52 protein-coding genes, 1 tRNA gene and 1 pseudogene (1 of these 54 running past the window's edge) are annotated in these 56,342 nt (G+C 70.0%); 23 read left to right on the plus strand and 31 right to left on the minus strand.

The window, feature by feature from the left end:
- Positions 1-173: 173 nt before the first annotated feature.
- The 3 genes from AQI95_RS34130 to AQI95_RS34140 form a co-directional block, all read right to left on the minus strand.
- Positions 174-980, minus strand: a complete 807-nt coding sequence (locus tag AQI95_RS34130; protein ID WP_067133119.1) for a GNAT family N-acetyltransferase — start codon at positions 978-980, stop codon at positions 174-176.
- Between the two features lie 68 nt (positions 981-1,048).
- Positions 1,049-3,058, minus strand: a complete 2,010-nt coding sequence (locus AQI95_RS34135) for an IucA/IucC family protein (protein WP_067133122.1) — start codon at positions 3,056-3,058, stop codon at positions 1,049-1,051.
- Positions 3,059-3,338: 280 nt separating this feature from the next.
- On the minus strand, positions 3,339-4,775 hold the full coding sequence (locus tag AQI95_RS34140) for a diaminobutyrate--2-oxoglutarate transaminase family protein (protein WP_079071685.1): 1,437 nt from the start codon (positions 4,773-4,775) through the stop codon (positions 3,339-3,341).
- A 462-nt stretch (positions 4,776-5,237) separates the two neighbouring features.
- On the opposite strand from AQI95_RS34140, the gene AQI95_RS34145 reads away from it, so the two are divergent.
- On the plus strand, positions 5,238-6,455 hold the full coding sequence (locus tag AQI95_RS34145; protein ID WP_208614331.1) for a trypsin-like serine peptidase: 1,218 nt from the start codon (positions 5,238-5,240) through the stop codon (positions 6,453-6,455).
- Between the two features lie 74 nt (positions 6,456-6,529).
- On the opposite strand, the gene hflX is transcribed toward AQI95_RS34145, so the two are convergent.
- The 6 genes from hflX to miaA form a co-directional block, all read right to left on the minus strand.
- Positions 6,530-8,023, minus strand: coding sequence for a GTPase HflX (hflX, locus tag AQI95_RS34150; RefSeq protein ID WP_067133125.1), 1,494 nt, complete (start codon positions 8,021-8,023; stop codon positions 6,530-6,532).
- A 136-nt stretch (positions 8,024-8,159) separates the two neighbouring features.
- Positions 8,160-9,698: a M1 family metallopeptidase gene (locus tag AQI95_RS34155; protein ID WP_067133128.1), complete on the minus strand. Its 1,539-nt coding sequence runs from the start codon at positions 9,696-9,698 to the stop codon at positions 8,160-8,162.
- Between the two features lie 262 nt (positions 9,699-9,960).
- Positions 9,961-12,213, minus strand: a complete 2,253-nt coding sequence (locus tag AQI95_RS34160) for a RelA/SpoT family protein (protein WP_079071689.1) — start codon at positions 12,211-12,213, stop codon at positions 9,961-9,963.
- Between the two features lie 283 nt (positions 12,214-12,496).
- Positions 12,497-13,366: a diaminopimelate epimerase gene (dapF, locus tag AQI95_RS34165; RefSeq protein WP_067133131.1), complete on the minus strand. Its 870-nt coding sequence runs from the start codon at positions 13,364-13,366 to the stop codon at positions 12,497-12,499.
- Between the two features lie 130 nt (positions 13,367-13,496).
- On the minus strand, positions 13,497-14,033 hold the full coding sequence (locus tag AQI95_RS34170) for a hypothetical protein (protein WP_425264939.1): 537 nt from the start codon (positions 14,031-14,033) through the stop codon (positions 13,497-13,499).
- 239 nt (positions 14,034-14,272) lie between these two features.
- The gene (miaA, locus tag AQI95_RS34175) at positions 14,273-15,211 is read right to left on the minus strand and encodes a tRNA (adenosine(37)-N6)-dimethylallyltransferase MiaA (protein ID WP_067133134.1); all 939 of its coding nucleotides are present in this window, start codon (positions 15,209-15,211) and stop codon (positions 14,273-14,275) included.
- 183 nt (positions 15,212-15,394) lie between these two features.
- On the opposite strand from miaA, the gene AQI95_RS34180 reads away from it, so the two are divergent.
- Together AQI95_RS34180 and AQI95_RS34185 are read left to right on the plus strand one after the other, a co-directional pair.
- On the plus strand, positions 15,395-15,700 hold the full coding sequence (locus AQI95_RS34180; protein WP_067133137.1) for a hypothetical protein: 306 nt from the start codon (positions 15,395-15,397) through the stop codon (positions 15,698-15,700).
- A gap of 24 nt (positions 15,701-15,724) precedes the next feature.
- Positions 15,725-16,009 (plus strand): antitoxin, encoded by a 285-nt coding sequence (locus tag AQI95_RS34185; RefSeq protein WP_067133140.1) that lies wholly within the window; start codon positions 15,725-15,727, stop codon positions 16,007-16,009.
- Positions 16,010-16,208: 199 nt separating this feature from the next.
- Here the strand turns inward: AQI95_RS34185 and AQI95_RS34190 are convergent, their stop codons facing one another.
- The 3 genes from AQI95_RS34190 to AQI95_RS34200 form a co-directional block, all read right to left on the minus strand.
- A complete protein-coding gene (locus tag AQI95_RS34190) occupies positions 16,209-16,922 on the minus strand; it encodes a class III extradiol dioxygenase subunit B-like domain-containing protein (protein WP_079071692.1) in 714 nt (237 codons plus the stop codon).
- Between the two features lie 163 nt (positions 16,923-17,085).
- On the minus strand, positions 17,086-18,612 hold the full coding sequence (miaB, locus tag AQI95_RS34195) for a tRNA (N6-isopentenyl adenosine(37)-C2)-methylthiotransferase MiaB (RefSeq protein WP_079071696.1): 1,527 nt from the start codon (positions 18,610-18,612) through the stop codon (positions 17,086-17,088).
- A 119-nt stretch (positions 18,613-18,731) separates the two neighbouring features.
- On the minus strand, positions 18,732-19,139 hold the full coding sequence (locus tag AQI95_RS34200) for a winged helix-turn-helix transcriptional regulator (protein ID WP_067133149.1): 408 nt from the start codon (positions 19,137-19,139) through the stop codon (positions 18,732-18,734).
- Between the two features lie 147 nt (positions 19,140-19,286).
- Between AQI95_RS34200 and AQI95_RS34205 the strand changes: the two genes are divergently transcribed.
- The 4 genes from AQI95_RS34205 to AQI95_RS34220 all read left to right on the plus strand — a co-directional run bounded on the left by AQI95_RS34205 (position 19,287) and on the right by AQI95_RS34220 (position 22,685).
- Positions 19,287-19,694 carry a RidA family protein gene (locus AQI95_RS34205; RefSeq protein WP_067133354.1) on the plus strand — a complete coding sequence of 136 codons (408 nt, stop codon included), beginning with the start codon at positions 19,287-19,289 and terminating at the stop codon, positions 19,692-19,694.
- A gap of 262 nt (positions 19,695-19,956) precedes the next feature.
- Positions 19,957-20,316, plus strand: a complete 360-nt coding sequence (locus tag AQI95_RS34210) for a DUF6204 family protein (RefSeq protein WP_067133152.1) — start codon at positions 19,957-19,959, stop codon at positions 20,314-20,316.
- A gap of 101 nt (positions 20,317-20,417) precedes the next feature.
- Positions 20,418-20,861: a MarR family winged helix-turn-helix transcriptional regulator gene (locus AQI95_RS34215; protein WP_067133155.1), complete on the plus strand. Its 444-nt coding sequence runs from the start codon at positions 20,418-20,420 to the stop codon at positions 20,859-20,861.
- A 369-nt stretch (positions 20,862-21,230) separates the two neighbouring features.
- Positions 21,231-22,685, plus strand: coding sequence for a hypothetical protein (locus AQI95_RS34220; RefSeq protein WP_067133158.1), 1,455 nt, complete (start codon positions 21,231-21,233; stop codon positions 22,683-22,685).
- On the opposite strand, the gene AQI95_RS34225 is transcribed toward AQI95_RS34220, so the two are convergent.
- A complete protein-coding gene (locus tag AQI95_RS34225) occupies positions 22,682-23,110 on the minus strand; it encodes a pyrophosphohydrolase domain-containing protein (RefSeq protein ID WP_067133161.1) in 429 nt (142 codons plus the stop codon). The two genes, AQI95_RS34220 and AQI95_RS34225, sit on opposite strands and share 4 nt — an antisense overlap.
- A 106-nt stretch (positions 23,111-23,216) precedes the next feature.
- Here AQI95_RS34225 and AQI95_RS34230 point away from each other — a divergent pair, with 106 nt between their 5' ends.
- The gene (locus AQI95_RS34230) at positions 23,217-24,215 is read left to right on the plus strand and encodes a TAXI family TRAP transporter solute-binding subunit (RefSeq protein WP_067133164.1); all 999 of its coding nucleotides are present in this window, start codon (positions 23,217-23,219) and stop codon (positions 24,213-24,215) included.
- A gap of 56 nt (positions 24,216-24,271) precedes the next feature.
- On the opposite strand, the gene AQI95_RS34235 is transcribed toward AQI95_RS34230, so the two are convergent.
- Together AQI95_RS34235 and AQI95_RS34240 are read right to left on the minus strand one after the other, a co-directional pair.
- Positions 24,272-25,675, minus strand: coding sequence for a sensor histidine kinase (locus tag AQI95_RS34235; RefSeq protein ID WP_067133167.1), 1,404 nt, complete (start codon positions 25,673-25,675; stop codon positions 24,272-24,274).
- A 9-nt stretch (positions 25,676-25,684) separates the two neighbouring features.
- A complete protein-coding gene (locus AQI95_RS34240) occupies positions 25,685-26,371 on the minus strand; it encodes a response regulator transcription factor (RefSeq protein ID WP_067133170.1) in 687 nt (228 codons plus the stop codon).
- A gap of 291 nt (positions 26,372-26,662) precedes the next feature.
- Between AQI95_RS34240 and AQI95_RS34245 the strand changes: the two genes are divergently transcribed.
- The 8 genes from AQI95_RS34245 (at position 26,663) to AQI95_RS34275 (ending at position 33,133) form a co-directional block, all read left to right on the plus strand.
- A complete protein-coding gene (locus tag AQI95_RS34245) occupies positions 26,663-27,439 on the plus strand; it encodes an amino acid ABC transporter ATP-binding protein (protein ID WP_067133173.1) in 777 nt (258 codons plus the stop codon).
- Positions 27,440-27,540: 101 nt separating this feature from the next.
- Entirely contained in the window at positions 27,541-28,377 is an 837-nt protein-coding gene (locus AQI95_RS34250; protein ID WP_067133176.1) for a glutamate ABC transporter substrate-binding protein, read from the plus strand.
- A gap of 124 nt (positions 28,378-28,501) precedes the next feature.
- Positions 28,502-29,167 carry an amino acid ABC transporter permease gene (locus AQI95_RS34255; RefSeq protein WP_067133357.1) on the plus strand — a complete coding sequence of 222 codons (666 nt, stop codon included), beginning with the start codon at positions 28,502-28,504 and terminating at the stop codon, positions 29,165-29,167.
- Entirely contained in the window at positions 29,164-30,066 is a 903-nt protein-coding gene (locus tag AQI95_RS34260; RefSeq protein WP_067133178.1) for an amino acid ABC transporter permease, read from the plus strand. The genes AQI95_RS34255 and AQI95_RS34260 overlap by 4 nt, the downstream gene beginning before the upstream one ends.
- Before the next feature lie 177 nt (positions 30,067-30,243).
- Positions 30,244-31,848 (plus strand): FAD-dependent monooxygenase, encoded by a 1,605-nt coding sequence (locus AQI95_RS34265; RefSeq protein WP_067133181.1) that lies wholly within the window; start codon positions 30,244-30,246, stop codon positions 31,846-31,848.
- A gap of 77 nt (positions 31,849-31,925) precedes the next feature.
- Positions 31,926-32,012 carry a putative leader peptide gene (locus AQI95_RS50215; protein ID WP_313960178.1) on the plus strand — a complete coding sequence of 29 codons (87 nt, stop codon included), beginning with the start codon at positions 31,926-31,928 and terminating at the stop codon, positions 32,010-32,012.
- A 69-nt stretch (positions 32,013-32,081) separates the two neighbouring features.
- The gene (locus AQI95_RS34270; RefSeq protein WP_067133360.1) at positions 32,082-32,615 is read left to right on the plus strand and encodes a cupin domain-containing protein; all 534 of its coding nucleotides are present in this window, start codon (positions 32,082-32,084) and stop codon (positions 32,613-32,615) included.
- Positions 32,616-32,695: 80 nt separating this feature from the next.
- Complete coding sequence (locus tag AQI95_RS34275; RefSeq protein ID WP_067133363.1) at positions 32,696-33,133, plus strand: rhodanese-like domain-containing protein; 438 nt, start codon at positions 32,696-32,698, stop codon at positions 33,131-33,133.
- An 80-nt stretch (positions 33,134-33,213) separates the two neighbouring features.
- Here AQI95_RS34275 and AQI95_RS34280 read toward each other — a convergent pair whose 3' ends face one another.
- The 4 genes from AQI95_RS34280 to AQI95_RS34295 form a co-directional block, all read right to left on the minus strand.
- Positions 33,214-35,742: an ABC transporter permease gene (locus AQI95_RS34280; RefSeq protein WP_067133184.1), complete on the minus strand. Its 2,529-nt coding sequence runs from the start codon at positions 35,740-35,742 to the stop codon at positions 33,214-33,216.
- 224 nt (positions 35,743-35,966) lie between these two features.
- Positions 35,967-36,872, minus strand: a complete 906-nt coding sequence (recX, locus tag AQI95_RS34285; RefSeq protein ID WP_067133187.1) for a recombination regulator RecX — start codon at positions 36,870-36,872, stop codon at positions 35,967-35,969.
- A gap of 2 nt (positions 36,873-36,874) precedes the next feature.
- On the minus strand, positions 36,875-38,002 hold the full coding sequence (gene recA / locus AQI95_RS34290; protein ID WP_067133190.1) for a recombinase RecA: 1,128 nt from the start codon (positions 38,000-38,002) through the stop codon (positions 36,875-36,877).
- Between the two features lie 433 nt (positions 38,003-38,435).
- The gene (locus tag AQI95_RS34295) at positions 38,436-39,005 is read right to left on the minus strand and encodes a DUF4232 domain-containing protein (protein ID WP_067133191.1); all 570 of its coding nucleotides are present in this window, start codon (positions 39,003-39,005) and stop codon (positions 38,436-38,438) included.
- Between the two features lie 552 nt (positions 39,006-39,557).
- Here AQI95_RS34295 and AQI95_RS34300 point away from each other — a divergent pair.
- The 4 genes from AQI95_RS34300 (at position 39,558) to AQI95_RS34315 (ending at position 43,030) form a co-directional block, all read left to right on the plus strand.
- A complete protein-coding gene (locus AQI95_RS34300) occupies positions 39,558-39,836 on the plus strand; it encodes a polyprenyl synthetase (protein WP_067133369.1) in 279 nt (92 codons plus the stop codon).
- Entirely contained in the window at positions 39,826-40,881 is a 1,056-nt protein-coding gene (locus AQI95_RS34305; RefSeq protein ID WP_067133366.1) for a polyprenyl synthetase family protein, read from the plus strand. The genes AQI95_RS34300 and AQI95_RS34305 overlap by 11 nt, the downstream gene beginning before the upstream one ends.
- 147 nt (positions 40,882-41,028) lie before the next feature.
- On the plus strand, positions 41,029-42,192 hold the full coding sequence (locus AQI95_RS34310; protein ID WP_067133194.1) for an oxygenase MpaB family protein: 1,164 nt from the start codon (positions 41,029-41,031) through the stop codon (positions 42,190-42,192).
- A gap of 94 nt (positions 42,193-42,286) precedes the next feature.
- A complete protein-coding gene (locus AQI95_RS34315; protein WP_067133197.1) occupies positions 42,287-43,030 on the plus strand; it encodes a hypothetical protein in 744 nt (247 codons plus the stop codon).
- Positions 43,031-43,187: 157 nt separating this feature from the next.
- On the opposite strand, the pseudogene AQI95_RS34320 reads toward AQI95_RS34315, so the two are convergent.
- A pseudogene (locus AQI95_RS34320) lies at positions 43,188-43,496 on the minus strand (AI-2E family transporter); the annotation flags it as partial.
- Between the two features lie 24 nt (positions 43,497-43,520).
- On the opposite strand from AQI95_RS34320, the gene AQI95_RS34325 reads away from it, so the two are divergent.
- The gene (locus AQI95_RS34325; RefSeq protein WP_067133203.1) at positions 43,521-45,152 is read left to right on the plus strand and encodes a recombinase family protein; all 1,632 of its coding nucleotides are present in this window, start codon (positions 43,521-43,523) and stop codon (positions 45,150-45,152) included.
- 204 nt (positions 45,153-45,356) lie between these two features.
- Here AQI95_RS34325 and AQI95_RS34330 read toward each other — a convergent pair whose 3' ends face one another.
- From AQI95_RS34330 to AQI95_RS34350, 5 genes are all read right to left on the minus strand, one after another.
- Positions 45,357-46,796: a replication initiator gene (locus AQI95_RS34330; protein ID WP_244188931.1), complete on the minus strand. Its 1,440-nt coding sequence runs from the start codon at positions 46,794-46,796 to the stop codon at positions 45,357-45,359.
- A 69-nt stretch (positions 46,797-46,865) separates the two neighbouring features.
- Positions 46,866-47,057, minus strand: coding sequence for a hypothetical protein (locus tag AQI95_RS34335; protein WP_067133210.1), 192 nt, complete (start codon positions 47,055-47,057; stop codon positions 46,866-46,868).
- Positions 47,054-48,391, minus strand: a complete 1,338-nt coding sequence (locus tag AQI95_RS34340; RefSeq protein WP_067133213.1) for an FtsK/SpoIIIE domain-containing protein — start codon at positions 48,389-48,391, stop codon at positions 47,054-47,056. The genes AQI95_RS34335 and AQI95_RS34340 overlap by 4 nt, the downstream gene beginning before the upstream one ends.
- Positions 48,391-48,846, minus strand: a complete 456-nt coding sequence (locus AQI95_RS34345; protein WP_067133216.1) for a hypothetical protein — start codon at positions 48,844-48,846, stop codon at positions 48,391-48,393. The genes AQI95_RS34340 and AQI95_RS34345 overlap by 1 nt, the downstream gene beginning before the upstream one ends.
- Positions 48,846-49,235, minus strand: a complete 390-nt coding sequence (locus AQI95_RS34350) for a hypothetical protein (RefSeq protein WP_079071700.1) — start codon at positions 49,233-49,235, stop codon at positions 48,846-48,848. Before AQI95_RS34350 ends, AQI95_RS34345 begins: the two co-directional genes overlap by 1 nt.
- A 251-nt stretch (positions 49,236-49,486) precedes the next feature.
- Here AQI95_RS34350 and AQI95_RS34355 point away from each other — a divergent pair, with 251 nt between their 5' ends.
- Positions 49,487-50,290, plus strand: coding sequence for a GntR family transcriptional regulator (locus AQI95_RS34355; RefSeq protein ID WP_067133221.1), 804 nt, complete (start codon positions 49,487-49,489; stop codon positions 50,288-50,290).
- 1,240 nt (positions 50,291-51,530) lie between these two features.
- Here the strand turns inward: AQI95_RS34355 and AQI95_RS34360 are convergent.
- The 6 genes from AQI95_RS34360 to AQI95_RS34385 form a co-directional block, all read right to left on the minus strand.
- The gene (locus AQI95_RS34360) at positions 51,531-51,911 is read right to left on the minus strand and encodes an SH3 domain-containing protein (RefSeq protein ID WP_067133224.1); all 381 of its coding nucleotides are present in this window, start codon (positions 51,909-51,911) and stop codon (positions 51,531-51,533) included.
- A gap of 221 nt (positions 51,912-52,132) precedes the next feature.
- Positions 52,133-53,263 carry a methyltransferase domain-containing protein gene (locus AQI95_RS34365; protein WP_067133227.1) on the minus strand — a complete coding sequence of 377 codons (1,131 nt, stop codon included), beginning with the start codon at positions 53,261-53,263 and terminating at the stop codon, positions 52,133-52,135.
- A 12-nt stretch (positions 53,264-53,275) separates the two neighbouring features.
- A complete protein-coding gene (locus tag AQI95_RS34370) occupies positions 53,276-54,220 on the minus strand; it encodes a radical SAM protein (protein WP_067133230.1) in 945 nt (314 codons plus the stop codon).
- An 84-nt stretch (positions 54,221-54,304) separates the two neighbouring features.
- Positions 54,305-54,395, minus strand: a tRNA-OTHER gene (locus tag AQI95_RS47535).
- A gap of 437 nt (positions 54,396-54,832) precedes the next feature.
- Positions 54,833-55,117 (minus strand): hypothetical protein, encoded by a 285-nt coding sequence (locus AQI95_RS34380; protein WP_067133236.1) that lies wholly within the window; start codon positions 55,115-55,117, stop codon positions 54,833-54,835.
- Complete coding sequence (locus AQI95_RS34385) at positions 55,114-55,443, minus strand: hypothetical protein (protein ID WP_067133239.1); 330 nt, start codon at positions 55,441-55,443, stop codon at positions 55,114-55,116. The genes AQI95_RS34380 and AQI95_RS34385 overlap by 4 nt, the downstream gene beginning before the upstream one ends.
- An 820-nt stretch (positions 55,444-56,263) precedes the next feature.
- Between AQI95_RS34385 and AQI95_RS34395 the strand changes: the two genes are divergently transcribed.
- Positions 56,264-56,342 carry the 5' end (the start) of a helix-turn-helix domain-containing protein gene (locus AQI95_RS34395; protein ID WP_067133245.1) on the plus strand. 758 nt of this gene lie beyond the right edge of the window, so 79 of the gene's 837 nt are visible here — the first part of the coding sequence; the start codon lies at positions 56,264-56,266; its stop codon lies beyond the right edge, outside the window.

Here is a 56,342-nt window from a genome sequence, read left to right on the forward strand (position 1 = left end):
GGGGGGGGGGGGGGGGGGCGGGGGGCCGACGTGAGGAGAGAGGGTGCGGGGGCACCCGTATTTCCCGGGCACCCGTATTTCCCGGATCGAATGGGATCCCGAGTTCTCGGATCGAGTGGGAACTCGACCGGCCCGATTCGAGTTACCACTTGTGACGGCGTCATCACGTGACGCTACAGAACATCGCGCAGGACCCGGTCCCGGATCATGAGGGCGGCTCGCTTGCCGGGCAGGTCGACCTCGTCGGCGAACCGGAATCCGGCGCTGAGGAACGCCGCGACGGAGGGGGTGTTGCGAAGATCGGGTTCCGCTACGACCCGTGCGCATGTCGGGCGCCGGTCGAGGATCAGGTCGGCCACGGCTCGGATCAGGGCGGATCCCAGTCCCCGCCCTCGATCCGAGGCCCCACCGACGAGGAGGTGGATCCCGGTGTCGTGGGGGCGGGCCGGATAGTGGCGGGCCAGCGGATCGAGGTCCGCCCGGTAGATCTCCCAGTAGCTCATCGGTGTGCCGTCCAGTACGCCGAGACACGGCACGCTGCGTCCGTCGCCTTCGAGTTGGGCGCGTAGATGGTCCTCCGTCTGCTTCTGGGGCCCGGACAGCTCCCAGAAGGGGGCGACGGCGGGGTCGTTCATCCACCGATGGATGAGCGGGAGGTCTTGATCGATGCGCACGGGGTGGAGCCGGAAGGAGCCGACAGGGGTGACCACCGTGCCCCACGTGGGGAGTTGGTCGAGGAGGTGGGCCGTTCCTCCGGCGAAGAGGGCGAGGAACTCTGCGGGCAGCTGCAGATCCAGCGTGTCCTCGCAGTCCGCGTCGTCGTCCTCGATGGCGAACCCGGCGAAGGGGACGGCCCGCATGCTGCCCGCGCCGTCCGCTCGGGGCGCGGCGCCCCGAGGCACAGGGGCACTCGGGGGGACAGGGGCGCCGGAATGGGCGGGGCGCGCGCCGAGGCCGGCGTTCGAGTCGGTGGGAGGCAAGGTGCGCTCCTCTCAGGAGACGAGGTGGGGCATGTTCCTCGCGAGCGCGGGGAGACGAGTCGGTTCGCTCAGGAATGAAGGGGGTTGGCGATGGTGACGTAGACGGACTGGGTGTCGACCGGGCCGACGAGTTCGTCCAGGCCGTGCAGCCGGGTCAGCAGGTTGGCCTTGCAGCGCAGTACGGGGGAGTCGAGCAGGCGGTGCGGCAGAGGGGTGCGCGGTGCGTCGGGCCCTGTGGCGACGCCGGTGAGGAAGCGGCGGAAGGCGGCGAGGAGAAGTCTTTCGTCGGCAAGGCGCTGGGAGCCGAAGGCGCCGATCAGGCCCAGCACATTGTTGATGGCGAGGTAGTAGGCGAAGCGTTCGTCGGTGACCTCGTCGGAGACGAAGGTGTCGCCGCGCTCTCCGACACCGGGCAGCCGGGCATCCAGTTCGTCGCGCCGGGACTCACGGAAGTAGTAGCCCTGGTTGTCGCGGTAGCGGCCACCGGCGGGCCAGCCGTCGCGGTCGAGCAGGAGCAGGGTGTTCTGCTGGTGGGCTTCGAGGGCGATGCCGGCCTCGCCGTCCAGCCAGAGCACGGGACGGACGACCTGTTCCAGGTACCGCAGAAACCACTCCGTGGCGACGGCGGCGAGAGGTCGGCCGGTGTGTGCGGCGAGCCGTGCGACGAGCCCGGCCAGCCGGGAGCGCATGGGCCAGGCGCTCTGCCGGGGCGGGGAGTCGCTGCCGGAGGCGGAAGCGGGTCGGGGCGCGGCAAGCGCGGCGACACAGCCGACGTCGTCGGTCGGCGCGAACGGGTTGTGCCTGATCAGCACGTCGAGTCCGGGGACGGGCCGACCGTCGGGGTCGTCGACGGCGAGCCAGGCCGGGTCGCGGACGATGTCGAAGGAGGGATGTGCGGCCTGCCATTGCTTGGACAGGCCGGTGCGCAGCAGCCGGTGCACCTCGACGCCCCGATGGAGTTCCTTGCGGAGGTTCTCCCGGCGGGAGTTGGTGATGCGCAGGCCGAGCGAGAGTTTGAGCATCGCGGGGGCACCGGACCGGTGGACCGTGCGCACGGAGGAGGTGGGATGCCAGCGGGGCCCGAGGGGGCCGAGGTCGCGGAGGAGGCCGGAGTCGAGCAGGGCGGCGACGGGTGCGCGGTGGCGCAGTTCGCGGGCCTGCCACGGGTGCAGCGGGAGGGCGGCGCAACCGTCGCGCAGCGGGAGACCGGTATCGGCGAGGCGCAGGGTGAGGTGGTCGGCGGGGACGGGTCGGCCGCGCTCGGTCCAGGCCGAGTCGGTGGCGAGGAGGGAGGGGGCGACAGCGATCCAGTGAAGGGGGAAGGAGCCGCGCAACTCCGGCGAGTACACGGGGATTTCGGCCTCGGTCAGGCCTTCCCGGCTCTTGGGGGTCGGGTGCAGGGGGTGTCCGAGGAGAAGGGCCTGCTCGGCGGAGAGGAAGAGATCGGGGCCGTCGGTGGGGTGCTCGCGCCGGTCGCGGATGAAGGTCGCCGTGCGGCGGACGGAGTCGGCCACCCTGGCCACCAGGCCGCCATCGGCGCCGCCGTCGCCGTGGCCCTGGCTCTGGCCCTGGCCCTGGCCCTGGCCCTGGCCGTGAACGTTGCCGGCGGTGGGGTCCTGGGGGCGGGGGCTGTTGCCGGTGGCTCCGGCCGTCTCTCGGGTGAGCAGCGCTGCCAGGGTGACGGCGTCGACGGCAGGGGCGGCGTCGGGGACGCCGGCCAGGCGCGGCGGGCCGAAGCGGTGCCAGCCGGTCGGCGACCAGTAGCGGACCGGCACGAGCAGGGAGGTGCCGCTGGCCGGGAGCGGGAGGTGGAGGGTGCCGTTGGTGGGGGCGGCGAGGTCGGTCTCGCGCACCCAGCACCGCAACAGGTTCTCCACAGCGGCGGCCTGGGCGGCGGTGCGCGGGTCGGGATGTTCCAGCAGCTCGGAGCCGGGCTCGGTCACTCGGGTGAGGTCCGCGGTGCGCCTCTTCTGCTGGGGCACCGACTCGGCGAGCGGCACGGGAGAGGCCGGAGCCCCGGCGTCTCCCTGTTCGTCGGGAGCACCGGAGCTGCCGTCGGGTGTCGGGGTGTCGTTCATGACGGCTCCTCGTAGCTGGCTGGGAGGTGCGGGGTGCTGCTTTCGCTCGGTCCCGGTTCCCGCGTCGCCTGCGGTTGTCTCGGTGGGGTGGGGTCGGGGCGCCCCTACTGCTGCGGTGGACCGGGTCGGCGGAGAGAGCGGGAGCGAGAGAGCTGTGGGTGTGTCGAGGGAGGCCGGTTCGGCCGGAGTGTCCTTGGAAGTGGGGGCAGTCGGGATGCGGAAGCGAGTGGTTCCGAGGACCGTTGGCGGCCGCGAGGGCGGGGCGGTGAGGGTGCGACTCTCAACCCGCGCGCTGGGCGGGGCCGTGGTGTGGGCTGTCGTGCGGGCCGTGTTCCTCATGTGTGCGGGCCACCGCCGCCACCGCGTCCGCCAGTCGGTCCAGAACGGCCGCCGCCTGCTCGTCGCTGATCGTGAGCGGGGGGAGCAGCCTGACCACGGCCGCGTGACGGCCGCCGAGTTCGACGATCAGTCCGCGCTGGAGGCACTCCCGCTGGACGGCGGCGGCGAGTTCGGGCGCGGCCGGACGTGGCGTGCAGCGGGGCTCCTGGCCGGGAGGTGTGGGGTGGCGGTCGGCGGGTTCGGCTCCGGCGCCGTCCGGGTCCACCAGCTCGACCCCCATCATCAGTCCACGCCCCCGGACCTCCCCGACGCACGCGAACCTGTCGGCCAACTCCCCGAGTTGACCCAGCATGCGGGAACCGAGGTCGGCGGCGCGCTCGGCGAGGCCGTTCTCGCGCACATGGGCGAGGGTCGCGGTGCCCGCGGCCATGGCGAGCTGGTTGCCTCGGAAGGTTCCGGCGTGGGCGCCCGGTTGCCAGACGTCGAGATCGTCGCGGTAGACGATGACGGCCAGCGGGAGGCTGCCGCCGATGGCCTTGGACAGAACCATGACGTCGGGGGTGACCCCGCTGTGGTCGACGGCCCAGAAGGCGCCCGTTCGGCCGACCCCGGTCTGGACCTCGTCGGCGATCAGCGGGATCGACCGGGCGGTGGTGAGCTGCCGCATACGGCGCAGCCAGGCGTCCGGTGCGGGGATCACCCCGCCCTCGCCCTGGACAGGTTCGAGGATCATCCCGGCCGGCAGGGGCACGCCCGACTTGGGATCGTCGAGGAGGGACTCGGTCCAGCGGGCGGCGAGTTCGGCGCCGCGCGACCCGCCGACGCCGAAGGGGCAGCGGTAGTCCTGCGGATAGGGCAGGCGGGCGACCTGGACGTCCCGGGCGCCACCGGAGGCGGCCAGGGCTCCGGCGGTCATGCCGTGGTAGGCGCCGGTGAAGGCGAGGATGCCGGTGCGGCCCGTCGCGGCCCGGACCAGTTTGAGGGCGGCCTCGACGGCGTCCGTCCCGGCCGGCCCGCAGAACTGGACACGCGCGCGGCCGGCGAGGCCGGGCGGAAGAGTGCGGAACAGCTCGGTGATGAAGGCGTCCTTGACGGGGGTCGCCAGGTCGAGGACGGAGAGGGGAGCGCCGGAGTCGAGGACCCTGCGGATGGCTTCCAGCACGACTGGATGGTTGTGGCCGAGGGCGAGTGTGCCCGCGCCGGAGAGGCAGTCGAGATAGCGACGGCCGTCGGCGCCCTCGATGGTGAGCCCACGTGCCCGGACCGGGACGATGGGCAGGGCTCGGGCATAGGTGCGCGCGGAGGATTCACGCGCCGACTGGCGTCTGAGGATCCCCTCGTGCACAGCGGGCGCTCCCCCGGTCGTACCTCCAGCCATCGACTCCGTAACGGCCACCGGTCGCTGTCCTCCCCGCTGTTCAGAGGCGAGTTGATCCGTGGGGACCGAGTGCAGGCAGCTGGCCCCCCACAGCTACAACCGCGGACCGTTCGACGGGTTACGGGTATCCGCAAGATCATTGCCGGGGCCGGAGGACGGCGCTCTTCGCGCGGGGCCGCAGGCAGGCGGCCGGGCGGTCGGCCGGAACACCGGGGAACGCCCATTGAATCAAGGACAGGAGTGGTGAATGGACGTCAAACCGGTAGATCCGTGGATGATTGGCCAGGTCAGACGGCTTGTAGCCGAACCGTTGCCGTTCCGCCGGAAGTCCCCCACAGCGAGCGCATAGTCTGGGACGCCGTTTCCCGAACGGTCGTGAGACCGGCGCGAACTTCCCATGAGTTCACGGCCGGTGCCACACCCGAAGCGCCGAGTACCTTCACAGCAGGGGGAGTCAAGAGCATGCGATCCATTCGACCGTCGTTCACTGATCGGCGAGGGAGGGGCACCCGCCGCACCTCCACCTCGCTCGCGGCGGTCACCCTCGCCTCGGCGCTGGCGCTGACCGCCACCGCCTGCAACGGCGACGACACCGCCGACGGCAAGCCGACCGCCTCCGCGGCCGCGGCCGGCGACGGAAAGATCAAGATCCCGGACGACCTCAAGCAGAAGCTCAAGGACCACGGGATCGACGTCGACAAGTGGAAGAACGGCGCCTGGAAGAACTGGAACAAGCAGGACTGGCTGCGCGAGGCCAACGACTTCATCAACCCGATCATCAAGGGCCTGTGGGACCCGGACCGGATGCGCCACGCCAACGACCCGAACAAGGGTGTCAACGACAACGACATCTCGGGTGACCAGGGCGTCACGGACCCGACCCCGCAGCCGGTGAAGGCGCAGTCGGTGGCGACGCCGTACCACGTCAACGCGGCCGCCTCGGGCAAGGTGTTCTTCGACTCCCCCGAGGGCCACATGGTGTGCTCGGGCACGGTCGTGGAGGACCCCGCGCATCCGGGCAAATCCAACCTGGTCTGGACGGCGGGTCACTGTGTGCACGCCGGCAAGAGCGGCGGCTGGTACCGGAACATGGCCTTCGTGCCGTCGTACAACAACTCCGGCAAGCCCGCCGCCCAGCTGCAGAACGCCAGCAGGTCCGAGATCGCCCCCTACGGCGTCTGGTGGGCCGATGCGGCGCAGACCTCGCAGCAGTGGATCGACCAGGGCGGTGAGACCGGCGGCAACGGCGCGCCGTACGACTTCGCGGTGATCCATGTGACGCCGGAGCAGGGCAACGGCGGCAAGTCGCTGGAGGAGACGGTCGGCGGGGCGCTGCCGGTGAACTTCGACGCCCCGGCGGTGCCGAAGGTGAACGGCATCACCGCGTCCGGCTACCCGGAGGCGGCTCCGTTCGACGGTCAGCTGCTCTACCAGTGCAAGGACAAGCCGGGTCGGCTGTCCATCAACCAGTCGGCGCCGACCATGTACCGGATCGGCTGCACGATGACCGCGGGTTCCTCCGGCGGCGGCTGGGTGGAGACGGGCGCGGACGGCAAGCCGGCGCTCGTTTCCAACACCTCGATCGGCCCGGTGACTTCGGGGTGGCTGGCCGGTCCTCGGCTGGGTGACGTGGCCAAGGGTGTGTACCAGTCCGTCAGCAAGAAGTTCGCCGGGCAGTAAGGGGGCACGTCGCCCTCCCGGGACGCTCGAAGGCCCGCCTCCTGGACAGGGGGCGGGCCTTCCGCGCGGCAGGGTCAGACGGCCGGCACCGGTGTGTACGGTGCCAGGTCGACCGCCAGTTCCTCGTGCACCCGGACCTTGAGCAGGGTGCCCTCCGCGGTGTGCTCCTCGGAGATCACCTCGCCCTCGGTGTGGGCGCGGGCGACGAGCCTGCCGTGCGTGTACGGGACGAGCGCCTCGATCTCGACCGAGGGGCGGGGCAGCTCGTTGTCGATCAGCGCGAGCAGTTCGTCGATGCCCTGGCCGGTGCGGGCGGAGACCACGATGGAGCGCTTCTCGACCCGCAGCAGCCGCTGGAGGACCAGCGGGTCGGCCGCGTCCGCCTTGTTGATCACGACGATCTCGGGCACGTCGGTGGCGCCGACGTCCCTGATCACCTCGCGCACGGCGGCCAGCTGCTCCTCCGGTACCGGATGCGAGCCGTCCACCACGTGCACGATCAGGTCGGCGTCACCGACCTCCTCCATCGTGGAGCGGAACGCCTCGACCAGGTGGTGCGGCAGGTGTCGGACGAAGCCGACCGTGTCGGCCAGGGTGTACAGGCGGCCGCTCGGGGTCTCCGCGCGGCGGACGGTCGGGTCCAGGGTCGCGAACAGGGCGTTCTCGACCAGGACGCCCGCGCCCGTCAGACGGTTGAGCAGGGAGGACTTGCCGGCGTTGGTGTAGCCCGCGATGGCGACGGACGGCACCTTGTTGCGCCGGCGCTCCTGGCGCTTGATCTCGCGGCCGGTCTTCATCTCCGCGATCTCCCGGCGCATCTTCGCCATCTTCTCGCGGATCCGGCGCCGGTCCGTCTCGATCTTGGTCTCACCGGGACCACGGGTGGCGAGGCCGCCGCCCTTGCCGCCGCCCATCTGACGGGACAGCGACTGACCCCAGCCTCGCAGCCGCGGCAGCATGTACTGCATCTGCGCGAGCGCGACCTGCGCCTTGCCCTCTCGGGACTTGGCGTGCTGGGCGAAGATGTCCAGGATCAGGGCCGTACGGTCGATGACCTTGACCTTGACGACGTCCTCCAGCTGGATCAGCTGGCCGGGGCTCAGCTCACCGTCGCAGATGACGGTGTCCGCGCCCGACTCGACGACGATGTCGCGCAGCTCCAAGGCCTTGCCGGAGCCGATATAGGTGGCCGCGTCGGGCTTGTCGCGGCGCTGGACGACGCCGTCGAGCACCAGCGCGCCTGCGGTCTCCGCGAGGGCGGCCAGCTCCGCGAGGGAGTTGTCGGCGTCCTGTGCCGTGCCGGTGGTCCACACCCCGACGAGCACGACCCGCTCCAGGCGGAGCTGTCGGTACTCGACCTCGGTGACGTCCTCCAGCTCGGTGGACAGCCCCACCACGCGGCGCAGGGCCGCGCGCTCGGAGCGGTCGAACTGGTCGCCGTCCCGATCGCCGTCGATCTCGTAGCTCCAGGCGACGTCCTCTTCCATCAGGGCATCGGCCCGAAGACCTTCGGGGTAGGCGTGCGCGAGGCGCTGGGTGTCCTGGGAAGGGGAGGAAGAGGAGGTCATTGGATCCTTACGTCGATGGGGGTGCCCGAGGAGCACGGTCTTAGGTTAGAACGCGCGAGCGCCCCGGGAGATTCCCGCGGGCCGTGCCGCGCCGACCCGACGATGGTCGCACGGCGCGGCACGGCGCGTCACCGCCTTATTTCCGGGTCCGGCCCTTGGCGGCCTTGGGCGATGCCGCGGCCTTCCAGTCCGGGTGGCCGGGCATCGGCGGAGTCTTCTCGCCGTAGAGCCAGCCCTTGAAGAAGCCCGTCAGATCGCGGCCGGCGACGGTCGAGGCGAGGCGGACGAAGTCGGCGGTGCCGGCGGTGGAGTCCCGGTGCTCCTGGACCCACATCCGCTCCAGGCGTTCGAAGGCCGGCTTGCCGATCTCCTGGCGCAGGGCGTACAGCGCCAGGGCCGCGCCGTCGTAGACGTTGGGGCGGAAGATGCTGATCTTCTGGCCGGGCGCGGGCCCCTTGGGCAGGGCGGGCGGTCCGCCGGCCTCACGCCACCGGTCGGAGTTGGCGTAGGCGGCCTTCATCCGGTCCTCCATCGGCTTGTGCGCCGTCTCCTCGGCGTAGAGGGCCTCGTACCAGGTGGCGTGCCCCTCGTTCAGCCAGACGTCGGACCAGGTGCGGGGGCTGACGCTGTCACCGAACCACTGGTGCGACAGCTCGTGCACCATGATCGACTCGACGTACCACTTGGGGTAGGCGGGCTGCGTGAACAGGTCCTTCTCGAAGAGCGAGAGGGTCTGTGTCTCCAGTTCGAACCCGGTGTCGGCCTGCGCCATGAGCACGCCGTACGTCTCGAACGGGTACGGTCCGACCTTGCTCTCCAGCCAGGCGATCTGCTCGGGCGTCTTGTCGAGCCACGGCTGCAGGGCCTTGGCGTCGGCGCTGGGCACGACGTCGCGGACCTGCAGTCCGCGCGGGCCGTCGCGGTGCAGCACGGTGGAGCGGCCGATGGAGATCTGGGCGAGTTCGGTGGCCATGGGGTGCCGGGTGCGGTAGGTCCAGGTGGTGGAGGAGCCGACCTGGTCCGCTCCGACGGGCATACCGTTGGCCACGACGGTGTAGCCGTTCGGGGCGGTGACGTGGAAGGTGAACAGCGCCTTGTCGGACGGGTGGTCGTTGCACGGGAAGACCAGGTGCGCCGCGTCGGCCTGATTGGCCATGGCGAGGCCGTCGCTGGTGCGCACCCAGCCGCCGTCCTGGTCCTTGCCGGCGACGGGATCGCTGGTGTGCTTGACCGTGATCCGGGTCCAGCTGCCCTCGGTGAGGAGGTGGTCCGGGGTGACGACCAGGTCCTCGCCGGCGCTGGTGAACTCCGCGGGACGCCCGTCGACCTCGACGGACGTGACGGTGCCGCGCGCGAAGTCGAGGTTGATCCGGTCCAGGTCCGCGGTGGTCCAGGCGTCGATGGTGGTGACGGCCTGCAGCGGCTTGTCGTTGGCGCCGGGGTAGGTGAAGGACAGGTCGTACGACGCCACGTCGTAGCCCGGGTTGCCCAGGTACGGGAAGAGCCGGTCACCGACGCCGAGGGGCTCGGCCGGGGCCGCGGCGGCGAGCAGACAGACGGCGACGGCGGAGGCGAGGAGGGCCCCCGCCCGGTGCCGGGAGATCCGGGGCCGGGGCCGGGACCGGGTCCCGGGCTGTGAGGGGATACGGCGGGGGACGCGGGGGGTGAGCAGCATGGACCACCGCTACCAGTGCGCTCCCGGGCGACGACGGCGACGCGCGCCCGTCCCACCCGAACGGGTTGGGTCCGGAGGCCTTCTGCACGCGGTCGGGTGGCCTTCTGATCAAACGGTTGCGATCATGCGCGCTTACTGATCGGTTCGGATCGAGCGACTCTGCTCGCGCGGGGGGGGCGCGGCCGTCCTGCGGCGGCCTGTCAGGCGCTCCGTCGTGGACCGGCGCCCCGTGATCACGCCCGGCGGTCACGCCCGGCGCCGCTCAGGAGGAGGGGGCCTGGTGCTGGGCGCGGGAGACGTCGTACACGCCCGGGACGTCCCGCATGGCGCGCATGAGGGCCGGGAGGCGGGCCGCGTCCGGGAGTTGGAGGGTGTACGTGTGCCGGACCCGCTGCTGGCTGGGCGGTTCGACGGTGGCGGAGACGATGTCGACGCCGGTCGAGGAGATCGCCTCGGTGAGATCGGCGAGCAGATGGGGGCGGCCGAACGATTCAGCGACCAGGGTGACCCGGCACTCGGCGGTGTCTCCCCAGCGCACGCCGACCTCCGTGCGCCCCCGGCCCTTCATGTGCGCCACCGCGGCACACTCCACCCTGTGCACGGTCACCACTCCCCCGCGCACCGCGAAGCCGGTGATCTCGTCCGGCGGCACGGGCGTACAACATCGGGCGAGCCGTACGGTGGCGCCGGGCCGGTCCACGAGGACGTCGGCGTCTCTGGAGCGGACTGCGGGGGCGCCCTCGGCGGGGGTGACTCCCGCGGCGGCCTCGGCGCGGGAGCCACCCGTGGGGCGCGCGGGGGCGGTGGCCCCGGCGGGTGCGCGGCGGGTGCCGCCCGCGTCCTCCGTCCCGTTGCCGCCGCCGGGATGCGTGGCCAGCCAGCGCTGGATCGCGATGCGGGCGGCCGGGGTGTGGGCGTGCTCCAGCCATTCGCGGGAGGGCTCGGAGGCGGGGTCCTGGCCCATGAGGAGCTGGACGGTGTCACCGTCCTGCAGGACGGTGCTGAGGGTGGCCAGCCGGCCGTTGACACGCGCGCCGATGCAGGCGTGGGCGTCCTCGCCGTACTGGGCGTAGGCGGCGTCCACACAGCTGGCGCCCTCGGGCAGGCCGAGCGTACCGCCGTCCGGGCGGAAGACGGTGATCTCGCGGTCCTGGGCGAGGTCTTCGCGCAGGGTGGACCAGAACGTGTCGGGGTCGGGCGCGGCCTGCTGCCAGTCGAGGAGCCGGGAGAGCCAGCCGGGGCGGGTGGGGTCGGCGCGCTCGCCGTCGGCGGGGTCGTCGGACGCGGGCGCGTACGGGTTGCCGAGGGCGACGACGCCGGCCTCGGCGACCTTGTGCATCTGGTGGGTGCGGATGAGGACTTCGACGACCTGGACGGCGATGGGGGTCCCCCCGGGCGATTCGGCTCGGGCCTGGGGGCGTGCGACGGCGGTGTGCAGCGACTGGTACAGATTGAACTTCGGTACGGCGATGAAGTCCTTGAACTCCGAGACGACCGGCGTCATGCAGGTGTGCAGTTCGCCGAGGACGCCGTAGCAGTCGGCGTCCTCGTTCACCAGCACGAGCAGGCGGCCGAAGTCGGTGCCGCGCAGTTGTCCGCGTTTGCGGGCCACGCGGTGGACCGAGACGAAGTGCCGGGGGCGGATGAGCACTTCGGCCGGGATGCCGGCCTCGCGCAGCACCCCGCGCATCTCCTCGGCGACGACGGCGAGCGGGTCGTCGGGGCGGGCCGCGTTCTCGGCGATCAGCTCGCGGGTGTGCTCGTACTCCTCGCGGTGGAGGATGGCGAAGACCAGGTCCTCCATCTCGGTCTTCAGGGCCTGCACGCCGAGGCGCTCGGCGAGCGGGATGAGGACGTCGCGGGTGACCTTGGCGATCCGCGCCTGCTTCTCCGGGCGCATGACGCCGAGGGTGCGCATGTTGTGCAGGCGGTCGGCGAGTTTGATCGACATCACGCGCACGTCGCTGCCGGTGGCGACGAGCATCTTGCGGAAGGTCTCCGGTTCGGCGGCGGCTCCGTAGTCGACCTTCTCCAGTTTCGTCACCCCGTCGACGAGATAACGAACCTCCTCGCCGAACTGTTCCCGCACCTGATCGAGCGTCACATCGGTGTCCTCGACGGTGTCGTGGAGCAGCGAGGCGGTCAACGTCGTGGTCTCCGCGCCGAGTTCGGCGAGGATCAGGGTCACCGCGAGCGGATGGGTGATGTACGGCTCGCCGCTCTTGCGCATCTGACCGCGGTGCGAGGACTCCGCGAGGACGTAGGCGCGGCGCAGCGGGTCGAGGTCGGCGTCGGGGTGGTGGGCGCGGTGCGCCTCCACTACGTGGCTGATCGCGTCGGGCAACTTCCCGCGGACGGCGGGGCCGAGCAGTGCGGCCCGGCCGAGCCTGCGCAGATCGATCCGGGGCCGGGACTTCCTGCGGTCCGCCCTCGGCGCCGCGGGGGCGGTGGCCGCCGCGGACACCGCGGGCGCCACCGGGCCAGGGGACGCAGGGTTCGTGGCCTCCGCACTCATGGGCACCTCCGGCTCGTGGACCGGCGGACGGGGCCCCAGGGCGTACGAGGCTCAGGGATGGCGACGTTCCCCCGTCCGTGCCGGTGCTTGATGCTATCGAGCCCATCACGTGCGACAGACCGCCTCTCGCCGAGCGTGAAACGGATCACCCATTCGAGCGACGGAAAAGAGGTTTAGGGTTTGCGCCACGTGCCCTGGGGGCGTCCACGGTGTCGAACGCCCCGGGTTACCGGAAACCGCTGATCCGGGCGGTGCGGGGCGTCATCCTCGCGGTTTTGCAGGGTCAGTTGACGGCGTTTTCCAGCCATTCGCCGTCGATCTCGCCCTCGGCAACGATCACGGCGGGTCCGGTCATCTCGATCTCGCCGTCGGGCCGCTCGGTGATGACCAGCCGGCCGCCAGGCAGGTCGACGGTGTACGTGGCCGGGGTCCCGGTGACGGCAGGGTCGGCGCCGTCCCGCCGGGCGGTGGCCACGGCGACGGCGCACGCGCCCGTGCCGCACGAACGGGTCTCGCCGGAGCCGCGCTCGTGCACGCGCATGGCGACGTGGCGGGGGCCGCGGTCGACGACGAACTCGACGTTCACCCCGTGCGGGTAGGCGTCCGCCGGGCTGACGGGCGGCGCGGAGTACAGGTTGCCGGCGTGCGCGAGGTCGTCGACGAAGGCGACCGCGTGCGGGTTGCCCATGTTGACGTTGCGCGCGGGCCAGTTGTGCTCGCCGACGCTCACCGTGACCTCGCCCTCCGGCAGCCGGGCGCGGCCCATGCCGACGGTGATGTCACCGTCCTTCGCAAGGTGGACGGTCTTCACGCCCCCGCGCGTGGCGATCGCGAGGTCACCTTCGCCCACATGTCCGGCGTGCTGGAGGTAGCGCGCGAACACACGAACTCCGTTGCCGCACATCTCGGCGACCGAGCCGTCGCCGTTGCGGTAGTCCATGAACCACTCGGCCTCGGGCGCCATCGACCTGGTCTCCGGATGGGCGGCGGATCGCACCACGTGCAGCACTCCGTCGCCGCCGATGCCGGCTCGGCGGTCGCACAGGGCGGCAACGGCGGCCGGGCTCAGGTCGAGGGCGTTCTCCGGGTCCGGGACGATCACGAAGTCGTTCTCGGTGCCGTGTCCCTTGAGGAAGGCGATCCGTGTGCTCATTCCTCGATCGTACGGGAGCGCTCCGCTCGGGGGCCGAGGAGGTGAGGGGCGGTGCGGGTCGTGGTCGGTGCGGGGCGTGCGCGGCCGATCGCGCGGCTCCCCGCGCTCCCGCGCGCCCCCTCAGGAGGTCTCAGCGGAGCCTTGCCACGCGCCACACGGCGAGGACCGCGACCACGGCGACCAGGAGGACGTACCCGAGTACGACCCTCCAGTCGGGGCGGCGGCCCGAACCCCGCGCCGGGAGGCCGGGCCAGGTGTAGCCCACCCGGCGGGCGGCCGTCATGCCCCAGCCGGCGGCGCAGGAGCAGATCAGCAGGCCCAGCATGGCGATGACGGCGCCGCTGTCACCGAAGTCGAAGGCGAGCGGGAAGGCGAACATCAGCGAGCCGACGGCGGACAGTCCCACGATGGGGGCGAGCTGCCAGATGCGCAGCCGGCGCTGCGGGCGCAGCTCGACCTCGACCTCCGGACCGCCCGGGTACATCTCCTCGGGCTCCGGCCCGTCGGCGGTGACGCCGTCGGGTGTCTCCTCCGGGCCGTCGTCGGTCAGCCGGGCCTCGGTGAGCGGGTCCTCGACCAGGAGGTCTTCCGCAAGGTGGCTTTCGGGCAGCAGCTGCCCGCCCAGTCGGTCCTCGGCCGGGCGGTCCTGGACCGGCAGGCCCTCCATGAGACGGCCCTCGACCGGGCGGTCCTCGCCCGGGCAGCCCTCGATCGAACGGTCCGCGCGCGGGTCCGGTTCGTCACCGTCGGTGGTGACGTGCTCGGCACTTTGTGCGGTGTCGCGAGGGCCGGCCTCCATCGCCACGCGCCCTCCCAACTAGGCTCCACTTGGTCGATCGAAGCTCGATGATGGCACGGCGTCGAAGGCCGAGATGACCGGCGGCGCATCCCGATGCCATGACGTGATCAGGCTGTAACCGGTCGTTCGACCAACGCCAGGGCCTGGTGCGGAAGTTCCCCCCGATCCGCCACGGCCCCACTCAGCCAGTGCACCCGGGGGTCGCGTCGGAACCATGAATCCTGACGGCGCGCGAAGCGTTTGGTGGCGCGCACGGTCTCGGCCCGCGCTTCCGCTTCGGTGCACTCCCCGGCGAGCGCGGCGAGCATCTGCTGGTAACCCAGCGCACGCGACGCCGTGCGCCCCTCGCGCAACCCCTCCGCCTCCAGTGCGCGCACCTCGTCCACGAGGCCCGCCTCCCACATCCGGTCGACGCGCAGCGCGATGCGCTCGTCCAGCTCCGGGCGAGCCACGTCGACTCCGATCTGGACGGTGTCGTAGACGGAGTCGTGGCCCGGGAGGTTCGCGGTGAAGGGCCGGCCGGTGATCTCGATCACTTCGAGCGCCCGGACGATACGACGGCCGTTGCTCGGCAGGATCGCGCGGGCTGCCTCGGGGTCGGCGGCGGCCAGACGGGCGTGCAGCGCGCCCGAGCCGCGCAGGGCCAGCTCGTCCTCCAGACGGGCCCGGACCTCGGGGTCGGTGCCGGGAAACTCCAGGTTGTCGACGGCCCCTCGGACGTACAGGCCGGAGCCGCCGACCAGGATCGGCCAGCGGCCCTCGGCGAGCAGGGCGTCGATCCGGGCGCGGGCCAGCTTCTGGTACTCGGCGACGGAGGCGGTGACCGTCACGTCCCAGATGTCGAGGAGGTGGTGCGGGATGCCGCCGCGTTCCTGCGGCGTCAGCTTCGCGGTGCCGATGTCCATCCCTCGGTAGAGCTGCATGGAGTCGGCGTTGACGACCTCCCCACCGAGCTGCTGGGCCAGGAAGACGCCGAGATCGGACTTTCCGGCCGCGGTGGGTCCGACAACGGCGATGACGCGGGGGGTGGAGGGTGTGCTGCTCACCGCACCAGTCTCGCAAACCTCCAGGCCGCGTCTCGAACGAGTTACGTGACGCATGGGGTTCCGGGTCGTTGCCCGTGGCGAGATGCCGCCGTTCGGCACGCCGGACGCGGTGACCCGGGCGGCGCAACTGTACGCACCGGGTAACGCGGGAATTCGCCCGCACGAGTACCGTATGGAGTAGATATGGGCGTTTTTGCACGACTCCTCCGCAAGTCGAAGGCGACTCCGGAGACGTCGGCCACCGAGGCGCAGGCCGGCGAGGAGCCGGAGGCGGTCGAGGTCGAGGCCGAGGAAGCGGAGTCGGCGGAGGCGACGGCGAAGGCGACCGGGTCGGCGGAGGCGAAGGGTTCGGCCGGGGACGAGAGCGAGGACGCTGCCGCGCGGTCGGAGACCGCCGCGGACGACGCGTCCGAGGGCTCCGGCATCCCCAAGCAGCAGTCCGCCGAGGAGGCCGCCGACAACGAGGCCGGCGAGGGCGCCCGCAGGTAACTGCCCCGCGAGGGAAGGTGGACCATGGGTCTGTTGGACAACATGAAGGCCAAGCTCGGCCCGGCCAGGGACAAGGTGTCGGACCTCGCGCGGCAGCACGGGGACAAGGTCCAGCACGGCCTCGACAAGGCCGCGCACGTCGTGGACGAGCGGACCAAGGGCAAGTACAGCGACAAGATCCAGGCGGGCACCGGGAAGGCCAAGGAGGCGATGGACCGCCTCGCGCACAAGGAAGGTGGCGGTCCGGAGACGGCCGGTGTCGATCCGACGACCCCCACCCGGCCGGAGGACCGGCCACCGGCTTCCTGAGGCTCCTCAGCGGCGTGCGGATCGGCGGACGGGCGGAGACGGTCGCGGAACACACCGGCTCCCGGCCGTCCGCCGTACGCGCGCGTGCGCGCATGTGAGGGGTGCGTCTGCGGGTGTGTGCGCCGGCGTGTGCGCTGCGGGTGCGCGCCTCGGTGTGCGCCCCGCGCCGGAGCGCGCGGCTTGTCGTGGCCACAACCCGTCACGTCCAGGTGGCCACCACGTACCCGACGCCGTACGGCGCGGACTCGTACAGCAGCGAGCCGCTGAGGTTCGCGTTCTCGGCGGCGCCGGCCAGGACCTGCCAAGGGGCCCGGCCGGAGGCCTTCAGTTCGCGGGCCAGATCGGCGTCCAGCGCCTGGACGGCCGCCACGTCGGCCGCGCCCAGCGCCCGCGCGACCTCCGCGTCGAAGGGTGCCGCCCGCTCGTCGAGGTAACCGGGCGCCTTGAGCGTGCGGCACGCGCTGGCGTCTCCCATCACCAGCAGCGCCGTCCGTCCGGTCCGGGCACCGATCTCCCTTCCGGCCTCGGCACACCGCTCGGGCGCCAGCGGTTCCCCGATCCCGAGCCCCTCGATCGGGGCATCCGCCCAGCCGGTCCGCTCCAGCAGCCATGCGCCGACAGCGAGCGACGACGGCAGCTCGCGCTCGCCGGCGGTGTCGGTCGCGGGCCCGAGGCGTACGTCGACATCGACCCCGAACCCCCGGAAGGAACCCCGGGCGCCCTGCGGAAACGCTCCGCACCCGCCCTGCTCGGCGGGCCCGAGCACCATCAGGAGGTCCGGGCGGGCGGCGGCAAGCACACCGAGCGCGTCGGCGCACGCCGCGCGCGCGGCGTCCAGCTCCGGTGCGGCGCCCGCGGCGACCTCGGGCACGAGCAGCGGAGGGCAGGGGCAGGCAGCGGCGGCTACAAGCACGACCGGCAGGGTAACGCCGTACGGCGCCGGACTCAGCCCCCTGCGAGCAGGTCGGTCGGATCGATCACCCGAAGGAGCCCGTCCGGGGCCTGGACGGGGTCCTGTTCTCGTGGGCCTTGTTCTCGTGGGTCCTGACGGGGGTCCTGTTCTCGCTCCTCGTCCGTCAGTCGCAACCGCAGCCGCTCGCCACCGCCGGGAGCGGCTCCGGGACGCCGATCCTCGGCAGGCCCAGCATCACACCCGCCGGCTTGGCGGCCTCGGCGGCGGTGCGCTTCTCCCAGGCATCGCCCGCGCGCGTACGGCGCACGCCGAGGACGGAGCCTTCGGCGAGGAGGTGGTGCGGGGCGGCGTAGGTGATCTCGACGGTGACCACGTCGCCGGGGCGGACCTCCTGCTCCGGCTTGGTGAAGTGGACCAGGCGGTTGTCGGGGGCGCGGCCGGAGAGACGGTGGGTGGCGCCGTCCTTGCGGCCCTCGCCCTCGGCGACCATCAGCTCCAGGGTGCGGCCGACCTGCTTCTTGTTCTCCTCCCAGGAGATCTCCTCCTGGAGGGCGACCAGACGCTCGTAGCGGGCCTGGACGACCTCCTTGGGGATCTGGTCCTCCATGGTCGCGGCCGGGGTTCCGGGCCGCTTGGAGTACTGGAAGGTGAAGGCCTGGGCGAAGCGCGCCTCGCGGACCACGTGCAGGGTCTGCTCGAAGTCCTCCTCGGTCTCGCCGGGGAAGCCCACGATGATGTCGGTGGTGATCGCCGCGTGCGGGATGGCGGCCCGGACCTCCTCGATGATCCCGAGGTAGCGCTCCTGCCGGTAGGAGCGGCGCATCGCCTTCAGCACGGTGTCCGAGCCGGACTGCAGCGGCATGTGCAGCTGCGGCATCACGTTCGGGGTCTCGGCCATGGCGGCGATGACGTCGTCCGTGAAGTCGCGCGGGTGCGGGGAGGTGAACCGGACGCGCTCCAGGCCGTCGACGTTCCCGCAGGCCCGCAGCAGCTTGCTGAACGCCTCGCGGTCGCCGATGTCGGAGCCGTAGGCGTTGACGTTCTGCCCGAGCAGCGTGATCTCGCAGACGCCCTCGGCGACCAGTGCCTCGACCTCGGCGAGGATGTCGCCGGGGCGGCGGTCCTTCTCCTTGCCGCGCAGGGCGGGGACGATGCAGAAGGTGCAGGTGTTGTTGCAGCCGACGGAAATCGACACCCAGGCCGCGTAGGCGCTCTCGCGCCGGGTCGGCAGGGTGGACGGGAACGCCTCCAGCGACTCGGCGATCTCGACCTGCGCCTCCTCCTGCACGCGGGCGCGCTCCAGCAGGACGGGCAGCTTGCCGATGTTGTGCGTGCCGAAGACGACGTCCACCCAGGGCGCCTTCTTCACGATGGTGTCGCGGTCCTTCTGCGCGAGGCAGCCGCCGACCGCGATCTGCATGCCGGGGCGCGAGGCCTTCCTCGGCGCGAGCCGGCCGAGGTTGCCGTACAGCCGGTTGTCGGCGTTCTCCCGGACGGCGCAGGTGTTGAAGACGACGACGTCCGCATCCCCGTCGGAGCCCTCGGGGGCTCGCTGATATCCGGCGTCTTCGAGCAGCCCGGCCAATCGCTCGGAATCGTGGACGTTCATCTGGCACCCGTAGGTGCGGATCTCGTAGGTCTTAGATGATCGAACGTCCACTGCCGGGCTCCGGTCGCTGCTGGTGGTCATGGCTCAAGGGTAGGTGCTCCCGGAAGATGCCCGGCCCGGCGTTCGGCGTCCGGTCCGAGCGCCACGGCCGGTACGGGGCCGGCACCGCGGGTGAGCCGAGCGGGGCGGGCAGCCGCGGGTCACCGTCGAGCGGACGCGTCGGCGCCGGGGTCGACGCGGCGGCGGGCGGCCTCGATGTGACCGAGGTACCGCTGAGTCCACTGGCACATCCCATCCACCGTCGCCCGCAGGGCTCGGCCCGGCTCGGTGAGGGTGTACTCGACCCGCGGCGGCACGGTGGGGTGCACCTTTCGGTCGACCAGGCCGTTGTGCTCCAGCATGCGCAGATTCTGGGTGAGCATCTTGTGGCTGATGCCCTCGACCTCATCGCGCAGCTCACTGAAGCGCAAGGTGCGCTCACCGAGCGTCTCGATGATGAGGAACGCCCACTTGTTGGCGACATCCGAGAAGATCTCGCGCGCCAGGGAGTCCGCGCGCCTCAGGTCCGCTTCCTCGGGTGACGATCCCCTGAACTGCTTGGTCACCATCAGGTTCCCCAGTCACTGAAAAGTGCGTTCTTCCATGTCAGCCGCCACTCTCCTACGGTTCCTGAGTAACCACAAGAGACCACGAGTGTCTCGGTGCGACGGATGTGGGCCCACGGGCGCCCCGGCAAGGACAAGGAGACAGGCAGCATGGCCATCACCCTGGTGAACCCCAGCGGATTGCCCACGATCGATGTCTACCGGCAGGTGTCGATCGCATCAGGAACGAAGCTGGTCTTCATCGCCGGGCAGGTCGCCTCGGGCGGCGAGGAGGGCACGGTCGGCGAAGGCGACCTCGCCGCGCAGGTGGAGCGCTGCTACCTCAACATCGGGATCGCTCTGGACGAGGTCGGCGGCTCCTTCGACGACGTGGCGAAACTGACTCTCTACGTCGTCGACTGGACCCCCGACAAGATGCCCCTGGTCCTGGAGGGGGTCTCCCGGGCGGCCGCGAAGCTGGGCGTCACTCCGGTCCCACCTGCCACGCTGCTGGGTGTTGCGGCACTGGACGTCCCCGAGCATCTGGTCGAGATCGAAGCCACCGCGGTCCTCGACTGAACCGGCCGCCCCGACCGACCGACGCGGAACCGGTCGCCCACTGAGCCGCATCGGAACCACCTGCCTGCGGCCCACGAACGCCAGACCCGGCCATCACCCCTGGCCAGAAGGCCGGAGCGGACGCGGCTGAGGGGCACGGCCCAGGGGTGGGCGATCCGCAAAGTGCCCCGCGCGCCAGTCTTCCGGCGTGCGCACCGGCTCGCGCGCGGGGCCTGCGGAAACCCGGTGGAGACGCCGGGTCCGCTGTGCCTAGGGTCGCGCCATGAGTACTCGCACTTTCCGGATCACCGTCCGCGGCGCCTTCGACGGCCTCACCGACGCACAGCGGGCCACGCTGCTGGCCGAGGCCGCCGAGCACGACGTGCTGCGCGCCAGGTTCACGCCCGAAGGCACCCTCACCTACGACATCGCCGCCCGGCCGGCCTTCGTCTTCCGCTTCTCCGCCACCGGCGAGGAAGAGGAGGACATCCTGGAGGCGACCCAGCAGGCCGAGGCGTCGGCGCAAGCCTGGCTCACCGGGCACGGCTACGGCTTCAAGAACCTCCGCTCCACCGCCGAGGACCTCTCCCAGGCACCCATGGGCAAGCGACAGCGGCGCGAGGCCCGCTCCAGCGGCTTCTGAAGCGACGCCTTCCAACAGCCCATAAACTTGAGCACTCAAGGAGATGGCAATGAACAATGAAACCGGCGAGGAACGCCGGGACCGGGCGGTGAGCGACGGCGATGAGTGACACCCTCGACGCGGCACTGCGGCTGGTACGGGCCCAGGCCTCGCTCGTACGGCGTTTCGACTCGCGGCTGAGTGGCCTGCACGGCGTCAGCCTCGCCGACTTCACCCTGCTGCTCCGGCTGGGAGAGGCGCCCGGCGGCCGTATGCGCCGGGTGGACCTCGCCGAGGCACTGGGCCTGACGGCCTCCGGGGTCACACGCGGGCTGGCTCCGCTGGAGCGGATCGGGCTGGTGACCCGCGAAGCGGACGCCCGGGACGCGCGCGTGGCCTACGCGTCGCTCACCTCGACGGGCAGACAGCGGCTGAAGGAGATGCGCGCCACGGCCGAGGAGACCGCCACCGAGATCTTCGCCGCACCGGCATGGAGCACCGAGGACACCGGGCTGCTCTCGGCCCTGCTGACCCGCCTCGGCGGCACCGGCCTGGCCGACCGCTGAGCCGCCGGGGGCCCGGCCGGTCGCGGAATCTCCACAGGGCCCGGCCGACTGCCTCCGCCGCACCGGCCAATCCGTCCCACCGCGCCGGCCGCCCCCTCCACCGCACCGCACCGCCCTCCGGATCGGCCGCCGCCCAGGGCGCGACGACGGCCGGTCCCCACCCCGCCCCCGCACACACGGTTTTCGGCCTCCCGTGACCCGAACCAGCCGTGGTACAGCTCACGTTGGGGTGTGGCTGCTTTGTGAGGGAATCATGCGCAAGGGCGTGGCATGCTCATGGCTCACCACGAGTTACCGGCCGGTACTGCCTCCAAGCAGCCCGTTCGCCCGGTACCTCTCTGCCACCCCCCACTCCACACAGGACCGACCTTGCACAGACGCAAGCGGCACGGACGTGCCCTGCTGCCCGCCTTCGCCGTCACCGCCCTCTTCCTCACCGCGGCCTGCTCCTCGAGCGCACCGCACGCCGAACCGTCGGCGGCCGCCGGGCACGACCGGCAGGTCGAGGTCACCGACCGGCCCGCCGACGCCCCGGACCACTCGCTCGCCGTCGCCGCGGCGCCCGCCACCACCGCGACCGCCACGGCGGGACCGACCGGCTCCGGGCGACGCGCGCACCGAACGGCGCTCGCCATCAGCGCCTACGACAGCCACACCCGGCGGGCCGTCCTGTCCGACAAGCCTGCCCGCCGGGGGAGTTCGTCCGGATCCCCGACGGTGTCACCCTCCCCCACGGCCACCGGCGCCCCGCACCAGGCCGCCGTCGGCGATGTGATCGCCAGTGCCCCGGCGCCCGGGGCACCGCACGGGCTGCTCGCCAAGGTGACCAAGGTGATCGGCGAGACCGGCGCCGGCACCGAGGTGCAGACGGAACCCGCCACGCTCAACGCGCTGCTCGCCGACGAGACGGCGAAGGGTGCCGTACCGGTCGACCCGTCGTCCTTCGCCGTCGACAAGCTGCTGCCCGATGTGAAGGTGTCCTGGGCGAAGACCGGTGACGTGCACGTCGGCCCGAAGGGCGCGACCGTGCCGCTCGGCAGCCTCCGGCTCGATGTGAGCGCGGGCATACCGACGGCCCAGGGCGCCCCGGTCTCCGCCGACGCCTCGGTGAAGGGCTTCGTCCAGGTCGCCCCGAAGGTCGACTTCGCCTACGGCGGCACCGGCACCGACGCGCCGCCCGGCTCCGCCTACCTCGGAGTCTCCGGCGACTGGACCTCCGGCTGGGCGGTCAAGGGGCGGGCCGCCGCCACCACCGGCACTGCGCTGCGGATCCCGTTCGCCAAGCTGCACGCCGACCCCGTCCTCCAGGTCGGCCCGGTCCCCGTCGTGGTGAACCTCGATCTGACCTGCTACGTACAGATCAGCGGTGACGGGCGGGTCACCGTCGATGTCGAGCAGAGCCTCAAGGGCGACTTCAAGGCGGGCGGCACCTTCGGCCCGGCCAAGGGCTGGACGCCGGTCAGCTCCTCCGCCATGACGAGCACACCCGTGCACGCCGCCGTCACGACCGCCGGGTCCGTGAAGACGGCGCTCGGCGCGGAGGCCTCGGTCGGCCTCTACGGCGCCGTCGGCGTCACCGCCGACCTGGCTCCGTATCTGCGCGGCGAGGCCTCCGGCACCGTCACCACCTCCTCGGGCGGCACCGGGGCGACGGCCAAGGGCACCGGGGCGAAGAGCGCGGGCGCCTGGGGTGTGTACGGCGGGGTCGATCTGTCCGGAACCCTGCGCCTGCAGCTGTCCGTCTTCGGCACACCGATCGTCCAACGGAGCATCCCGCTGGGCACGTTGAACCGCGAGTGGAAGCTGGCGAGCGGAACCTTCTAGACGCTCGGGTCCGAGGCGCCGTGCCGTACCGCCGGTATCCAGCCCTGGCGGCGCAGTACGGACGACACGTCCGGTGCGCGGTAGTGCTCCCCCTTGAGGACCTTGCCGTCGGCCCGGCGGGCGACCTGCCCGTCCGGGCCGAGCTTGCTCATGTTGGCCCGGTGGATCTCGGCGATCACCTGATCGAGGTCGATGCCGTGGACCAGTGCGGTGCCGTACGCCACGTAGACCACGTCCGCCAGTTCGTGCGCGAGCTTGTCCAGCGGGCCGTCGACCGCGACCTCGGCGACCTCCGCCGCCTCCTCGGCGAGCAGTTCCCCACGGTGCGCGGCCAGTTCGGGCTCCACCTCCGTCGGCGTGCTGCGGGCGTCGAGGCCGAAGGCGCGGTGGAACTCCCGGACGAGATCGACAGGTGAAGTGCTCATGCGTCGACTCTAACGGCCGCCACTGACAGCGCCGGCGGTCCGCCTCCCGGCCCCGGAGTGACCTCGCCCCTGGTCAGCGCGGCGCCCGGCCTGGCAGGATCGCCGCATGTCCAAGGTGTTCTCCCTGACCCGCAGAGGCCTGGCGCTGCCGGCCGCGGCCGCCGGAGCCGTGGTGCTCGGGCTGCTGCTGTGGTGGCTGCTGCCGCTGGGCGAGAAGCCGCCGAGCGGCACGATCGTCTTCAGCACGGGCACTCCCAAAGGGGTGTACCAGGAGTACGGCGAGCGGCTGCGCGCCGAGTTCGCCAAGGACATGCCCGACCTGACGGTGAAGCTGCTCAACAGCGCCGGTTCGCAGGAGAACGTGCAGCGAGTGGCGACCGGCAAGGCCGACTTCACCATCGCGGCGGCTGACGCGGTGGAGGCGTACGAACTGGAGCACGGCAGCGGCGCCGAGCGGCTGCGCGGGGTGGCGCGCCTCTACGACGACTACGTCCATCTCATCGTGCGCAGCGACTCGGACATCCGGAGCGTCGCGGACCTGCGGCACAAGCGGGTGGCGATCGGACTGCCCGACTCCGGGGTGCGGCTGATAGCCGACCGGGTGCTCAAGGCCGCCGGCATCGACCCGCGCAAGGACATCACCCCGGCCGCGGACGGCATCGACACCGGGCCGGACCAGCTGGAGCACCGCAAGATCGACGCCTTCTTCTGGTCGGGCGGTCTGCCCACCAAGGGACTGGTCGCGCTCGCGAAGAAGTCCGCCTTCACGTTCGTGCCGATCGAGGGCGACCTCGTCACCAAGCTGCACGACGGGGGCCAGGAGGCGCGCTACTACCGGGCCACCAACATCCCCGAGTCGGCCTACCCCGCCGTACAGCAGGGCAACGAGGTGCCGACGATCTCCGTGTCCAACATCCTGATGACCCGCACGGACGTCGACCCCCGGCTGACGGAATGGGTGACCCGCACGGTGATCAAGAGCCGCGACGGCATCGGCGCCCACGTCCACTCCGCCCAGCTCGTCGACCTGCGCACCGCCATCTACACCGACCCCCTGCCCCTCCAGGAGGGCGCCCGCCGCTACTACCGCTCGATGAAGCCTTAGCCCGAGCGCGCCGGAACCGGCGAGCGGCACAGAGGCGAACAGCCCCTGCCCCTCGGTCAGGACTCCCCGTGTCGCGGCACCGTCACCGTCACCCGCAGGCCCCGCGGCTCGTGGTGGGCGTAGGTGATCGCGCCGCCGCCCGCCGTGAGCAGGGCACGGGAGATGGACAGGCCGAGGCCGGAGCCCTTGACGTTCTGGTGCCGGCCGCTGCGCCAGAACCGGTCGCCCACGCGCGCGAGTTCCTCGTCGGTGAGGCCGGGCCCTGTGTCGGTGACGACGACCGTGGACATGTCGCCGTTCGAGGCGACGACGACCTCCACCGTGCCGCCGTCGGGGGTGAACTTCACGGCGTTGTCGATCACCGCGTCCAGGGCGCTGGACAGGGTGACCGGGTCCGCCCAGGCGGTGGTGGGCGGGCAGTCCCCGGTCAGCCGGACGCCCTTGGCCACGGCGGTCGGGGACCAGGCGGCGACGCGCTCCTCGGCGAGCGTGCCGATGTCGGTCAGGCTCAGGTCCGCCTCGGCGTGCTCGGCCAGCGCCAGGTCGAGCAGGTCGTCCAGGACCTGCGCGAGGCGCTTGCCCTCGGTGCGGACCGAGGCGATCTCCTCGTTGCCCTCGGGGAGTTCGAGGGCGAGGAGTTCGATGCGCAGCAGCAGCGCCGAGAGCGGGTTGCGCAGCTGGTGCGAGGCGTCGGCGACGAAGGCGCGCTGCTGCTCCAGCACGTCCTCGACGTTGTCCGCCATCTCGTTGAACGACCGGGCCAGCCGTCTGAGTTCCGGTGGCCCGCCGGCGGCCGCGACCCGGGACTTCAGTCGCCCGGTGGCGATGTCGTGGGTGGTGGCGTCCAGGACCCGCACCGGCCGGAGCACCCAGCCGGTCAGCCGTAGCGCCGCGCCGACGGCCAGCAGCATGGCCGCGCTCTCCCCGGCCCCGATGAGCAGCCAGCCGCGCACCGTCCTCGAACGCATCTGTCCGGTGGGCGAGTCGGTGACCACGACCGCCACGACGTCCCCGTCCCGGATCACCGGCGAGGCGACGATCAGCCGGCTGCGCTGCCAGGGCCACACCTGCTTCGGGTCGTGGCTGCGCCGGCTGAGCAGCGCCTCGTCGAAGGCGTCCCGCACCTCCCCCATGGGCGGTACGAACCAGTCGCCGGGCGCATTGGCCATGGCCGAGCCGTTGCGGTAGAAGACACCCGCGCGGATGCCGTAGACGCCGTAGTAGCTGTCGAGTTCGCTACGCAGGGCCTCCAGGCGCTCGTCCGTGCTCGTACGGCGGGATCCGCTGGGTCCGTCGGTGACGAACTGGGCGAGCGCCGCGAAGCGGGCCGTGTCGTCGATGCGGTCGACGACGACCTTCTGCTGCTGGGCGGCGGCCAGGCTGACGGCGAGCGGGACCCCGAGGGCGAGGAGGACGGCCGCCATCAGGACGATGAGCAGCGGCAGCAGGCGTGCGCGCACCCGTCCCCGCTAGGCGGCCGGGGCGACGAGCCGGTAGCCGACGCCGCGTACGGTCTCGATCAGCGCGGGCATGCGCAGCTTGGCGCGCAGGGAGGCGACGTGCACCTCCAGGGTGCGGCCGGTTCCCTCCCAACTGGTGCGCCAGACCTCGCTGATGATCTGCTCGCGCCGGAAGACGACACCGGGGCGCTGCGCGAGCAGGGCGAGCAGATCGAACTCCTTGCGGGTCAGTTGGACGATCGAACCGTCCACCGTGACCTGTCGGGTGGGCAGTTCGATACGGACCGGTCCGAGCAGCAGGGAGTCGTCACCACCGGAGCCCGCGTCCTCGTGGACGGTGCGCCGGCTGACGGCGTGGATACGGGCGAGCAGTTCCCCGGTGTCGTACGGCTTCACCACGTAGTCGTCGGCTCCGAGGTTGAGGCCGTGGATGCGGGAGCGCACGTCGGAGCGGGCGGTGACCATGATCACCGGAGTGCTGGTGCGCTTGCGGATCTTGCCGCAGACCTCGTATCCGTCCTGGTCGGGCAGGCCGAGGTCGAGCAGGACCACACCGAAACCGTCGCTTTCGGGGACGAGCGCCTGGAGTGCCTCCTCGCCGCTGCGCGCGTGCGTGACGTCGAAACCGTGTCGTGCGAGCACGGCTGACAGAGCCGCGGCGACATGGTTGTCGTCCTCGACGAGCAGCAGTCTCATCCCGGCCCCCTCCGGTTCAGTGGTCGTACGGTCTGGGTTCTCGTGAGCCGTGTAGCTCACACGCGCGCGTGCACCATGGAAGTGATGCCGATGGACAAGGACGGCGTCAAGAGGGTTCCGGTTGCCCGGCGCTTCCGTTATCCGGCCGATACGCGCACACGTGGCAAGTGCTACGACACGTGTCCGTTTGCTATCGGATCGTGATGCTCAGATCTCCCTCAGATGTGATGACGCAGGTCACAGCCGCTCACTACTGTCCTCCGAAACCGAGGAGGACGGAGCCCGAGAGCGATGACCGAAGTATCGGTGACCAAGGAAGACGTGGTCACGTCCGACGAACTGGTCGTCCTGAAGAGCGTCAACAAGCACTTCGGCGCGTTGCACGTGCTCCAGGACATCGACCTGACGATCGCCCGCGGCGAGGTCGTCGTGGTCATCGGGCCCTCCGGGTCCGGAAAGTCGACCCTGTGCCGCACCATCAACCGCCTGGAGACGATCGACTCGGGCACCATCACGATCGACGGAAAGGCGCTGCCCCAGGAGGGCAAGGAGCTGGCCCGGCTGCGGGCCGACGTCGGGATGGTCTTCCAGTCCTTCAACCTGTTCGCGCACAAGACCGTGCTCGAGAACGTGATGCTGGGGCAGCTCAAGGTCCGCAGGACGGAGAAGAAGCAGGCCGAGGAGACCGCGCGGTCCCTGCTCGACCGGGTCGGCGTGGGCACCCAGGCCGACAAGTACCCCGCCCAGCTCTCGGGCGGCCAGCAGCAGCGCGTCGCCATCGCGCGGGCGCTGGCGATGGGCCCGAAGGTCATGCTCTTCGACGAGCCGACCTCCGCCCTCGACCCCGAGATGATCAACGAGGTCCTCGAGGTCATGCAGCAACTCGCCCGCGAGGGCATGACGATGGTCGTCGTCACGCATGAGATGGGCTTCGCACGATCGGCCGCGAACCGCGTCGTCTTCATGGCCGACGGCCGGATCGTCGAACAGGCCGCGCCGGACCAGTTCTTCAGCAACCCGCGCAGCGACCGGGCCAAGGACTTCCTGTCCAAGATCCTGCACCACTGACGGCACAGCACCGCGACGGCCTCGATCGCCCGTCCCGCTACGGCCACGACCACGCGTCCGGCCGCGGACCTCGTTTTCTCACCACCCAAAGGATGTTCACGATGAAGCTCCGCAAGGTCACCGCCGCCTCGGCCGCCGTACTCGCCCTCGCCGTGGGCGCCACCGCGTGTGGTGGCAACAGCTCGAACAGCGGCTCGGGCGGAGGCAGCGGCAAGATCAAGATCGGTATCAAGTTCGACCAGCCGGGTCTGGGCCTGAAGCAGCCCGACGGCACCTACGCGGGCTTCGACGTGGACGTGGCGACGTACGTCGCCAAGCAGCTCGGCTACAAGCCGAGCGACATCCAGTGGGTGGAGACCAAGAGCGCCGACCGCGAGAGCGCGCTGCAGCGCGGCGACGTGAAGTTCATCGCCGCCACCTACTCGATCACCGACGAGCGCAAGCAGAAGGTCGACTTCGCCGGTCCGTACCTGCTGGCCCACCAGGACCTGCTGGTCAAGAAGGACTCGAAGATCGCCAAGGGCACGGATCTCAACAAGAAGAACCTGTGTTCCGTGACCGGCTCCACCCCGGCGCAGCACATCCAGCAGACGATCGCGCCGAAGGCCAACCTGAAGGAGCTCAGCTCCTACTCGGAGTGCATGGCGAGCCTCCAGAGCGGCGCGGTGGACGCGCTGACCACCGACGACTCGATCCTCGCGGGCTACGCCGCGCAGGACAAGTACAAGGGCCAGTTCAAGCTCCTCGGGCTGAAGATGAGCAACGAGAACTACGGCATCGGCGTCAAGAAGGGCGACTCCGCGACCGTCGACAAGATCAACAAGGCGCTGGAGAAGATGGTCGGCGACGGCTCCTGGGACGCCGCGGTGAAGAAGAACTTCGGTCCGGCGAACTACAAGTACGAGCCCGCGCCGAAGATCGGCCAGATCGTCAAGTAACGCGGAACTCCGCCGGCGCTCATTCCGGCGGGTGACGCAGGGTCCCCAAGGCGCGCCGCCGCCGCTCTCCCGGCGGCGCGCCCCGCCCTCCACGTACGCCACACACCCGGAAGCGCGGGAGATCGTGTTCGACTTTCTTCATGGTTACGACGTCCTAGGGGCGTTCTGGATGACGGTGAAACTCACCGTCCTCTCCGCGGTCGGCTCCCTGGTCTGGGGCACCCTGCTGGCCGCGATGCGGGTCAGCCCGGTCCCGGTCATGCGCGGGTTCGGCACCCTCTATGTGAACATCGTCCGCAACATCCCGCTGACGATCATCATCCTGTTCACCTCGCTCGGGCTCGCCGACATCTTCCGAGTGACGCTGGGCGCCTCCGACTTCAAGGTCCAGGGCTTCCGACTGGCGATCCTCGGTCTCATCGCCTACACGTCCGCCTTCGTCTGCGAGGCGATCCGCTCCGGCATCAACACGGTGCCGGTCGGCCAGGCCGAGGCCGCCCGTGCGATCGGGCTGAACTTCAGCCAGACGCTGCGCCTGATCGTGCTGCCCCAGGCCTTCCGCTCGGTCATCGGCCCGCTGGCCAACGTCCTGATCGCCCTGACGAAGAACACCACCGTCGCGTCCGCCATCGGCGTCGCCGAGGCCGCGGCCCTGATGAAGACCATGATCGAGAACGAGGCTCAGACCCTGGCCATCGGCGCCGTCTTCGCCCTCGGGTTCGTGATCCTGACCCTGCCGGTCGGCCTCCTCCTGGGCTGGCTCGGCAAGCGACTGGCGGTGAAGCGATGAGCTCCGTCCTGTACGACACCCCCGGCCCCCGCGCCAAACGGCGCAACGCGGTCCTCTCCGTCGTCTTCCTCGTCCTGCTGGCCGCCCTGGCCTGGTGGGTCTGGAAGACGATGGACGACAAACAGCAGCTGCGCTGGGCCCTGTGGCAGCCGTTCACCACCTCCGAGGCCTGGACGACGTACCTCCTGCCGGGACTCGTCAACACCCTGAAGGCAGCGGCGCTGTCCATGGTCATCGCCCTCCCGCTGGGCGCCGTCTTCGGCATAGCCCGCCTCTCGGACCACCGATGGGTGCGCATCGCGGCGGGTGTGGTGGTCGAGTTCTTCCGGGCGATCCCGGTGCTGCTGCTCATGCTGTTCGCCAACGAGTTCTACAACCAGTACTCGCAGGTCAGCAGTGATGACCGGCCTTTGTACGCGGTGGTCACCGCCCTGGTGCTCTACAACGCCTCGGTGCTCGCCGAGGTCGTCCGGGCCGGCATCCTGGCCCTGCCCAGGGGCCAGACGGAGGCCGCGTACGCGATCGGCCTCCGCAAGGGGCAGACGATGTCCAGCATCCTGCTTCCGCAGGCGGTCACCGCCATGCTGCCGGCCATCGTCAGCCAGCTCGTGGTCATCGTGAAGGACACGGCGCTGGGCGGCGCGATGATCGGCTACGCGGAGCTGCTCAGCGAGCGCGGCACCCTCGCGGCCAACTACGCCGACGTCATCGCCAGCTTCATCGTCGTCGCGGCCATCTACGTCGTGCTCAACTTCGCCCTGACCTCCTTCGCGAGCTGGCTGGAACGCCGGCTGCGGCGCAGCAAGCGCAGCACGGGCGCGGTTCTCGGCGCGGACGATCTGGAGGAGATGAACCCGGCGGCGGTGAACGGCACCCTCGGGACCGGCACCTACGCCTGACGGCTCGTCACTCACCCATACGGCCCCCGGGGGCAGTGGCATGATCGCCACTGCCCCCGGTCACTTGACGCAAACTCTGCCAATGGGTTGCATACGTTGTGTGATCGTGCACCCCGCTTCACCTTCTTGTTCACCGTCATCCGTCGAGGCACCGCCGCGGGCAGGGGGAAGCACGCCGTGGACCCGGTGATCATCGTCGGAGCGGGGCCCGTCGGGCTCGCGCTCGCCCTGGCGCTCGCCCGCCAGGAGGTGCCGACCGTCGTCCTGGACGAGGGCCCCGGCAAGGACGAGCCCCGCCCGGCGCGCACCGTCGTGCTGCGCGAGAGCACGGCCGTCCTGCTGGAGCGGCTGACCGGAGTGGCGCTCGGTGAGCACGGCGTGCGCTGGGCCGGATGGCGGTCCCTGCGGCGCCGTCAGGTGATGAGCGAGATCACCTTCGACGAGGCGGATCCCGGCGCCCCGCTGCACATCGCCCAACATGTCCTCACGGCCGCCCTGCGCGGGGCTCTCACCGGCGAACCGCTGGTGAAGACGGTCGTGGACAGCCGTCTGGACTCCATCGAGCAGGAGCGTTCCGGCGTCACCGCGCACACCCGCGGCGCGAACGGCACCTGGTGGCGGGGCAGTTATCTGGTCGGCTGCGACGGAGCACGCTCCGTCGTGCGCAAACTCCAGGACATCCGCTTCCCGGGCCGTACGGCGGTGGAGCGACACGCGGTCGCCGCGCTGCACACGGAACTTCCGTGGGAGGGCCGGGCGTTGCTTCATCGGATGCCGCCGTGGCGGCAGTCCGGGCCCTCGGCCGGGGAGGTGACCGCCCGCCCCCTCCCGGACGGCGTGTGGCGCCTGGACTGGCTGCTGCCACCGGGCAAGGACCTGGTCACGCCCGAGACCCTGGTGGCCCGGATCCGCGAGACGCTCGCGGGCTGGACGGACGGCTCCACACCGCCGTACGACCTGCTCGACACCGGTGTCCACACGGTGCACCACCGTCTGGCCCGCCGGTGGCGTGCCGGCCGGGTCTTCCTCGCCGGGGACGCGGCGCATCTGCTCGGCGCACTCGGCGCCCAGGGCCTGGACGAGGGCCTCAGGGACGTCGACAACCTCTCCTGGAAGCTGGCCGCGGCCTGGCACCACGGCCCGCACGAGGCCCTGCTGGACAGCTATCAGGCCGAGCGGCGCGCGGTGGTCGCGGCCCGGCTGCGCGCCGCCGACCAGGTGCTGCCGGTGCTGCGGGGCACCGGCGGGCTGCGCCACATCGTCCCGGGTACGGCACGGGGGCACGACGCGCTGCTCACGGACGGCCACCTGGGACGCGGTTCGCTGGGCGCGCCGGCGGCGTACGCCGACTCCCCCCTCGCACCCCGGCAGCTGGAGGGCGATGTCCCGGTCGACACCCCGCCCGGCGCGCCGGTCACCGATGTACGGGTCACCGCGGAGGACGGTTCCTTCGTCCAACTGCGCGACCGGTTCGGCCGCGGCGCGCTGCTCGTCGTCCTGATCGCGCCGGGCACGGGTGTGTGGGACCGCAAGCACTGGGCGTCCGCCGGGGTCATGCCCCGGCTCGCGGCGGCCGTGACGGCGCTGCCGTACCCCGCCGAACTACTGGTCGCCGAGAGCTACCCGGGTGCGCCGGCGCACAGCGTGCTGCTCGTGCGCCCCGACGGCCACCTGGTCGTCGCGCTGAGCGGTGTCCGCCCGGCCGACCTGTACACGGCGGCGGAGGCGGCGGTGGGCGGCCCGGCGAAGGAGGAGGCACAGGCGGCCGCCGCCGCACACTGACCCACGGGCACATCACTGTCTGTCCACATGGTGACGGTGAGTTGACCGATGTGCACGCGCATGCTGTACTCCGGACCATGACCGACACCTGTGTGCGCCTGTGGCGGAGGGTCCACATGGACCTCGTCCGCTACGCGGGCTGCGTGTGTCGCCCGTCCTGCTGAATTCGCATTCCTCTTTCTTCCGGGCGCCGTCATGCGCCCGTCCCGCGAACGTTCCTCAGGACGGTGTACGTGTCTGTCTCACCTGCTCCCGTGTCCCCTGCCGTCGGCTCGGCACCCGCCCAGGCGGACCTCCTCGACTTCGTACGGCGGACGGCCGCCGACACCGAGCTGATCGCCTCCCTGCCTCTCGACCCGGAGGGCCGTACCTGGGTGCGGCTGGAAGGGCCGGGCGGCAGCGAGGCATGGCTGATCGGCTGGCCGCCCGGCACCGGCACCGGCTGGCACGACCACGCCGACTCGGTCGGCGCGTTCCTCACGGCCTCCGGTGTTCTCACGGAGAACTCGCTGGCCGCCCGGCTGCCGACCGACGGCTGGAAGACCCTGGAACTGACCGACGGAGTGGACCGCGAACGCCGGCTCCCGGCCGGCAAGGGCCGCGCCTTCGGCCGCCATCACGTTCATGAGGTCCTCAACACCTCCCGCGACGAGCACGCGGTCTCCGTGCACGCCTACTACCCTCCCCTGCCCCGCATCCGCCGCTACAGTCGCACCGGCCATGTGCTCCGCCTCGATCAGGTCGAACGCCCGGAGGACTGGCAGTGAGCGGGAGGCAGGAGACCCCGGCGAACGGGGCCGTGACGGCCGTGAGCGGCGCGGAGAAGGCACCGGCGAATGGCACCGCGGTGACGGCGAGCGGCACAGCGGTCGCCGTCGGCACGGGTGAACGGCCGGTCGGCATCGACGAGTTGCTGGAGCGGGTGCGCGCGGGCTACCGGCGCGTCGAGGCCCGGGAGGCGCACAGGGCGGCGCGGGAGGGCGAGGCGCTGCTGGTCGACATCCGCTACGCGGCCCTGCGTGAGCGGGACGGGCTGATCCCCGGGGCGCTCGTCGTCGAGCGCAACGAACTGGAGTGGCGCCTCGACCCCCAGGGCAGCCACCGCCTCCCCGAAGCCACGGGCCACGACCTGCGTGTCGTGGTGTTCTGCAACGAGGGCTACGCCTCCAGCCTCGCCGCGGCCTCCCTCCATCAACTGGGCCTGCATCGGGCGACGGATCTGGTGGGCGGGTTCCAGGCATGGCGAGCGGAGGGACTGCCGGTGGAGCCGACGGCGACGGCCTGAGCCGAACGGGATCCGGACACCCCGGCAACGGGTGACGACACCGACGGCCTTCCCGCCGCCCGCTCTCCCCGGCCCTCCTGTCACTCCTTCGCCGTGGCCACCGTCACCGCCCGCACCCGAAGCGCCGCCCGCCCGGGCACCGAACTGGCCACGAGCGCGAGGAGGCCGGCGACCCCGACGACGGTGACGTAGAGCAGGGGCGTGACCGAGGGTGCGGCCCGGCCCGTCATGCCGACGCTGAACGCGGTGAGCACGGCGAGCGCGATCCCGCTGCCGAGCGACGTGGCGAGGAACAGCACGGACAGCGCCTCGGTGCGCAGCATGCGCAGCACCTGACGGCGGGTCGCACCGGCGAGGCGGAGCAGTGCGAACTCCCGGACACGCTCCGCGACCGACATGGCCAGCGTGTTGACGACCGCGATGGCGGTGAAGGCCAGCACGAGCCCCATGGCGAGGTAGTTGACCTCGGCGTTCATCTGCTGCCGGTCGGCCTGCAGGGCATCGGCATCGGCCGGTGAAAGAATCCGCAGCCCCGGGAACTCACGGAGCGTAGTCGCGAGTTGTGTCTGTGTACGAGTCGTGCTGACGAGGACGGAGGAGGCGAGCGGGTTGTCGACATGGTGGGCGATGAGGTCGTGGGCGAAGGTGAAGTCGCCGAAGCCAAGACCCCGGGCATAGACGGCGGCGACGGTGAGCGTGGCGGGCGTCCCGTCGCCGAGGGTGAGTTTCAGGGTGCTGCCTGGCTTCAAGTGGTGCTGATCCGCTGCCAGTTGGCTCACGGCGATCGTATGGAGACCGAGCCGGTCGAGGGAGCCGGCGGTGACCTGCGGGTCCCAGGTGTGCGTCAGGCCTGCCGGGGTGACGCCCTGCGCGGGGTACTTGTCGAGGCCGACGTGGACGGTCGTACGGACGACTTCGGTGACGGTGTCGTGCCGCGCGCGAAGCCGCCCTGCCGCCTCGCCGGGGACACCGGGCTCCTGCGCGGCGACGACCCAGTCCGCCCGGACACCGGCGCGGGCCTGGCTGCGGGCAGCGTCGCCGAGGGTGGACTGGACGAACAGGACCGTGCAGGTCATGCCGACGAGCAGAGTGAGGGGAGTGACGACGGAGGCCATACGGGCGGCGTTGCCGCGCAGGTTGGCGGTGGCGAGGCGGCCGCCGTGACCGGTGAGCCGGAGCGGGCCGGCGAGCAGCAGCGCGGCCGTCTTGACCAGCAAGGGACCGAGCAGGGCGACGGAGGTGGACAGTACGACGACGGCGAGGAAGGTCACGGGAGTCGAGGCGGGCTCGGTCCGCAGGGAGGTGAGGACGACGACGAGGACGACTCCGCCGGCGAGTAGCAGCAGTCCGGCGGCGATCCGGCCCCAGGCGGGACGGGTCCGCTCGGTCCTGGCTTCCGCCAGGGCCTCGGTCGGGCGGATCCGGGCGATCCTGCGGGAGGCGATCCGGGCGGCGGCCCAGGCGCCGAGCAGGGTGGCGGCAAGGGCGGCGAGCGGCGGGAAGACACTGACGGTGTGCTCGAGAGTGGCGGGCAGAGCGCCCAGGGCGACGAACCTGGAGTGCAGCCAGCCGCCCAGCGGCAACCCGAGCAGCGCACCCGCGGTGCCCGCCGCCACGCCGATGATCAGTGCCTCCCTGCCGAGCAGCGCACGGATCTGGCCGGGTGTGGCGGCGAGAGCGCGGAGCAGGGCGAGTTCACGATGGCGCTGCTGCACGGTGAGCGCGAAGGTGCCGACGACCACGAGCACCGCCACCAGCAGCGAGGTCCCGCCCATGGCGCCGCCCATGCTGACCAGCCGGGTGCGGGCGGCGGCCGCGTCCAGGAACTCGACGGGCCCGCGCGCGGCACCGGTGCTGACCTGCGCGGTGGTGCCGCGCAGCGCCTGCGCCACGGCGTCCCGCACCCGCTCGGGATCCACCCCTCTCGCAGGCAGCACGCCGAACGCGCTGACCTGCCCCGGATGCGCGGCCAGCCGACGGGCCTCGGCGGCGGTGAAGAAGAGAGACGTCTGGTGGCGTACGACGGCGGCCGGGGCGGCGATACCGGTGATGCGGTAGCTGCGCGGGGCCTGCGTGGACTGCACGGTGAGCCGGTCACCGGGCCGCAGCCGGGCCCGTGCGGCGAGGTCGCCGTCGATGACCAGATCACCGTCGGCCCTGGGCGCGCTGCCCGTGACCAGCCGGTACGGCGTCAGCGCGGCGGAGTCCCAGGCGTGCCCGTAGGCGGTACGACCGCCGGTGCCGGCCGGGGCCAACGGCTGGGCGAGAAAGGTCAGTTCGGGCACGACCCGGGCAACCCCGGGGAGCCGGGCGAGTCTGGTGCGCAGCCGCTCGGAGAGCCAGGCGCGCTCGGCGATGGGCTTCGCCTTGTGCTTGACCTTGGTCTTGCCCTTCTTGTGCTTGACCGTGGTCTGGTGGACGTACTGGTCGCCGGAGACGACGACGGGAGCGGCGGCGTAGCGCTCGGTGCGGATGGTGCCGCGCAGGCCGGTGTCGAGGAGGGTGCCGCAGGCGGTGATGAGGGCGGCCGCGCACATCAGCGCGAGGAAGGCGCCGAGAAATCCCGCCTTGCGGTCGCGGACTGTCCTGAGGGCGTATCGCAGCATCATCGGGCGGGCTCTCTTCTGTTGTACGCGGCGGCTGGGTCGTACGCGGCCGGCCTCGGCGGGTGTGCGCCGCGGTCCGGGGCGTGCGTACAGAGTCGCCGCTCGCGACAGGGAGATCACTGCGGTGGCCCGGCGTCTTCGGCGGGGGTTAACCCCCTTGCGGTGCCTTGGAGTTCGGAGAAACCCGGCGCCCTCGCCCCACCCGGAGAGCGCCCCACACCGAGGACTCAGAAGTCCCCTTCGTCGAGGAACTCCGAGTCCTCGCCCTCTTCCTCCAGGGCCTGACGCACGACCCGGAGGGCCATGCCCTCGGGGTAGCCCTTGCGGGCGAGCATGCCGGCGAGGCGGCGGAGCCGTTTGTCGCGGTCGAGGCCGCGGGTTGCGCGCAGCTTGCGGGCCACGAGTTCGCGGGCTGTCGCCTCCTCCTGCTCGGAGTCGAGCTGGGAGACGGCCTCGTCGATCAGCGTCGAGTCGACGCCCTTGGTGCGCAGTTCCTGGGCGAGTGCCCGGCGCGCGAGTCCCCGGCCGTGATGCCGGGACTCCACCCAGGCGTCCGCGAACGCGCTGTCGTCGATCAGCCCGACCTCCTCGAACCGCGACAGCACCTCCTCGGCCACGTCCTCGGGGATCTCCCGTTTACGCAAGGCGTCCGCGAGCTGCTTGCGGGTGCGCGGGGTCCCGGTGAGCAGGCGCAGGCAGATCGCTCGCGCCCGCTCAGCCGGGTCCCCTGAAGACTCCCCCCGCTCGGCCCTCGACGAGGAAGGGGCGTCTTCGTCCTCACCGGGCGCGTCCCCGAAGCCGCGCCTGCGCCGGCCGCGCCCCCGCCCGCCCCGCGGGCCGCCGCCGCTGTCGGATCCACGGCCTGAGCCACGAATCGAACCATGGCCCGAACCCCTGCCGGGCGACCCGCCCCCGTACGGCCCGTCGCCCGTGTCGCTCGGGCGGGCACCGCCGTCGTCCCCGCGTCCTCCGGTTCCGCGGGGCTCGTCGTGGGCGTCGTACTCCTCGAAACCGTCGTGCCGGTATCCGTCGTCACCGCCCGGGACGGAGTCCGGGTGGTCCCCGGTGCCCCTCCCCCGTGGGGCACCGGGGGTGGCGTACTCGTACTCGGCCCAGTCGGTTCGTCGTGTCACGGTCAGCTCTTGGCTGCGGCGGCCTTGGGCTTGGCGGCCTTGGCGGCTGCCGGGGCGGACGCCGTCTTGGCGTCGTCGGCGGCCGTGGAGGCGACCGCGGCGTCCGCCCCGGGCTCGACGGCGGGCTCCTCCGGCCGGACACCGACGCCCAGCTTCTCCTTGATCTTCTTCTCGATCTCGTTGGCCAGGTCGGGGTTGTCCTTGAGGAAGTTGCGCGCGTTCTCCTTGCCCTGGCCGAGCTGGTCGCCCTCGTACGTGTACCAGGCGCCGGCCTTGCGGACGAAGCCGTGCTCCACGCCCATGTCGATCAGACCGCCCTCGCGGCTGATGCCCTGGCCGTAGAGGATGTCGAACTCGGCCTGCTTGAAGGGCGGGGCGACCTTGTTCTTGACGACCTTGCAGCGGGTGCGGTTGCCGACCGCCTCGGTGCCGTCCTTCAGGGTCTCGATGCGGCGGATGTCGATACGCACCGAGGCGTAGAACTTCAGCGCGCGGCCACCGGTCGTGGTCTCCGGGGAGCCGAACATCACGCCGATCTTCTCGCGGAGCTGGTTGATGAAGATCGCAGTGGTCTTGGACTGGTTGAGCGCGCTGGTGATCTTCCGCAGGGCCTGACTCATCAACCGGGCCTGGAGACCGACGTGGCTGTCGCCCATCTCGCCCTCGATCTCCGCGCGCGGGACGAGCGCGGCGACGGAGTCGATGACGATGAGGTCGAGGGCGCCGGAGCGGACCAGCATGTCCACGATCTCCAGGGCCTGCTCGCCGTTGTCCGGCTGGGAGAGGATCAGGTTGTCGATGTCGACGCCGAGCTTGCGCGCGTACTCGGGGTCGAGGGCGTGCTCCGCGTCCACGAACGCGACCTGGCCGCCGGCCTTCTGGGCGTTGGCCACGGCGTGCAGGGTCAGGGTCGTCTTACCGGAGGACTCCGGTCCATAGATCTCCACGACACGGCCGCGCGGCAGGCCACCGACGCCGAGGGCGACGTCGAGTGCGGTCGACCCGGTCGGGATGACCTCGATGGGCTCCCTCGACCGCTCGCCCATGCGCATGACCGCGCCCTTGCCGAATTGCCGTTCAATCTGCGCGAGCGCGGCGTCGAGCGCCTTCTCGCGGTCGGTTCCTGCCATGGGTTCCACCCGGTTTGCTTGAGTCGATCGCTTCACGTCAAAGACGCTAACGCCTGCCACTGACAATGCGCCCCGACGCAGGCCCAGCCTGTGGATAACCGGGGGACTTCCTCCCGCAAAACGGGACGAAATCCACTGCCGAAAGCTTCGCCTGAGCCTCCATGAGAATGGATGTTCGATTTTTGTGTCAAGCAGACCGCGGGGACGACGGCCGGTCTCCTGTGTCCCGTGCCACTGGATCTTGACCGTTTGCCATCGGACTTTGACGGACGCGAGTTTGCGTCATCGGAGTTTGATCACCGCAGGTCAGCGACTCAGCGCACCGAAGGTACGCTGAGTCGCTGACCTGTACTTATGTGCAGTGCCTCGTAAACGTGCAGGTCAGAGCGTTGCGATCGTCGTGCAGGCTGCTCGATTTGTGGGGACGGTGGGGTCAGGAAGGCTTGACCGCCGAGACCGGGGTGACGGTCACCTTGTTGTCGCACTCGGCCCACACCCCGTCGTTCAGGGCGACCTGGTGCTTCCCGGAATGCGGCAGCCCGATGACCATCGTCGGATACGTCACCGGGTCCTTGCCCGACACGCAGTAGCCGTCGCCCTCCCCCTGGACCTGGACGAAGGTCAGCTTCACCCACGCCTTGCCGTGCGGCCGGACCGTCACGGTGGCCGCCCTGCCGGTGGGGGTGACCTTGAGCGGGGTGTTGTGGGCGGGGGAGCCGTTGCCGGCGCCCGCGACCGTCGGATGGCCCTTCAGGACGCACGTCCTCCGGGAGACGTTGGTGAACTGCACGACCGCCGCCCCGGTCCCGGTCCCGACGGGCCGGTGGACGGCCTGCCAGGCGCTGACCTGGAGGGCGGAGGCCGGGCAGGCGGGCGGCGGGGTGGAGGCGGTGGTGCTCGCCGCCATGGCGGTGCCGGGCAGGATGCCGGTCACCGCCGCCGCGACGGCCGTGACCGCCGTCGTCGCCAGAGCCGCCCTGCGAATGCCGTTGCTGTGCCGCATGCTGTCGTCCCCCTGAGTCGTCTCGTCCGCGGGTTTCGGTCGTCGGTTGTTGCCCCGCGGTACGCGTGGTCGTGGTACGTGAGTGCAGACAGGCGGCAGAGCGGCAGGGTTCCGTGCGGCGACTACTTGTGACGGAACGGTGACGACAGGCTGCACCCGTGCAGATGGCCGTCAGGGCAGACAGAAGCACCTCCAGCGCGCCACGGGTTTCACCACGCCCTCGGCGCGCACCGAAGATGCGCTGAGTCGCTGACCTGCGGTGATCAAACTCCGATGACACAAACTCGCGTCCGTCAAAGTCCGATGGCAAACGGTCAAGATCCAGTGGCACGGGACATCCTGGACGCAGACGGCGTGGGGCCCCACGCCCGGGCCGGGAACCGCACGACCTGGCGAACCGGTCACCCGATGGTGCGCCCGGCGACGATTCCGCCCCGTCCGCGCGCTCCGGGCCGCCATGCTCATGTAAGGACGGTGCGTGATCGTCACCGCCCGGGGGTGCCCGCGGGGAGCCGGGCGTGCTGGTGGGGAGAGGGCATGACACACGAAGGCATGGCGGAGGGAGCAGGCCGCCGTGGCGGCCTGGACGAGCAGGCCGTACTGCTGGTGGCGGGAGTGGCGGATCTGGCGGTGAGCACCCTGGGTTCGGCCCTGACGACCGTACGGGGACTGCTGCGCCGCTCGGACACCGCCGACCTGGCGTCGGCGGCCGAGCAGGACCTGATGGCCCGGGGCCGGCTGGCACTGGACCGGTGTGCGACCGTGCCCCCGGCCCATCTGGAGATCCTCGCCCGGGCCGCGCTCGCCCGCCGGGGTGCCGATGGCGGCTGAGCGTTGGGACGCGGCCGTGTTCCGGCGCCGCATCGACCAGGTGCTGCACGATTTCGTCGCCCGGGAGGCCGATCTGCTGGCCGAGGTGGATCCGGCACTGGGACCGGTGGCCGATCAGCTGGAGTCGGCGGTCGCGGACGGCAAACGGTTGCGGGCGGCGTTCTGCTACTGGGGCTGGCGCGCGGCCGGCCAGCCGGACAGCGACGCGCTGCTGCGGGCCGCGGCCTCCATGGAGCTGGTGCACGCCGCCGCGGTCGTCCACGACGACCTGATCGACGACAGCCCGCTGCGGCATGGCCGCCCCACCGCCCATCTGGCGCTGCGCGACGCCGTGTCCGGGCATCCGCGTCCCGGCGCCGCCGCGCGGTCGCTGGCGATGCTGGTCGGGGATCTGCTGATGTCGCTGGCGGGGCAGTTGTTCGCCACCTGCGGTCTGCCCGCCGCGTATCTGGCCCGTGCCCGCCCGCTGTGGTCGCTGCTGGCCCGGGAGCTGATCGCGGGCGAGTGCCTGGAGATCCTGCACACCGGGGCGGTCCCGGACACCACGGCGTCGCTGAAGGTGATCCGGTACAAGACCGCCAAGTACACCGTCGAGCAGCCCCTGTTGATCGGCGGCACCCTGGCCGGGGCCGGTGAGCGGCTGCGGTCGGGCTACTCCGCGTACGGCCTGCCGCTCGGCGAGGCCTTCCAGCTCCGCGACGACCTGCTCGGTCTCTTCGGGGACCCGAGACGCACGGGCAAGGCCGACACGGACGACGTACGCGGCCGTCGCCCCACCGCGCTGCTGGCGGAGACCTGGCGCATCGCCGGCGCGGACGAGCGGGAGCGGCTGCGGGCCCTGCTGGGCGAGGACGAGCCGGACCGGCCGGACCTGGACGCCGTACGGGAGGTGATGCGTCGGGTCGGGGCTCCGGACCGCGTCGAAGACATGATCTCCGCACGCGTGGCGGAGGCGCTCGAGGCGCTCCACGACCTGGACGTGTCCGCGCCCGCCGCCGACGCCCTGGCCGCACTGGCACACGCGGCGACGGTACGGCCCTTCTGACCGCACCGCGCGGATGTCCGCACCGCCCGGATGTCCGCACCGCGCGGGCCCCCGCCACCGTCCACCCCGCCACCCCGCCATCCCGTCCACGACCCGAGCCCGATACGTGCTGGACCCCGTGACCGCCTGGACAAGGAGCCCCCTGCCATGACCTTCACCGAGGCATCGATGGACGCCCTGCGGGAGGCCGGCGACGAACTCGCCGACGCCACCGTCGCCACGCTCTTCGAGCGCGGGGAGGTCGGCGTCTTCAACACCCTGATGCGGTACGTCTCCACGGCCGGCGCTCCGCTGCCGGAGGGCCTGCCCGACGTGGCCCGCGAGTACCTGAGGGAGACGAGTGTCCCGCCGTCCTGGGTGGACTGGGGCGAGATGGAGAAGGCGCGCCTGTTCTTCATCGACAACAACGTGCACATCTCCACGGCGTTGTCCTTCGCCTCCATGCCCGCCTGTTACGTGGTCCCGCATGTGGCGAAGCTGCTGTCGGCCACGCACTCGCTGCAGTACCCCTCCAAGCGCATGGCGGAGACCGGCCAGTTCACCGTCTATCTGATGCAGCCCGACGCCTTCGAGGCCGGCGGCCGCTTCGTCCCCGCCGCCCAGAAGGTCCGCCTGCTGCACGCGTCCATCCGCCACCACCTGGGGCGCGAGGGCCGCTGGGACACGGCGGCCCTCGGCACGCCGATCTGCCAGGAGGACATGATCGGCGGGCAGATGCTGTTCTCGCTGCTCGTCCTCGACAGCCTGCACCGGCTGGGCATCCACATGACCACGGAGGGAGCGGAGGCCTACTACTACGCCTGGCGGGTGGTCGGCGCCATGCTCGGCGTCGACCAGGAGGCCGTACCGCAGACCCTCGAGGAGGCTCGGAGCTTCCTCGACCTGTACATGGTGCGTCACATGGGCCCCTCGGAGGAGGGCGCGGAGCTGACGCGGCAGCTCATCGACCTCTACGAGGAGGTCGTGCCCGGCACTCTCTTCGATCCGATCGTCTCCGCTCTCGTGCGTCATCTGATCGGCGACACGTGCGCCGACTGGCTTCAGGTGCCCCGTACCCGCTGGGACACCCTGGTCAAGGCCGTCCCGCACCTGCTCGGGGTGCTGGAGACCATCGAGGACCGCTCCCCGTTCGGCGCTTGGGCCCTGGACCGGCTCGGCCACCTCACGACGGTCTTCGAGCTGTCGTCCCTGACCCGGGGACGCGTGATGCACTACGCGATCCCCGAGCAGCTCAAGAAGGACTACGGCGTCACCGGCACCGTGCCCCGCACCAGGCGCTGGACCCCACCCTCCGCCACGCTCTCCCGGTAGTCCCGGGCAGGGCTGCCGTTACTCCCCATGGCGTACGGCGGGTGCCTTCGGCCGGACGACGACCGCGGGGGCCGCTCCCCGGGAGCCTTGGCCCATGGAGAATCCGCGCGTCGTCGACCGCCTCTGTCATACGACCGGGCTGCTGCTCGTCCTGTCCGGTCTCGTGCACCTGGGGGTGTTCGCGGTCGACGGCGGCCCCTGGGACGGCCCCGTCTCCTGGCGCAAGCCCATCACCTTCGGACTCTCCTTCGGGCTGACCCTGATCGCGCTCACCTGGGTCACGTCGTACCTGCGCACCGGCCCGCGGCTGCGCTCGACGCTGCTGCTCGTCCTCGCCGCCGACTGCGTGGTGGAGGTCGGCGGGATCACCCTCCAGGCGTGGCGCAGGGTGCCGTCGCACCTGAACATGGAGACCCCCTTCGACACGGCTGTGTCCATGACGCTCGCGGTCGGCGGTGGTGTCCTGGTCGTCCTGCTCACGCTCTTCGCCGTCGCCTCCTTCCGGCACCGGCCGACCGGTCCTACCGGTATGGCGCTCGCGGTCCGCTCCGGGTTCGCGATCCTGCTGGTCGCGCTGGCCTCGGGGGCAGCGATGATCGCGCGCGGGGTCGTGCTGACCAGGACCGGCCACCAGGAGGCCGCCTACCACTCGACGGCCCCGCTCAAGCCGCTGCACGGTGTGAGCCTGCACGCCGTGCTCGTCCTGCCCGCGCTGGCCCGGCTGCTGTCCCGATCACCCTGGGACGAACGGACCCGCCGACGGATCGTGGCCACGGCGGTCGGCTGTTACGCGGCGGCCGTCGCGGGCGCGGGGGTGTGGGCGGTACTGACGTACTGAATGTGGGCGGTGCTGATGCACGGAAGACGGGCAGTGCTCACGTACTGAAGACGGGCACGGCAGAGGCGACGGGCAGGAGAGCCAGGCGCGACGGACCAGCACGGCGGGACCGAACCGGGCGACACCGGCCGCCGCGCCCTGGTGACCGGCACCTGCCCTACGACGACTCCTCCGGCTCCGGCCGCGGGACCCTCGGCCCGCGTATGCGCGCCAGCAGCCCGGGGCCACCCGACCCCCGGCTGCGATGCCCGTGCACCCTGGGGTCGTCCGTGACGGCGTACCGCTTCACGTACGCCCCCAGGAAGGCCTGCAAGGTGGCCACCGCCGGGATGGCGATCAGCGCGCCGACCGCGCCCAGCAGCGCGGTGCCGACGATGACCGAACCGAAGGCCACCGCGGGGTGGATGTCGACCGACTTCGCCGTCAGCTTGGGCTGGAGCATGTAGTTCTCGAACTGCTGCCAGAGTGAAAGGCTGCTTAACTACCCCGCATGGCTTCTGACGCACCGACAACACTCGAACCGAACAGGTCCAGTTGGGCACCTGCCGAACTGGCGGAGCTGGACCGTTGGCGGGAGATACAGGCCGCCCTGCCCAGCGACGCACCCCGAGGGCTCATCTCAGTCCGCTTGTCCGTCTTCACGGACGAGACGACATCCCCCATACGACAGGAACTAGACCTCTGGGCCCTGGCGACCCAGAAGGGCGTCAGGGTTGTGGGAGTCGCATCCGACTTGAACCAGTCGGCCACCAAGATTCCGCCGTGGAAGCGGAAGGTTCTCGGGTATTGGCTTCACGAGAAAGCTCCCGAGTTCGACGTAATTCTCTTCTGGAAGCTGGACCGCTTCATCCGCCGCATCTATGACCTTCACCTGATGATTGAATGGTGTAAGGACTTCGGCAAAAACATGATCTCCAAGATTGAAGAGCTGGACTTTAAGTCCACCTTCGGTCAAATGATGGTGACCATGATTGCCGGCATGGCGAGGATTGAGGCCGAGAACCTCGGAATCCGACTCACCTCCCTATGGCAATACGCCCGCACTACGGAAAGGTGGGTTGTCGGTAATCCGGTGTTCGGCTACCACACAGTGAAGGACTCGAAGACCAAGGAAGTATCTCTAGCCATCACCCCAGACAGGGCCCTAATGCTTCGGTGGGCACGACTTATGCGAGTAAAGAGAAAGAGGTCTTACGGGTTCATCTGCAAGACACTGAACCTAGCCGGATTCCGAACAGCGCAAGGAAAACTGTGGAGGGTTACCAGTCTAGTTCGCATCATGAGGAACCCTGCCCTCACGGGCGTGAGGGTCATCTCTGATGGAAAACCCGGTCGCTACAACCCGCCTCGGATCTTCTATGGGGCCGATGGTAACCCTGTACAGGTGGCCGAACCCATCTATACGGAACTTGAGTACACGGAGCTTATTGAGTTCGACATGACCAAGACACAGGTACATCCGCCAAAGCAAAAGAAGTCCACGAGCTTCTTGGATGTAATCAAGTGCGGCTACTGCAAGGGAAACATGATCTACCAAGCGAACAAGAGGAAGCTCAAGAATGGAGAAGAGAGGATCAATGAGTACGTCCGTTGCTTCTCCACAGTAAGCAAGCCATGCGACCACAGGCCATCGGCCAAGCCAGACGACGCATACGGCTCGCTCGTACAAGCGGTCTTGGACGAGATCGGCGACTACGAGGTGATTGAGCGGGTCTACCACAAGGGAGAGGAAACGACTAAGCGCCGGAAAAAACTGGAAGAGTCGATCCAGTTCTACGTGGCCGGCCTGGCCCCTAGTGGACAGTTCGCGGTTGGTGGCTTCCTTCAAAAGACGGCAGAAGAGGCACTACAGAAGCACAACGCGGAGTTGTCGGGACTGCCAGAGGAAGCGTCTACAGACAGATGGAGCTACAAAAAACTCGAAGGCACGTACCGCCAACGCTGGCTCATGGGTGACACAGAATGCATGGAGGAAGATCTTAAGCGCGGCGGAATTCAGTTCCTGGTCTATGACGACCTTGCGAAGCTGGTGATCCCGGACGACGTGCAGAAGAGGTTGGTCCTACGCGATGACTATTTCTCCGAAGGTCGACTTCGGGACAAGGTAACCACAGCAGTGTGAGCACACAAAACCCCCGCTACCCCTTCCCCCCAGGGATGGCGGGGGTCGAGCCTTACAATCACTTTTGCGTATAGGAGGGCTGCGAGGTCCGTAAACCTTGTCCCGCACAACGGTCTCATTACCCGCCGCATCGACGCGAACAGTAATCACACGCATGAAACCTCCCCCCCAGAGAATCGAACGAGTAATTCCCAGCCGAATTCTTTACAGGACGTATTTCCATCCCTCGGCGATCATTTCTCGTCTAATTTCTCGTTGGTTCGCTAGGTCTTCGGCTATGCCGTATGCAATGTCTGCTTCTGCCGGCGAGTGTCCTGAGCCGACATAGCGCCAGGCTGATTCCGTGGCGGTCTCTCGGTCCTCCAGCGCGAGCAGGCCGCCGCCCTGGTATTCCGCCCGCACCGCGCGGAGCGTTCCGTAAGTGGTGGAGTACTGGCGTGATTTGGTGAGCACGTGACCCCGGTAGCCGAGCGTGTGAGCCCAGGCCCGCAGGTTCAGCGCCTCCAGCTCTGGCATGGCGCCCAGGCGCCAGCAGGTGACCATGATTGCTCGCAGGTGGATATTCACGGGGGCAAGGCGGATGCTGTCAAAGTCCTGTATCCGGTAGTCGATACCGCCCGAGTCACCGACGCTTTTGGACACATATTTGGCGACGTAGGCCGCAACCGCGCTGTCGGTCACCGCCGATTCTGTGAATGCGTCGCTGCGAATCGGGTGTACGTCGAGTTGTTCGCCCCACTTGATGACCCGCTCACCGGTCGCAGGGGAATACGGGGTGTGTACCTCAACTTGGACCGCAGCCGACCGCACAGCATCTGACAGTAGGTCAGTTGTAGCCCACAAGGGCGGAGGTGAAGAGGGACCGTCAGGCCCGTCGAGCCGGATAACCGCATGGAAGTGAACGGCACCCCGCTTCTGATATTCGGCGACCTTGGCAAAAGAGAGGGTCAGGTGTTCCCGCAGACGGGTTTGTGTAATTTCAGCAGCTGTTGCCAAATGCCGCCTGAGCATGTGGCAATAGCGGTTCCACAGCCTTCCGGCCGAGGCATGCCAGAGGACGTGTCCGGCGTAGTCGTAACAGTCCCGGCACAGGGGTTGGCCCACCATCGGATCGGTATCCGCGTGCCGTTGGCCGCACCCGGAGGGCCGCCCGTGTTCGCAGACTCCGCCGCCCCGACGAGGACGGCACACCCCGCCGTCGCGTGCACGGTGAACTGCGCCGAAGGAAGGGGCGGTCAGGGTGACGAAGAGCCGGGGGTGGCGCCGGACGTCGTCCGTGACGCCCTTACCGCCGAGCAGGCCGGAGCGGACCAGTTGGAACGTGTCGCCCGCGTGCAGGTAGGAACAGGGCTCGCAGCGCGTCTCGCGCCGGTTGCGGCAGCGCACCGGCATCCGGCCGCCGGGTTCGTCGCTGGTGTCGTAGTGCCGCAGCACTTCCCCCGTGACCGCGTCTCGGATTGTGGTGTGACCGGCGAGGTAGATCGGGTGAGCGCACCCGCCAATGGACTTGATCTGGTCGAGCCAGCGCGCGTATCCGGGTTCGTGGACGAGCCGTATAAGGTCACGTTCGGTGGGAGAGAGAAGGCGCAGGCGCTCAGCCTCGTTGAGAACTGAGCGCCGCGCCTCATCTGATATCGGAAACACAGGAGGCCCCCTTTCGTGAGGAATAGGCGCGGCGTTCATGAATCAGCTCCGGCTCTTATTTCAGGGATGTCAGCCGAAAAATAGGCTTCCGAGGATCTTGACGACTTCCCATGCGGGGTACGAGAAGGGCGTTCCGGCCAGCAGGAATCCGAAGAGGGAAATCAGGGTTGCCTGATACCACTTGATTTCCCGTGACCGTGCGATCAAGACCACGTACAGGAACAGGAATGTGTCGATGACCCACATTTCGTTTTGCGTCATGCTGCTGCACCTCCTTTCTCGAAGGTCACGGGGTCGGGCTGTGTCAGGAACGGGTTGGCCGGGGGGTCGGTCCGGGCGATCTCGGTCACATCGGCGGTAGCGACGAGGTGGGAGCGGGCGCGCATCCACCGGCCGCCCATGGCGACCACTGCCACGCCCTGTTCGTCCTCGGTGATGTTCTGCGCGGTGATCACGGCGTCCGGGTTGATGTCGCCCAAGGTCATCTCGGCTGACGCCTCGTCATGTGCACGGTGCGCGACGCGTCCGCCGAGTTGAGCGCGCAGCGCGGTCACGCGGGGGCCGATGTCGGAGCCGACCCGTTGTCCGGCGATAACCAGGTGGACGCCGAGCGCCGCGCCGAGCTGGGCGACCCGCAGCAGCAGCGTTCCGCACTGCTCTGCCTCGTCCTTCGACTCCCGAGAGCCGTCGGTGAGATACAGCTCAGCCAGCTCGTCCACGATCACGACCAGGGGCACCGGCCGCAGATGTTCGGACAGGTCCCAGACGGACCGTTTGCCCGCCGCACGGCAGACCCGCATGCGCGCCTGAATCTCCTCGACCACATCGGCCAGGAGGCCGGCCGCCTGTGTCCGGTCGATGGCCAGCGCGGAGAACCGCCCGCTGAACAGGCCCAGTTCCATGCCGCCCTTGCAGTCGATGCCGACCAGGCCGACCGGCTGAGGAGCCAGCGCGAGCACCAGAGCGGCCAGCAACGACGACTTGCCGGACTGTGTGGCCCCCGTGATCAGCCAGTGCGGTATGCGCCGCAGGTCGATCACCCACGAGTCGCCGTCCTCGATCCGGCCCACGTCCGCCGACAGCAGCGCCTCAGCTGGCGCACGGACAGGGGGGACGTCACCGGTCAGTGGATCAAGTGCCGTGACGTGGATGAGCACCTGGCCCCGGCGAGGGGAGGTGACCCGCACCCCGTGCACATGCCAGGCGTGTTCCATGGCGCGGGCCGCCGTGAAGTACGGCGCCGGAGTCTGCCCAGGATGCAGCAGCACCCGCAGCGTCAGCCCGTTCTTCGTCGGTGCTGGCCAGGACAGCCGAGGAGGCTTGGGTCGCAGCGCCTGCCCCTGCACCACGAGATCACGGCCGATCACCCTGCGGTCCGGCGACGTGCTCACCGACAACCCGTTGAGATGCGCCAGGCGCCGCCAGGTCGAGAAGATCCGCAGCGTGGTTCCGGGGTAGCCGACCAGCCACCACCGCCACGGCCACCGCCTCACCGGGATCCCCCGTGCCGCAAGACGCGGTTCCCACCAGCGCTGTGTCAGCACGCCGACCAGGAGCAGCGCCGTCAGGACCCAGACCACGAGAGAGGCAGGCATCAGCCGTCCCCTTCCTTGGTCCGCGCCAGTACGAGCCGGGCGCGCATCATGGCCGTCTCGGCATGACGAGCCGTCAGACCGAGGAGGAACCGAAGGGTGGAGATGTCGTCGGACGTGGCCAACAACGCCTCCGCACCGGCCAGCGCCCGAAGGTCCCGCAGCAGCGAGCCGAAATGCCCGTCGACGCAGAACACGCCGTTCTCACAGTCCGCAACGTCTCCGCCGTCCGCGTCCTCAGCGCCGACCGCTGCCCGCATCTCCTTGGCCATGCGGGCAGCCTCGTCAGCGATCACGGCCGCGCATGGGTCCTTGCACGCGAACACCTGTGACTCATCCGCAGGCGACCGCCCCACCGGAACGGATGCGATCTTGTTGTTGAGGAAGTCTGCGTTGCACACCACGCAGGCCATGCCGTCCGCCTGCTGGGCGTTCAGGTGCCAGAAATAGCGCTCCATCAGGCGTCACCACCCGCCGACTTCCCGCGCGGAGCAGCCGCCGGAGCAGCCGGCGCGGAGCCAGGGACCGAGCCCTGCACGGGGGTGATGGCATCGGCCCGGTAGGTCGTCCCGGACCGGCCCTCAAACGCCCAGTCGTTGGCCCACAGGTTCGTGACCTTGACCTCACCGCCCTCCGTGAGGCCTTGCGGCTGACCGCTGGTGGTCACGTCGATCGTGTCGACCCTGCGCCCCTCCGGCTGTCGCACGGACAGGGACGTGATCCACAGCGGGTTGCCCTCACGGTCTCGACGCTGCTCGCCCTCCTGCGTCGTGCGCGGTTCCGGAGCGATCTCCACACGGAGCCGCCCCAGCCGGTTGACGTCAATCGGCTTGTTGTCCAAAGGCATCGAAAGTTCACCTCTCTCACTACCAGCCCAGCCACTTATCCGGATGAGTTGGACGACCATCCTGACTCGCCGCCGGAGCGGGGTCAACCACTTATCCGGATGGGTGGGGTGGGGGTGTGCGGCAGAGGGGCAACCACTTATCCTCATGAGTGCGCGTATACCACGCACCGCTGACACGGACCACTGACCAGCAACTCCGACCGAATCCCGTCCGGATGCCCACACCCCCGACCCGAGAAGGACACCGAGCCATGGCAGCCCGAGAGCACATCGAACGCGCCCCGTCCATGTACTTGCAGGTAGCTCAGCGCATGGCCACCGACATCAAACGAGGCCGCTACCAAGCCGGCGATCTCCTGCCGTCCGAGACGGAAATGGTGAACATGTACGGCATCGGCAAGCACACCGCCCGTGCGGCCGTCGCCGAACTGCGCCGCATGGGACTGGTTGAATCACAGCAGGGCAAAGGCAGCATCGTCCTTCCCTCCGGGGGAGTCCTGCCGGCCACCCGTGTGGACCGGTCCATCGAGCGCACCACCAAGGGCAGTTGGCGCCTACCCGACATGGCGGAGACCGAGCCGCCCGCCGTCACCAGGACCGCGCTGGACGGCCCCCCGGCACTGCTGTTGGACCAGCAGGACCAGGACGCCATCAGCGTGGACCGCATGCTTCACGATCGAAAGACCGGCGCCCGCATGGCCCATCGCGTCCTCATCCCGTTTGCCACCGCCGCCGACGTGCCCACTTTGGCCGAGCAGCCAGACGCCGAGATCACCGACCTGTACCGGCAGCTTGCCGAAGCCGGACTGACCCTGTCGTTCACCGAGCACGTCACCGCCCGCGCCCCCTACCCCGACGAGCGGACCGCACTCGGACTCAGCGACGCCAGCCCCCTCCTGATCACCTACCGCGTGACCACCGACACGGACCAGGACCGCCCGTTGCTGTGCGAGGAGCTGAAGGCCCCCGCTGCCACATGCCAGCTCACCTACCCCGTGACCCCGACCAAGCCGGCCGCCAAGCGCGCCGCCCGCCGCCGACCCGAATCGGCGTAACTTCTCTTTACTTGCTCAAGGGCGCGCCGTCGGCGCGCCGGGCGGCCCTGCCGCCTCGGCCGGGCGTGCGGCCTTCGGCCGGTCCCGTCCGGTCGGCAGCCGCCCGACACCCCCGGCCACCCCGATCGAGCAGAGAAGCCCCCCGCGAAATCGTCGCAGGGGGCTCAGTCGTCTGCTCTGTCGACCACCGGGAAGGCGAGCCGCACAATCGGTGAAGCCTGCACTCCCCCATCACGGGCGCCAACTCGACCCGTTCACAAGCGGGTTCACCAAGGAGGCCAACGCCGCTCACCGAGGCACACAGCACCGTGACGAACGTGGTTGCGGACGGTGGTACCAGGGGCGCTACAGCGCACCCCTGGACCCCGCCCACGCGTGGCAACCTCACGCGCGAAGAGGTTTCATCGTGGTCCAGATCCGCGCGCGCGTGAGGTCACCACGCACGTAGCCTCAACTTGCTGCCGTCGTGAGGTGCTGCAACCGGAGACCCGCAATCAGCCAGCGCCAGCACGCCGAGACAGCCATACCCGCTAGTTCCGGCAGGTCCGCGCGTGCCGCTCAGCGGCGAACCGTGCAGGACCCGCACCCGTGATCAGGATCGGTCGTCGGCACCCTTCGCACCGTATGAACTCCCCGCGCCGATCCGTCTCTATCCACACGCGCGAACCCGCCGCCGTACGCCAGTCATCCCGCCTCATCCCGTCTTCCCTTCCCTCTCGTTCCAGCGCTCGCGCGAGCAAGCGGGCACCCTCCGGACACAGCCACACCACCGGCTCACCGTTCGGCCCCGCGTGAGGCACCGCCCGCACCGTCCGCGCGACCATGCCCAGCTCATCTAGCCTGCCGTTCAGGTCCCGAGCCGCCTCGTCCGCCGCACGCCAGCCTGACAGGTAGTCAACTCCCGGCACGAACACACCATCGTCAGGGCCGCCGTACCCCTCCCCCGGAGCGTTCACCATCGCACACCTTTCCGGCCCCCTCGCCGCCGTCATTCCTACCGGAGGCCGCCCCGTTCGAGATCGAACACAGTTCCGAAATAGGCCAGCAGCCTATGCCGCTGCTCACTGCGATCAAACGGCTACACGCCGTCAAAATGTAAAACCTCTTTAAACAACACGCAGTCCGCACACTCCTGCCACTTCTTCAGCACAAGCGACGCGGAAACACAGGGGTGGCCCCCTCCCTGCCATCGGGGCAGAGAGGGAGCCACCCGTTCACTTCAATCCTCCGCAGCAGAGACTCAGTACAGGTATTCCTCCGTGACCCACCCGACGTAGCCACCCGGCAAGCCACCCGCCGAAGCGGACTGCAACATCACCTCGTCCCACACCTGCCCCGTGTCGTCATAGGAAGAGGTGATCACCTGCACCGGCTCACCCTCGTAGATCAGGCCGAGTATCGCCCGGTCCGTTCCCGGACCCGTACGCACCCGCAGCCCGTCCACCGTCGCCGACTTGAACACCGACCGGTCCGCCGGATACGACGCACCAGCCCCGCCGGAGCCACTCGACGAATACCCCGGATCCGCCGGCATGGCCGATGCCGCCGAGACGCCCACCAGCCCGACACCGGCCACCAGCGCGCCCGACACCACCAGCGCCCGCAGTGCCTTACGTCCCATGATCGAAATCCCTTCGATTCAGAAGAGGACGAGCAGCCGCCAGCATGCCTCAAGCTAGCCACTCATCCGGATGAGTGGCTAGCATCCACTGCCAGCTCCAGTACGGTCAACCACTTATTCGGATGAGTTACTGGTCGAGGCGATGAGCAACTGGCGCACAGGCACGACAAAGCCCCGCCAGTGCGCACCGCAGTGCACACAAGCGGGGCATGGCGGTCAGGTCACAGGGTTGCCTTCCATTCACCGCGCGACAGAGTGGCCACGCCGTCCGGATCGATCCGGACCCGAGCCCCGTACACAGGCAATCCGCCCTCGGTGTTCAGTCGATTGCGGATGCGCTCCAGCTCGGCCCACAGCCGCCGTGGGCCGCCCTGGTGCACGGTGGGTGCGTCGGTCCAGCGGCCCGCCGCGCGAGCCCAGGACCCATCGGAGTGGACCATCCATGCCGTACGGCGCCGGCCTGGACCTTCCTCGAATCGATGTTCGATTCCGGGTGCGATGACGCTGAGCATCGACCACACGTCCCACGTCTCCTGGACGTCAAGCACGGGGTACCGGCCAGTAGTCACCTCGTCGCCCTCCCGGTCCCGGATCTCCTCGAACCGGTCGGCGAGACCGGCCGGATAGTCGGCGCCAGTCCGAGTGGCCATGAACGCTGCCCGATCCCACTCCACCTGGCCGACCGCTCCACCGTCGTCGGTCTTGTCGGCAGTGATGATCATCCCGGTTCCGGTGATCGTGGTAACGAGCCGTCCGCCCGGCCGCAGGGCGCACAGCCACGAAGCCGGTACGGGTCGCACGGACACTGTCGACACGATCCGGTCGTACTCACCGGGCAAGGGGCCGGTGATGTCGCAGACGGCCGTGTGCGGGTGCCGGCCCACGGCTCCGAGGCGGTCACTGGCCTTCTCCACAAGGCCCGGGTCAACATCCACACTCGTGACGTGCTTGTCCCCGAGACGCCTGCACAGGAGGTCAGTTCCGTACCCGGATCCGGTAGTGACCAACACGTCCACGTTGTCCGTGATCACTGCGTGCCGGTACAGGCCGATCACCAGACTGGGCAGCGTGCTGGACGATGTGGGCAGCCCCGAGCCGACTACGGCACCCGGCTCTGCGTCGTCCGCATGATGCGGTCCCACCCTCGTGAGGAGACTCCTGTTCGAGTACGCAGCCCGCATCCACGCTTCGGTGTCTGCAGGACCGTCGCGCAACTCCCACCCCTGGGCCCCACGAGCCCACCAGCGGGGCACAAACACATGCCGGGGCACGCTGGCAAGCGGTTCATACCAGCGTGATTCCGGACGGACGACATCGGCAGCCAGGCGCCGGGCGTGCGTCTCCCAATCCATCGGGTGTGCCTCCTAGTCGAACGAGGGTTCACAGGCCGGAGTCTCCGCCGGCGAACAGTCGGAGCTGTCGTTGTCAGGGTTGCAGGCCGTCAGCACACGGTCAGCGTCAGAGGAGGGCGTGCACGAGTCCTCTTTCGGTGTGCAGGTGTCCGGTGCACAGTTTCCCCGACTGCGCGGAATCGATGCCGCGACCTGCGCCCACTGCTGACCGGCGAACACCGCCTTCAACCCGGCTGTCTTCACGGAACCGGCGGGCAGGAATCGGCCCAGCACGCAGGGCGTCACGGTGCCGTCCGGGAGAACGGCGGCCTTGCCGTCCGCGCACCGCCCGCACAACTCCGACGTCGACGGGAGGAGCGTCTTCGCCGCGTTGCCGACTCCCCGCACCCTGTCCACGTGCACCTTGGCCACACCCAACGCGGCCATCTCAGCGCGGGCTTCCTCGGAGCGCTGGCCGTCGCGCATGTGGATCACGCCGACCTTCACGTGAATGCCCCGCCGTACGGCCTCGATGATGTTCGCGCGGGTGGAGTCGTGGGAACCCTTACGGCCCGTGATCCGGTCGTGCTCCTCGGCGTCGTCGGAGTAGTACGACGTCCCCAGGCTCACGTGCGGGTGAGAGAACAGCTTCCAGTGTTCTGTGCGTACCCGGTAGAGGTTGCTGAATACCTGGACCCGCAGACCGGCGTGAAGGGCGTACCGGACGAGGCTGGCGAACTCGGGGTGCAAGGTGGGTTCGCCGCCGATGAACTGGACGGTTTCCACGCCGATTGCGGAAGCCTCGTCGATGACGCGTCGCCAGTCCTCTCCTGTCATGCTGCCGTGTCCCTTGGCGGGCCCTGCCTCGGCGTAGCAGTGCGACGAGCACGTGAGCTGGCACCGCCTGGTGATCTCCAGCTCAAGGAACGTGATACCGCTGGACGCGGTGTTGGCCGGTGTTTCCAGTACAGCAGTCATGGTGTGCTGTCCTCCTGGCGATGGGGGGATGGCCCGCCCCGGGCCGCTCGACCTGTCCAGGTTTGAGGAACCCGGGTCGAGCAGTCCCCTTGCCCGGAATCGAACCGGGGTCTGCACCAGCGCCAAGCCACCTGGGCCGCGCTGAAGTGCTGCCTTCCCACTGAGCTACAAGGAGTTGTGCCCGTGTCCGGGGTCGGACCGGATATCAGCCGACGCGGCCGTTGATATTCGCGATTCGGCTGTGTCTCACGGGCGCTCTGTCGCGCACTCGCTGTTCCCCCGCCTGAGGATCGCCCAGCTCAGGGAAAGCGACAGAGAAGGTGGTGCCCGCCCTGACCGGAGTGCAGGGGAAAGGACTCATCCGGTCAGGGCGGGGGCTAGGTGGGGATCCGCAGACCCTTGCGGCGCTGAATGTGGAGCCTCGCCAGCGCCTGGAGCTGTCTCTGCTCCCGTTCCGTTGCCGGGCGGACGGACGCCCAGCGCGAGCACCATGGACGACCCATGGGGCGGACAAGGACGACCATGGCCGCTCGCATCCCCGTGACCCTCGCGACCATGTCACGGCGGTTGTCGTAGACGATCATGCCAACCGTTATTCCAGGCAACGTCGCGTCAGCCATCGGCCCGCCCCAGCGTCCGTGAGTCCTTCGGATGGCCGTAAACCATGTGGTCACGCATGGCGTACAAGACCGCCTTTCCCGCTGTGGCGTTCTTGGTCTCCAGCGACTCCTTGAGCGCCCGTCGCAAGCCTCCGCACACGGGGCACCGCTCGGGGTCAACCGGTCCCAATCGTGGCGCCCTCAGATCCTCCACCTTGGCGGGGTACCGGGCTTTGAAGTACTCCCAGCTGCTGTCATCCAGCTTGGGGCCTTCCGCGCTGCATTCGATGTCGGTCACTCGTACCGCCCCCAGGAGTGGCCGCCCCGATGCGCTTCGGGAAGCCAGCAGTGGTTTTCCTCTGACGGGCTTGCCGAATTGCAGATGGCAAGGCACTGCACCTTGATGTCGTGGGCGACGTCGCCACTTTTCCCCCACGTGATCCACACAGCGGACCCTTTGCCCAAGTCCCGGAGCTGCGCAGCGTGTTCGCCGTATTCGTGCCTGTCGATTTCGCACGTCACGTCATCCGGCAACGGGTCATCTCCGTAAGGCAGTTCGCTCGCGAACTCCAGCGCTGCCGCCCGCATACCGTGCGGCACGTCCAGCGTCCTGTCACATTTCATCGCTCTCCTTTCTCTGCATCGCTTGCACTCGGGGACACGGCATGGAGGGAGCGTGCCGCGCGGGAACGCGATCACACCGGACACCGGGTCGAACCGCCCGCCGTAGCGCCTCCACCAGCCCTCAGCGCTCACGCCGGTTCGCCCGCTGCACAAGGGGCCGTAGCCGTTGCATGGCGGGGCTGTCGGACCGGTCGTCACCCCGCTGGTACTTCGGGGGAGCGTCGGGGCACTTCGGATGGCCGCACTTGCAAGGTGGCCAGTTCAGCGCCGACCGGATCGCGGGCTCACCGTGATCGGGGAGGTCGGCGTTCACGCCGCTCCTTCCCTCACGTCCGCTGCTCGGCGGTGCGGATGCTGTCGGATCGCCTCGTTGGCGCTGCGGGCGCTCACCACGCAGCCGAGCCGATGAGCTGCTTCCCGCTGTCGTGCGGCGGCAGCGCAGAGCGAGCAGCCCTCCACGGGTACAGGCTCAAGCTCCGGTACGCGGAGGGCCGGCGTGCTACTGCTCATCGCTCAACCACCTCGTAAGCCCGTTCTCAGCGACCCTCAGCACGGCGAGGGTCGGCATGCTGTACCCACCGCGCGGTACCCAGTCCGGGGCCAGACGCCAGAACCCGCCAGCGGCTATGAGTGCTTCCAACTCCGCCACGTCGTCCGCCGGGGGCTGGGGCGCTGAGGATTCGTGCGGTTCCGCGAGATAGCGCCTACCGGACACGGCTGATCCTCTCCGTAGTGCTACGACTACTGGGAGGTTCAGCGTGGCCCACACCTGGGAAGCGTTCAACGTGTCGGAACTGGATGGAAGGTTGGCGAACGAACCGTGAACAAGAACGAGTTGAACCCGGACGCCTCTCCCGAAGCGGCCTATGGAGCGCGCTTACGCAGTCTGCGAGAGGCTC

The sequence above is a fragment of the Streptomyces yokosukanensis genome (genome assembly GCF_001514035.1).
Taxonomy (GTDB): domain Bacteria; phylum Actinomycetota; class Actinomycetes; order Streptomycetales; family Streptomycetaceae; genus Streptomyces; species Streptomyces yokosukanensis.

Excerpts from the sequence above, each read along its gene's own strand:
- AQI95_RS34300 (WP_067133369.1), top strand. The coding sequence starts at position 39,558 with ATGGCGGAGGGAGCAGGCCGCCGTGGCGGCCTGGACGAGCAGGCCGTA.
- AQI95_RS34140 (WP_079071685.1), bottom strand. The coding sequence starts at position 4,775 with ATGGCTGGAGGTACGACCGGGGGAGCGCCCGCTGTGCACGAGGGGATC.
- AQI95_RS34185 (WP_067133140.1), top strand. The coding sequence starts at position 15,725 with ATGGGTCTGTTGGACAACATGAAGGCCAAGCTCGGCCCGGCCAGGGAC.
- AQI95_RS34205 (WP_067133354.1), top strand. The coding sequence starts at position 19,287 with ATGGCCATCACCCTGGTGAACCCCAGCGGATTGCCCACGATCGATGTC.
- AQI95_RS34200 (WP_067133149.1), bottom strand. The coding sequence starts at position 19,139 with ATGGTGACCAAGCAGTTCAGGGGATCGTCACCCGAGGAAGCGGACCTG.
- AQI95_RS34250 (WP_067133176.1), top strand. The coding sequence starts at position 27,541 with ATGAAGCTCCGCAAGGTCACCGCCGCCTCGGCCGCCGTACTCGCCCTC.
- AQI95_RS34225 (WP_067133161.1), bottom strand. The coding sequence starts at position 23,110 with ATGAGCACTTCACCTGTCGATCTCGTCCGGGAGTTCCACCGCGCCTTC.
- AQI95_RS34360 (WP_067133224.1), bottom strand. The coding sequence starts at position 51,911 with ATGGGACGTAAGGCACTGCGGGCGCTGGTGGTGTCGGGCGCGCTGGTG.
- AQI95_RS34295 (WP_067133191.1), bottom strand. The coding sequence starts at position 39,005 with ATGCGGCACAGCAACGGCATTCGCAGGGCGGCTCTGGCGACGACGGCG.
- AQI95_RS34245 (WP_067133173.1), top strand. The coding sequence starts at position 26,663 with ATGACCGAAGTATCGGTGACCAAGGAAGACGTGGTCACGTCCGACGAA.
- AQI95_RS34385 (WP_067133239.1), bottom strand. The coding sequence starts at position 55,443 with ATGAAATGTGACAGGACGCTGGACGTGCCGCACGGTATGCGGGCGGCA.
- hflX (WP_067133125.1), bottom strand. The coding sequence starts at position 8,023 with ATGACCTCCTCTTCCTCCCCTTCCCAGGACACCCAGCGCCTCGCGCAC.
- AQI95_RS34355 (WP_067133221.1), top strand. The coding sequence starts at position 49,487 with ATGGCAGCCCGAGAGCACATCGAACGCGCCCCGTCCATGTACTTGCAG.
- AQI95_RS34370 (WP_067133230.1), bottom strand. The coding sequence starts at position 54,220 with ATGACTGCTGTACTGGAAACACCGGCCAACACCGCGTCCAGCGGTATC.
- AQI95_RS34365 (WP_067133227.1), bottom strand. The coding sequence starts at position 53,263 with ATGGATTGGGAGACGCACGCCCGGCGCCTGGCTGCCGATGTCGTCCGT.
- AQI95_RS34325 (WP_067133203.1), top strand. The coding sequence starts at position 43,521 with ATGGCTTCTGACGCACCGACAACACTCGAACCGAACAGGTCCAGTTGG.
- AQI95_RS34350 (WP_079071700.1), bottom strand. The coding sequence starts at position 49,235 with ATGCCTTTGGACAACAAGCCGATTGACGTCAACCGGCTGGGGCGGCTC.
- AQI95_RS34280 (WP_067133184.1), bottom strand. The coding sequence starts at position 35,742 with ATGATGCTGCGATACGCCCTCAGGACAGTCCGCGACCGCAAGGCGGGA.
- AQI95_RS34180 (WP_067133137.1), top strand. The coding sequence starts at position 15,395 with ATGGGCGTTTTTGCACGACTCCTCCGCAAGTCGAAGGCGACTCCGGAG.
- AQI95_RS34260 (WP_067133178.1), top strand. The coding sequence starts at position 29,164 with ATGAGCTCCGTCCTGTACGACACCCCCGGCCCCCGCGCCAAACGGCGC.
- AQI95_RS34155 (WP_067133128.1), bottom strand. The coding sequence starts at position 9,698 with ATGCTGCTCACCCCCCGCGTCCCCCGCCGTATCCCCTCACAGCCCGGG.
- AQI95_RS34230 (WP_067133164.1), top strand. The coding sequence starts at position 23,217 with ATGTCCAAGGTGTTCTCCCTGACCCGCAGAGGCCTGGCGCTGCCGGCC.
- AQI95_RS34315 (WP_067133197.1), top strand. The coding sequence starts at position 42,287 with ATGGAGAATCCGCGCGTCGTCGACCGCCTCTGTCATACGACCGGGCTG.
- AQI95_RS34340 (WP_067133213.1), bottom strand. The coding sequence starts at position 48,391 with ATGCCTGCCTCTCTCGTGGTCTGGGTCCTGACGGCGCTGCTCCTGGTC.
- AQI95_RS50215 (WP_313960178.1), top strand. The coding sequence starts at position 31,926 with ATGACCGACACCTGTGTGCGCCTGTGGCGGAGGGTCCACATGGACCTC.
- recA (WP_067133190.1), bottom strand. The coding sequence starts at position 38,002 with ATGGCAGGAACCGACCGCGAGAAGGCGCTCGACGCCGCGCTCGCGCAG.
- AQI95_RS34345 (WP_067133216.1), bottom strand. The coding sequence starts at position 48,846 with ATGGAGCGCTATTTCTGGCACCTGAACGCCCAGCAGGCGGACGGCATG.
- AQI95_RS34160 (WP_079071689.1), bottom strand. The coding sequence starts at position 12,213 with ATGAGTGCGGAGGCCACGAACCCTGCGTCCCCTGGCCCGGTGGCGCCC.
- AQI95_RS34135 (WP_067133122.1), bottom strand. The coding sequence starts at position 3,058 with ATGAACGACACCCCGACACCCGACGGCAGCTCCGGTGCTCCCGACGAA.
- AQI95_RS34335 (WP_067133210.1), bottom strand. The coding sequence starts at position 47,057 with ATGACGCAAAACGAAATGTGGGTCATCGACACATTCCTGTTCCTGTAC.
- AQI95_RS34145 (WP_208614331.1), top strand. The coding sequence starts at position 5,238 with ATGCGATCCATTCGACCGTCGTTCACTGATCGGCGAGGGAGGGGCACC.
- AQI95_RS34305 (WP_067133366.1), top strand. The coding sequence starts at position 39,826 with ATGGCGGCTGAGCGTTGGGACGCGGCCGTGTTCCGGCGCCGCATCGAC.
- AQI95_RS34310 (WP_067133194.1), top strand. The coding sequence starts at position 41,029 with ATGACCTTCACCGAGGCATCGATGGACGCCCTGCGGGAGGCCGGCGAC.
- AQI95_RS34215 (WP_067133155.1), top strand. The coding sequence starts at position 20,418 with ATGAGTGACACCCTCGACGCGGCACTGCGGCTGGTACGGGCCCAGGCC.
- miaB (WP_079071696.1), bottom strand. The coding sequence starts at position 18,612 with ATGACCACCAGCAGCGACCGGAGCCCGGCAGTGGACGTTCGATCATCT.
- AQI95_RS34210 (WP_067133152.1), top strand. The coding sequence starts at position 19,957 with ATGAGTACTCGCACTTTCCGGATCACCGTCCGCGGCGCCTTCGACGGC.
- AQI95_RS34170 (WP_425264939.1), bottom strand. The coding sequence starts at position 14,033 with ATGGAGGGCCTGCCGGTCCAGGACCGCCCGGCCGAGGACCGACTGGGC.
- dapF (WP_067133131.1), bottom strand. The coding sequence starts at position 13,366 with ATGAGCACACGGATCGCCTTCCTCAAGGGACACGGCACCGAGAACGAC.
- AQI95_RS34240 (WP_067133170.1), bottom strand. The coding sequence starts at position 26,371 with ATGAGACTGCTGCTCGTCGAGGACGACAACCATGTCGCCGCGGCTCTG.